At 48.7% G+C, this 57,671-nt stretch carries 44 protein-coding genes and 1 tRNA gene (2 of these 45 cut by a window edge); 29 read left to right on the top strand and 16 right to left on the bottom strand.

The window, feature by feature from the left end; all coding sequences use genetic code 11:
* The 15 genes from L0Y31_RS08135 to L0Y31_RS08065 all read left to right on the top strand — a co-directional run.
* Nucleotides 1-70, top strand: partial view of a cupin domain-containing protein gene (locus L0Y31_RS08135; RefSeq protein WP_234736622.1) — the final stretch only. 272 nt of this gene lie to the left of the window's left edge; the window shows 70 of its 342 coding nt (coding positions 273-342); its start codon lies off the left edge, out of view; it ends in the stop codon at nucleotides 68-70.
* Between the two features lie 35 nt (nucleotides 71-105).
* Complete coding sequence (yihA, locus tag L0Y31_RS08130) at nucleotides 106-714, top strand: ribosome biogenesis GTP-binding protein YihA/YsxC (RefSeq protein ID WP_234736621.1); 609 nt, start codon at nucleotides 106-108, stop codon at nucleotides 712-714.
* Between the two features lie 156 nt (nucleotides 715-870).
* Nucleotides 871-1,377: a DUF5606 family protein gene (locus L0Y31_RS08125; protein WP_234736620.1), complete on the top strand. Its 507-nt coding sequence runs from the start codon at nucleotides 871-873 to the stop codon at nucleotides 1,375-1,377.
* A gap of 216 nt (nucleotides 1,378-1,593) precedes the next feature.
* Nucleotides 1,594-2,112 carry an RNA polymerase sigma factor gene (locus L0Y31_RS08120; protein WP_234736619.1) on the top strand — a complete coding sequence of 173 codons (519 nt, stop codon included), beginning with the start codon at nucleotides 1,594-1,596 and terminating at the stop codon, nucleotides 2,110-2,112.
* The gene (locus L0Y31_RS08115) at nucleotides 2,096-2,884 is read left to right on the top strand and encodes a HEAT repeat domain-containing protein (RefSeq protein WP_234736618.1); all 789 of its coding nucleotides are present in this window, start codon (nucleotides 2,096-2,098) and stop codon (nucleotides 2,882-2,884) included. Before L0Y31_RS08120 ends, L0Y31_RS08115 begins: the two co-directional genes overlap by 17 nt.
* Nucleotides 2,885-2,917: 33 nt before the next feature.
* Nucleotides 2,918-3,712, top strand: a complete 795-nt coding sequence (locus L0Y31_RS08110) for a DUF4097 family beta strand repeat-containing protein (protein WP_234736617.1) — start codon at nucleotides 2,918-2,920, stop codon at nucleotides 3,710-3,712.
* Between the two features lie 21 nt (nucleotides 3,713-3,733).
* The gene (locus L0Y31_RS08105) at nucleotides 3,734-4,432 is read left to right on the top strand and encodes a DUF4097 family beta strand repeat-containing protein (protein WP_234736616.1); all 699 of its coding nucleotides are present in this window, start codon (nucleotides 3,734-3,736) and stop codon (nucleotides 4,430-4,432) included.
* 778 nt (nucleotides 4,433-5,210) lie between these two features.
* Entirely contained in the window at nucleotides 5,211-7,955 is a 2,745-nt protein-coding gene (locus L0Y31_RS08100) for a PQQ-dependent sugar dehydrogenase (protein ID WP_234736615.1), read from the top strand.
* A gap of 93 nt (nucleotides 7,956-8,048) precedes the next feature.
* Complete coding sequence (locus L0Y31_RS08095) at nucleotides 8,049-11,075, top strand: SusC/RagA family TonB-linked outer membrane protein (RefSeq protein WP_234736614.1); 3,027 nt, start codon at nucleotides 8,049-8,051, stop codon at nucleotides 11,073-11,075.
* Nucleotides 11,076-11,095: 20 nt separating this feature from the next.
* Nucleotides 11,096-12,790, top strand: coding sequence for a RagB/SusD family nutrient uptake outer membrane protein (locus L0Y31_RS08090; protein WP_234736613.1), 1,695 nt, complete (start codon nucleotides 11,096-11,098; stop codon nucleotides 12,788-12,790).
* 42 nt (nucleotides 12,791-12,832) lie between these two features.
* Entirely contained in the window at nucleotides 12,833-15,946 is a 3,114-nt protein-coding gene (locus tag L0Y31_RS08085) for a SusC/RagA family TonB-linked outer membrane protein (RefSeq protein WP_234736612.1), read from the top strand.
* A gap of 4 nt (nucleotides 15,947-15,950) precedes the next feature.
* Complete coding sequence (locus L0Y31_RS08080) at nucleotides 15,951-17,669, top strand: RagB/SusD family nutrient uptake outer membrane protein (RefSeq protein WP_234736611.1); 1,719 nt, start codon at nucleotides 15,951-15,953, stop codon at nucleotides 17,667-17,669.
* Between the two features lie 235 nt (nucleotides 17,670-17,904).
* Nucleotides 17,905-18,972, top strand: a complete 1,068-nt coding sequence (locus tag L0Y31_RS08075; protein WP_234736610.1) for a sensor histidine kinase — start codon at nucleotides 17,905-17,907, stop codon at nucleotides 18,970-18,972.
* Nucleotides 18,973-19,029: 57 nt separating this feature from the next.
* The gene (locus L0Y31_RS08070) at nucleotides 19,030-20,103 is read left to right on the top strand and encodes a sensor histidine kinase (protein ID WP_234736609.1); all 1,074 of its coding nucleotides are present in this window, start codon (nucleotides 19,030-19,032) and stop codon (nucleotides 20,101-20,103) included.
* A 130-nt stretch (nucleotides 20,104-20,233) separates the two neighbouring features.
* Nucleotides 20,234-21,031, top strand: a complete 798-nt coding sequence (locus tag L0Y31_RS08065) for a LytR/AlgR family response regulator transcription factor (protein WP_234736608.1) — start codon at nucleotides 20,234-20,236, stop codon at nucleotides 21,029-21,031.
* Between the two features lie 6 nt (nucleotides 21,032-21,037).
* Here L0Y31_RS08065 and L0Y31_RS08060 read toward each other — a convergent pair whose 3' ends face one another.
* From L0Y31_RS08060 to L0Y31_RS08050, 3 genes are all read right to left on the bottom strand, one after another.
* Nucleotides 21,038-21,904 carry a hypothetical protein gene (locus L0Y31_RS08060; RefSeq protein WP_234736607.1) on the bottom strand — a complete coding sequence of 289 codons (867 nt, stop codon included), beginning with the start codon at nucleotides 21,902-21,904 and terminating at the stop codon, nucleotides 21,038-21,040.
* A gap of 175 nt (nucleotides 21,905-22,079) precedes the next feature.
* A complete protein-coding gene (locus tag L0Y31_RS08055; protein ID WP_234736606.1) occupies nucleotides 22,080-23,306 on the bottom strand; it encodes an FISUMP domain-containing protein in 1,227 nt (408 codons plus the stop codon).
* Between the two features lie 203 nt (nucleotides 23,307-23,509).
* A complete protein-coding gene (locus L0Y31_RS08050) occupies nucleotides 23,510-23,740 on the bottom strand; it encodes a hypothetical protein (RefSeq protein ID WP_234736605.1) in 231 nt (76 codons plus the stop codon).
* A 162-nt stretch (nucleotides 23,741-23,902) separates the two neighbouring features.
* Here L0Y31_RS08050 and L0Y31_RS08045 point away from each other — a divergent pair, with 162 nt between their 5' ends.
* The 3 genes from L0Y31_RS08045 to L0Y31_RS08035 all read left to right on the top strand — a co-directional run bounded on the left by L0Y31_RS08045 (nucleotide 23,903) and on the right by L0Y31_RS08035 (nucleotide 29,308).
* On the top strand, nucleotides 23,903-26,077 hold the full coding sequence (locus L0Y31_RS08045) for an ATP-binding protein (protein ID WP_234736604.1): 2,175 nt from the start codon (nucleotides 23,903-23,905) through the stop codon (nucleotides 26,075-26,077).
* Between the two features lie 98 nt (nucleotides 26,078-26,175).
* Nucleotides 26,176-27,744: a glycoside hydrolase family 43 protein gene (locus tag L0Y31_RS08040; RefSeq protein WP_234736603.1), complete on the top strand. Its 1,569-nt coding sequence runs from the start codon at nucleotides 26,176-26,178 to the stop codon at nucleotides 27,742-27,744.
* 49 nt (nucleotides 27,745-27,793) lie between these two features.
* Nucleotides 27,794-29,308 (top strand): glycoside hydrolase family 32 protein, encoded by a 1,515-nt coding sequence (locus tag L0Y31_RS08035; protein WP_234736602.1) that lies wholly within the window; start codon nucleotides 27,794-27,796, stop codon nucleotides 29,306-29,308.
* Here the strand turns inward: L0Y31_RS08035 and L0Y31_RS08030 are convergent.
* Together L0Y31_RS08030 and L0Y31_RS08025 are read right to left on the bottom strand one after the other, a co-directional pair.
* Nucleotides 29,283-30,044 (bottom strand): response regulator, encoded by a 762-nt coding sequence (locus tag L0Y31_RS08030; protein ID WP_234736601.1) that lies wholly within the window; start codon nucleotides 30,042-30,044, stop codon nucleotides 29,283-29,285. The genes L0Y31_RS08035 and L0Y31_RS08030 overlap by 26 nt on opposite strands.
* Before the next feature lie 9 nt (nucleotides 30,045-30,053).
* Nucleotides 30,054-31,826 (bottom strand): histidine kinase dimerization/phosphoacceptor domain -containing protein, encoded by a 1,773-nt coding sequence (locus L0Y31_RS08025; RefSeq protein ID WP_234736600.1) that lies wholly within the window; start codon nucleotides 31,824-31,826, stop codon nucleotides 30,054-30,056.
* A 1,289-nt stretch (nucleotides 31,827-33,115) separates the two neighbouring features.
* Between L0Y31_RS08025 and L0Y31_RS08020 the strand changes: the two genes are divergently transcribed.
* On the top strand, nucleotides 33,116-33,394 hold the full coding sequence (locus L0Y31_RS08020; RefSeq protein WP_234736599.1) for a hypothetical protein: 279 nt from the start codon (nucleotides 33,116-33,118) through the stop codon (nucleotides 33,392-33,394).
* A 214-nt stretch (nucleotides 33,395-33,608) separates the two neighbouring features.
* On the opposite strand, the gene L0Y31_RS08015 is transcribed toward L0Y31_RS08020, so the two are convergent.
* From L0Y31_RS08015 to ubiE, 3 genes are all read right to left on the bottom strand, one after another.
* Nucleotides 33,609-33,683 (bottom strand) — tRNA-Val (locus L0Y31_RS08015).
* Nucleotides 33,684-33,883: 200 nt separating this feature from the next.
* On the bottom strand, nucleotides 33,884-34,630 hold the full coding sequence (porT, locus tag L0Y31_RS08010) for a type IX secretion/gliding motility protein PorT/SprT (protein WP_255772983.1): 747 nt from the start codon (nucleotides 34,628-34,630) through the stop codon (nucleotides 33,884-33,886).
* Nucleotides 34,573-35,301, bottom strand: coding sequence for a bifunctional demethylmenaquinone methyltransferase/2-methoxy-6-polyprenyl-1,4-benzoquinol methylase UbiE (gene ubiE, locus L0Y31_RS08005; protein WP_234736597.1), 729 nt, complete (start codon nucleotides 35,299-35,301; stop codon nucleotides 34,573-34,575). Before ubiE ends, porT begins: the two co-directional genes overlap by 58 nt.
* A 134-nt stretch (nucleotides 35,302-35,435) precedes the next feature.
* Here ubiE and L0Y31_RS08000 point away from each other — a divergent pair, with 134 nt between their 5' ends.
* The 5 genes from L0Y31_RS08000 to L0Y31_RS07980 all read left to right on the top strand — a co-directional run bounded on the left by L0Y31_RS08000 (nucleotide 35,436) and on the right by L0Y31_RS07980 (nucleotide 42,309).
* The gene (locus L0Y31_RS08000; protein ID WP_234736596.1) at nucleotides 35,436-36,611 is read left to right on the top strand and encodes a dipeptidase; all 1,176 of its coding nucleotides are present in this window, start codon (nucleotides 35,436-35,438) and stop codon (nucleotides 36,609-36,611) included.
* Between the two features lie 28 nt (nucleotides 36,612-36,639).
* The gene (locus tag L0Y31_RS07995; protein WP_234736595.1) at nucleotides 36,640-37,938 is read left to right on the top strand and encodes a Gfo/Idh/MocA family protein; all 1,299 of its coding nucleotides are present in this window, start codon (nucleotides 36,640-36,642) and stop codon (nucleotides 37,936-37,938) included.
* A gap of 138 nt (nucleotides 37,939-38,076) precedes the next feature.
* A complete protein-coding gene (locus L0Y31_RS07990) occupies nucleotides 38,077-39,150 on the top strand; it encodes an LBF_2804 family protein (protein ID WP_234736594.1) in 1,074 nt (357 codons plus the stop codon).
* A gap of 44 nt (nucleotides 39,151-39,194) precedes the next feature.
* Nucleotides 39,195-40,205 (top strand): nucleoside hydrolase, encoded by a 1,011-nt coding sequence (locus L0Y31_RS07985; RefSeq protein WP_234736593.1) that lies wholly within the window; start codon nucleotides 39,195-39,197, stop codon nucleotides 40,203-40,205.
* A 46-nt stretch (nucleotides 40,206-40,251) separates the two neighbouring features.
* On the top strand, nucleotides 40,252-42,309 hold the full coding sequence (locus L0Y31_RS07980; protein ID WP_234736592.1) for a T9SS type A sorting domain-containing protein: 2,058 nt from the start codon (nucleotides 40,252-40,254) through the stop codon (nucleotides 42,307-42,309).
* 3 nt (nucleotides 42,310-42,312) lie between these two features.
* Here the strand turns inward: L0Y31_RS07980 and dctA are convergent, their stop codons facing one another.
* The 5 genes from dctA to mutY form a co-directional block, all read right to left on the bottom strand.
* A complete protein-coding gene (gene dctA, locus L0Y31_RS07975; protein ID WP_234736591.1) occupies nucleotides 42,313-43,566 on the bottom strand; it encodes a C4-dicarboxylate transporter DctA in 1,254 nt (417 codons plus the stop codon).
* A gap of 92 nt (nucleotides 43,567-43,658) precedes the next feature.
* Entirely contained in the window at nucleotides 43,659-45,008 is a 1,350-nt protein-coding gene (locus tag L0Y31_RS07970) for a GntP family permease (RefSeq protein WP_234736590.1), read from the bottom strand.
* Nucleotides 45,009-45,065: 57 nt separating this feature from the next.
* A complete protein-coding gene (gene gldE / locus L0Y31_RS07965) occupies nucleotides 45,066-46,418 on the bottom strand; it encodes a gliding motility-associated protein GldE (protein WP_234736589.1) in 1,353 nt (450 codons plus the stop codon).
* Between the two features lie 37 nt (nucleotides 46,419-46,455).
* A complete protein-coding gene (locus L0Y31_RS07960; RefSeq protein ID WP_234736588.1) occupies nucleotides 46,456-46,974 on the bottom strand; it encodes a single-stranded DNA-binding protein in 519 nt (172 codons plus the stop codon).
* A 67-nt stretch (nucleotides 46,975-47,041) separates the two neighbouring features.
* A complete protein-coding gene (gene mutY, locus L0Y31_RS07955; RefSeq protein ID WP_234736587.1) occupies nucleotides 47,042-48,133 on the bottom strand; it encodes an A/G-specific adenine glycosylase in 1,092 nt (363 codons plus the stop codon).
* Between the two features lie 145 nt (nucleotides 48,134-48,278).
* Here mutY and L0Y31_RS07950 point away from each other — a divergent pair, with 145 nt between their 5' ends.
* The 4 genes from L0Y31_RS07950 (at nucleotide 48,279) to L0Y31_RS07935 (ending at nucleotide 52,295) form a co-directional block, all read left to right on the top strand.
* Entirely contained in the window at nucleotides 48,279-48,584 is a 306-nt protein-coding gene (locus L0Y31_RS07950) for an HU family DNA-binding protein (protein WP_234736586.1), read from the top strand.
* Nucleotides 48,585-48,663: 79 nt separating this feature from the next.
* Entirely contained in the window at nucleotides 48,664-49,503 is an 840-nt protein-coding gene (locus tag L0Y31_RS07945; RefSeq protein ID WP_234736585.1) for a tetratricopeptide repeat protein, read from the top strand.
* Nucleotides 49,504-49,900: 397 nt separating this feature from the next.
* On the top strand, nucleotides 49,901-51,460 hold the full coding sequence (locus L0Y31_RS07940; RefSeq protein ID WP_234736584.1) for an Rne/Rng family ribonuclease: 1,560 nt from the start codon (nucleotides 49,901-49,903) through the stop codon (nucleotides 51,458-51,460).
* Nucleotides 51,461-51,569: 109 nt separating this feature from the next.
* On the top strand, nucleotides 51,570-52,295 hold the full coding sequence (locus tag L0Y31_RS07935; RefSeq protein WP_234736583.1) for a TVP38/TMEM64 family protein: 726 nt from the start codon (nucleotides 51,570-51,572) through the stop codon (nucleotides 52,293-52,295).
* Nucleotides 52,296-52,297: 2 nt separating this feature from the next.
* On the opposite strand, the gene L0Y31_RS07930 is transcribed toward L0Y31_RS07935, so the two are convergent.
* Both L0Y31_RS07930 and L0Y31_RS07925 read right to left on the bottom strand, forming a co-directional pair.
* Nucleotides 52,298-53,359, bottom strand: a complete 1,062-nt coding sequence (locus L0Y31_RS07930) for an NAD-dependent epimerase/dehydratase family protein (protein ID WP_234736582.1) — start codon at nucleotides 53,357-53,359, stop codon at nucleotides 52,298-52,300.
* 21 nt (nucleotides 53,360-53,380) lie between these two features.
* Nucleotides 53,381-55,324 (bottom strand): KUP/HAK/KT family potassium transporter, encoded by a 1,944-nt coding sequence (locus L0Y31_RS07925; RefSeq protein ID WP_234736581.1) that lies wholly within the window; start codon nucleotides 55,322-55,324, stop codon nucleotides 53,381-53,383.
* A 235-nt stretch (nucleotides 55,325-55,559) separates the two neighbouring features.
* On the opposite strand from L0Y31_RS07925, the gene L0Y31_RS07920 reads away from it, so the two are divergent.
* Complete coding sequence (locus L0Y31_RS07920) at nucleotides 55,560-57,464, top strand: hypothetical protein (protein ID WP_234736580.1); 1,905 nt, start codon at nucleotides 55,560-55,562, stop codon at nucleotides 57,462-57,464.
* 31 nt (nucleotides 57,465-57,495) lie between these two features.
* On the opposite strand, the gene L0Y31_RS07915 is transcribed toward L0Y31_RS07920, so the two are convergent.
* Nucleotides 57,496-57,671, bottom strand: partial view of an Nramp family divalent metal transporter gene (locus tag L0Y31_RS07915; protein WP_234736579.1) — the 3' portion only. It continues 1,174 nt past the right edge of the window; 176 of the gene's 1,350 nt are visible here — the last part of the coding sequence; its start codon lies beyond the right edge, outside the window; its stop codon occupies nucleotides 57,496-57,498.

Below are 57,671 nucleotides of genomic sequence, written 5' to 3'. Positions count from 1 at the left end.
TGCTGTTGCGCTGGAAGCAGGCGTACTGGTCGATGTATTCACGCCCCGGCGGGAAGATTTTATTCAGTAAATGCACAATTGCTTTTACGCTGTTTTAATTACGCTATGAAAATCAAACAAGCTGACTTCGTTATCAGCAATACCAATCCTACCCTTTGCCCAAAACCCGACAAACCGGAATACGCGTTTATCGGACGGTCAAACGTGGGAAAGTCGTCGCTCATCAACATGCTCACGGGGCGCCACAATCTGGCGAAAACCTCACAGACGCCCGGTAAAACGCAGCTTATCAACCACTTTATCATCAACAACGAGTGGTATCTGGTCGATTTACCCGGCTACGGATTTGCCAAAGTCAGCAAGATGGAGCGCGAAAAATGGGAACAGATGATTAACTCGTACCTCATGGATCGCTCCAACCTGGTCTGTACATTTGTGCTAATCGACGGTCGGATTGAACCGCAGAAAATTGATCTGGCTTTTATGGAGTGGCTGGGCGAGCACGGTATCCCGTTCGTTATTATTTTTACCAAAACGGAGAAAGTCGGTGTTAATGCCATCCAGCAGTCTGTTAGCCGTTACCGCAAAACCATGCTGCAAACCTGGTCTGAAGTACCCCAGATGTTTGTTTCATCTTCGGTAAGTGGCCGGGGAAAAGAGGAAGTGCTGGCCTATATTGATGAGCTAAATCAGGAATTTAAGCAAGCCAACTAAGCGGAAAGGGGTTTGTATAGCCTCGACTGGTTTTTCATTTTAATCCGTCGGGTCCGTTCAATACGCGTTCCTATTTCTTTATATTTGCCCCTCGATTTTGAATAAAATTGGCAATAACCAAACAACATCAACCGTTACCAGTTAAATCAGAGTAGGATGGAGTCCCTGAAAGAGATTGCAAATATCGCCGGAAAAAGTGGTTTATACCGGATATTGAAGCCCAGTCGGGCAGGTGTTGTCGTCGAATCGCTTGACGATAAAAAAGAGAAATTGCTGATCGGTCCGACCGCTCGCGTGTCTATATTAAAAGATATTTCGATCTATACTGAAGACGAAAACGAGTCGGCACCGCTAGGAGTAGTTTTCCAGGCGATTTACGAGAAATATGGCGATGAGTTACCGGTGTCTCCGAAAACATCGTCAAACAACGATTTCGCTGACTTTCTGGAAGAAGTACTTCCTGCTTACGACCGTGATCGCGTTCACGCGTCTGATGTAAAGAAATTAATTAGCTGGTACTCCATTCTGCGCACCAATGCGCCAGAACTTTTTGATACGGCAACTGCTGAAGAAGCGCCTGCTGAACAAAATGAGGAAGTAGCAGTTGAAGATAAAGCCGCTCCTGTAGACGGCAATGCTGACGATACAATCGAAAAAGCATAAATAATTTCCATTTTCAGAAACGAGAAAGCAGAGATTGGCCATTGGCTTCTCTGCTTTTTTTTATGCCTTTTCTTTTTACCCTCTAAATCATATTGCGCTCATAGTCAGACACAAACTAACAAGTAATTTCTCCTCAGGCTGTGTTTCACCCACTTTTTTTTCTTTTTTTCAGTAAAGCTGTAATGTTTTTCTGCCTCGCTCGTCTTTGTCTTTGAAATGGATTTACAAGCCTTCAAGCAAAAGGTACTCCCCGTCCAGAACCGACTCTTTCGGCTGGCAAAAATGTTTCTCCGCAACCGCGAAGAAGCCGAGGATACCTTGCAGGAAGTCTTGTTACGGCTCTGGACCAAACGGCAGCAGTTGGATGACTACCAGAGTGTCGAAGCCCTGGCCGTGCAGATGACCCGGAATTTGTGCCTGGACAAACTAAAGTCCGGCGCCAACCAGACCATGAACGACGACGCAACGATACAAAGTTTTCAGGCCACGGGGGCCTCTCCCTACGAGCAACTGGAAGCCACGGACAGCGCGGAGGTCATGCGGCGGCTTATCGACACGTTGCCAGAAACCCAAAAACTGATTTTGCACCTGCGTGATGTGGAAGAATATTCGTTTGAAGAAATCCAGGAAGTAACGGGTTTGACGATCAACAATATTCGGGTGATTTTGTCGAGAGCGCGCCAGCAGGTGCGGGAAATGTATTTAAAGACAACCAATTATGAAGCAGGATATTGAAAAACTGCTGGAGAAATACTACGAAGGCGAAACGACCGTAGACGAAGAAAAACAGCTCCGTACGTTTTTTCAGCAGGAGGTAATACCCAGTCATTTGCAAAGCCACGCGGCGCAGTTCCAGTATTTTGCCAGCGCCCAGGCAGAGCAACCATCAACGCAGACGGCGGAGTGGCTGGATCAGACTGCCAAGCCGCAAACCCAGATTCGCCGCCTGACCAGCTGGGGGCTTCGTCTGGCAGCCAGTTTAATCTTGATTGCTGGTGGCTTTATGGGCGGCTTGCTGTATAACCGTCAACCCGTCGATCAGCTCGCTTTTTCGTCGGAAAATGACGTCCGGGAAATTACGCCGGAATACGCCATGAAAAAGGCACTTCGTTTTGAGGAAGCGGCAACGACTTCGGCCAGCGAACGGATTCAGGCGGTTAATCAGAGTTACGAACTCAACGAAGCCAATCAGGAAATTACCCAGCTTTTAATTAACACACTGAATTTTGATGACAATCTGAACGTGCGACTTGCCGCCTGCCAGGCCTTACTTCGGTTTGAAAATGAGCCGGGTGTGCGCGAAGCCCTGATTCAGTCGCTTAAAATTCAGACCGATCCTAACGTGCAGATAACCCTCATTGAGGCGCTGGTTGCTATGAAAGAGAAGCGAGCGGTAGATGAGATGCAACGACTCGTTCAGAACCAGCAAGTACTGGAAGTGGTCCGCCTGAAAGCCGAAGAAGGTCTTAATCACCTGTCCGACAGTAAACATAAAAATGCTTCTTAACACACTCGTTTAACCATTATCCCAACATACATTATGAGAAGAATTGCATTTCTGCTTGCCACAACTTTGTGGTGCTGGGGCTCCTATGCCCAAGATTCTAAAAATGCTTTAGAATATAAAGTCAAAATGCCCAACAGCAAAGACCGGAAAATTACCATTGAACTGGGCGATGGCAGCATTAAAATCGAAGGGTATGACGGTGATGAAGTTCAGTTTAGAGCTTCGTCGGGCTACGAGGCGCCGCCAGAACGGGCCAAGGGACTGAAGCCCATCTACAATTCAGCCGTGGATAACTCCGGCATTGGGCTGGCTGTCACGCAGGAAAGCGGAGGACTAAAAATTGAAAAGGCGACCCGGAAATCCATCGACTACACCATTCGAGTTCCGCGCAAAGTGGCCATTCTTTATCAGCAGGTCAACTGGATGGGATCGACAATCAACATCAGCAACATGGATGGTGATCTGGAAGTACGCACCAACAACGCCAACATCAACCTCAACCGCGTTTCTGGCCCCGTTGTTGCCAACACCACCAGCGGCGAAATTCAGGTTGTTTTTGCTAACCTGAATCAGGAGAAACCCAGCGCCCTGACTACCATCGCCAGCGCCATCGATGTTACCTTACCCGCCAATGCTAAAACCAATTTGCACCTGCGCACCATCAACGGAGAGATGTACACCGATTTTGACCTGGGCCTGAAAAGCAGCAAAGATGGACTCTCCAAAGTAGGCGGCGGCCACAATATTGAAGGGACAACCAATGGCGGTGGCGTTGATATTCAGTTGAAAACCATCAGCAGCAACATTTACGTCCGTAAGCAAAAATAAGCAGCTAAACGTCCTAAAGCCATGAAAAAAGTCACCTTCCTTCTTCTGTTTTGCATCCTGACTGCCCCTGTTTTTGCGCAGAAAATCATCGAAAAAAAGCTTCCTTTTTCAGCCAACCAGACGGTTAATCTCAACCTGAAGTTTGCCGATAGCATCCAGATTCGCTATTGGGATAAAGCCGAAGTGTCGGTTCGGATCGCCGTAACCATCAATGGGGGTAAATTGAACGACGCGCTGTTGGTAGATACCCGGACGACCTCCGACGAGATCATTGTCAAAACCGATTTCGACCAGCAGCTAATTAAACAAGGCAAAGCCGAAGACTGTCCCGGTCAACACTCATCCTGGCGAACTGAAAAAGGCGGTGAAAGCCATTATATGTGCAGCGACATCAATTATGTCTTGTACCTGCCCCGACAAGCCAAGCTTAACGTGGAGTCGATCAACGGAAACATCGATATTCAGGGGGCTAGCGGAGCCGTTTATGCTAAATCCATCAGTGGCTTTGTCGATTTAACCTGGGCCAGTAAGAAGGGCGTCAATTTGGCGATGAAAACCATTACGGGCGAAGTCTACTCCGATCTGGCCATTGATTTCAAAGGCAAAATAGCCAAATCGCCTATAGTAGGTTACCAACTCGAAGGAACCGTTAACGGGGGTGGCCCGGAAGTCAGGCTTGAATCCATCAGCAACAACATTTATGTTCGGAAGAAAGATTAATCTCTTCTTCGCGAAACGCTTTCAAAGCTGCCAGAGCCCTGGTGGCTTTGATGCATAGTGGCTCCTGCTCGTTTCCTTTTTGATCGTCTGCCAGGCATCCGGTTGATACTTTGTTTGTACTAGTTGGACCAACCCACACCAAAACTAGTTTATAGCCAGGCTTTCGCTGTACGACAAATCCTCACTAAGTAACGTATTCAAAGCGATATTTATCCGCATTTATTTTAAGCAAAGTCAGTACAGCACGATTCCAAAGCAGGTTATCCAATACACGGACGCATGCCATTTAAATCATACATTTAAAAAATCGCATTAGGCAAAACAAACAACTAATTCAGCGTCTTTTTCTAGATTAAACACAACCTATTTCCTCTGTTTTATACATTATTAGTAAGCGGCCCTCTTCTATAATTAGCTTAAGCTCCCTGCAAATCATATCAAATTAGCTCAATTACAACCTGGAATTATTCATTTATTCCTAAACTGAGCTAATCATTGCCTCCTAAGAATTACAGCTTTTTACGGCTTTCTCTCCTATTCCTTTCTCTGACTGGTAAAAAGGGAGCTTTTACAAAGCAAAATAATGAAAAGCCCCCCTTTATTTGACGAAAAAACCCCCTATATGACGAACCCTTGTTCTTTACATTTGCATTATTCGAATAATAATCTTTACAATCACAATATTTGAATGATTCTTTAATAACCAATTTCGGAGAAACTGCTGGCTTACTAACCAGTAGTTTCTTTCCTAAACGTTGATGCTTATTGCCTAACTTCTATGCTCTTATCGTTTTCTAAGTATGCCTCTTTTCTGGGTGCTCTGCTCGGAATTGGCGTTCTACCAGCCAGTGAGTTTAGCTCACGCCGACCTTTGGCGGTAACCGCTTACAACCGGGCAGATACAACTAACAGACCGGAAGAAAACCGGTTTACCAAGACGGTGCTGGCCAACGACCTCAACGAACCAATGGAGCTAGCCATAGCTCCCGATGGCCGGGTATTTTTCACCGAACGAGCGGGGAAATTCTACATGTACGATCCGGTTCAGAAGAAGACCAAACTGCTGTATGACTTCCCGGCTAAAGCAGTTGATAAATACCTGAACGGTCTGCTCGGCATGACCATCGACCCAAATTTTAGCCAGAATCAGTTCCTCTATTTCTTCTATACCATCCAGGATGGCGAACACACTCGCCAGCGAATCGCCCGCTTCAAAATGAACAGCGACGGTACGCTGGATGCAGCTTCCGAAAAACCCATCATCGAATTCCCCATCGATCTGGAAGTCAGTGCACACACCGGCGGGTCCCTGGCCTGGGACAAACACGGCAATCTATTTATTTCTTCGGGGGATAATACCGTTCCTTTCGAGTCGAAGGGCTTCGCGCCGCTCGACAGTCGCGAGGGCCGAATTACTTTCGATGCACAGCGGTCAGCCGGAAATCCGAACGATCTGCGGGGTAAAATTCTGCGCATACATCCCGAAGCCGATGGCTCGTATACCATTCCGGAGGGCAATCTTTTCCCGAAAGGCACCGCTGGCACTCGCCCGGAAATTTACGTGATGGGATGCCGGAACCCGTACCGCATTTCCGTCGATCCGGTTACATCGTATGTCTATTGGGGCGAAGTAGGACCCGATTCTGGAACCGACGGTCCGCAGGGACCACGCGGATATGATGAGTTCAACCAGGCCCGAAAAGCCGGAAATTTTGGTTGGCCTTATTTTGTCGGCGACAACAAGCCGTATCACCAGTACAATTTCGCCAGCAAAGCCATCGGTGAGCTTTTCGATGCAAAAGCCCCCGTTAATAACTCACCGAACAACACGGGTATCAAAAACCTCCCTCCTGCCGAAAAAGCCATGATCTGGTATCCATACAACCAGTCTGCGGAGTTTCCGCAACTGGGCGTTGGTGGGCGTTGCGCAATGGGTGGCCCGATGTACCATTTTGACCCCAATCTGAAATCGTCGGTGAAACTGCCTGCTTACTACGACAAGGCATTGTTCGTCTATGACTGGATGCGGAACTGGGTCTTTGCGGTGCGGCTGGACGAAAATCAGAATTTCAGCTACATGGAGCGCTTCATGCCTACGCAGGGTGATTTCCGCCGTCCGACCGACATGGAAATTGGTCCTGATGGGGCGATCTACATGCTTGAATACGGTTCTGTGTATGGCATTGACAACGAAGATGCCCGACTGGTGAAGATCGAGTTCAACGATGGTAACCGCGCGCCTATTGCTCAGTTGTCGGCCAAGGATACGATTGGTCTGGCTCCCTTGAAAGTTGCCTTCACCAATACTAGCTATGACTTCGACAAAACGGATAAACTCCGCTACGAGTGGCGTTTTGAAGGTGGAAAGGTTGGCTCGACAGAAGCGAATCCAACGTATACGTTCCGTAAAAATGGCGTTTATAAAGTCTCGCTGAAGGTCATCGATCCGGATGGCAAATCAGCATCAAGCTTTGTAACCGTTCGGGTTGGCAATACGATGCCGCAAGTGGCGATTAAAACGCCCAACAACAGCTCCTTTTTCGCGGCTGAATCCGGGTCGCTGAAATACGCCGTTAGCGTTAAAGACAACGAAGACAAGGTGATTAACCCGAAAGCGGTTAAAGTGGCGCTGAACTACATTCCCAAACTGGCCGATAACGGCCCGCAAATGGGTCACCAGCAGCTTTCCGCTTCGTTCAACTTGGGTAAATCGCTGATTGCCAGTTCGGATTGCAAAGCCTGCCACCAGGTTGCAGCTCCGTCGGTTGGGCCTTCGTTTACCGAGGTGGCCAAGCGTTACCGGGACGATAAAACGGCGCTGGCCAAACTCGCCAACAAAGTAATCATCGGTGGCGGTGGCGTTTGGGGCGAACACTCCATGAGCGCCCACCCGCAGCTTTCGCGTGAGGATGCCACGGAAATGATCAAATATGTGCTCTCGCTGGCCGATCAGCCTACCGAAAATCGCCTGCCCCAGCAGGGAATTGCGGCGCTGAAAGAGCACGTAGGAAAAGAGCAGGTGGGCCGCTACGTACTGACGGCCTCCTACACCGACAAAGGCGGGGCCATTACCCCATTGACCAAAAGTGATGTACTGATTCTGCGTCCAGCCCGCGTGCAGGGCAGCGATGTTGACGGCCTGCATAACATCACCAAGCAAGGTAAACGACTGGGTAACATCCACGCGCAATCTTACTTCGTGCTCAAACAGATTGATCTGAAAAACATCGATCAGCTGACTTACCGCTATTCATCAAAAGACCGCGATGCCGCCCTCGAAGTGCACTTGGATTCGCCACAGGGACCGGTAATTAGCACCCTGCCTTACAAGGCCACCGGCGACTGGAACACGTACCAGGAACAGACGGCCCCTATTCAAGATCCGGGCGGCAAACATGACCTCTATTTTGTATTTGTCAAGCCTGAAAAACCGAACGAGCACCTGTTTTCGCTCGAATGGGTTCAGTTCCATCGCAAAGAGACTGCTGCCAGTGCGACTGGTACTCGTCAGACCGGAAAATAATTTCGACGGCTCCATTCTCGTCTGTTTTTGCCAGACTGGGCATGGAGCCTCTCTTTCCCTTGAATAAATCGTTGACCCTTAACTCAATTTATTATGAACGAATCATTACCAAAGAAAATTTTTCAGGGTTTTCTTCTGGGTATTGTCGGCTTACTCAGTCCGGCCGCTGTGGTGTCTATTTCTGCCCAGTCGACCCAGCAACAGGAAGCCACGGAAACGAGTAAGCCTCAAATCCTGCTGCTTGATGAAAACGAAGAGCCCATAGCAGGCGTTAAGGCCGTTAACCTAACCACCTCCAAAGAGGCCGTTTCGGACGCTTCGGGACTACTTACGCTGGCTACCAGCAAAGGCGATGTTGTTCAGTTGAGTGCCTTCGGCTCGAAGCTTCAGGATTATATCGCCTCCAATCAAGAGCGCCCGGTGGTCGTGTTGAGCAGCAAACACCCCTCTATTGTCCGGCTGAAACCGGTTCGCCTCCTAAACAATACCTCCGTTCGGAGCGATTTGACGGCGGCGTCTACGCAGGCGGTTTATAATAACGACCTCAAAAAAATGCCCGTTGCCTCGTTTGTCAACGCCTTACCCGGTCGATTGGCGGGCTTTTTCACAACGCAGGCCTCCGGACAGCCCGGCGTCGATGGCCCAACTACATTTCTGCGTGGCCAGGCCCCGTTGGTCATTATCGACGGTATTCCCCGGAACCTAACGGTTTTTGATTTGGAAGAAATTGAGTCGGTAACCATCCTGAAAGATGCAGTCTCTACAGCCATGCTGGGTGTACGGTCGTCCAACGGCGTTCTCCTGGTGACAACGCGTAAAGGATCACCCAGTCAGCCTCGCATTTCGTTTACGGCTCAAAGTGCCATCCAGCAACCGCTGAGACAGCCTAAGGCGCTTAATTCATACAACTACGCCAGACTTTACAACGAAGCGCTGGTAAACGACGGCCTTCCTCCAGTTTATTCGGAAACAGATTTGCAAGGGTATCAAAGTGGCTCAGATCCGTATCGCTACCCGGATGTGGATTGGCGCAAGCAGGTTTTGAAACCTTCTTCCCGCTTCGACCGGTATACCTTCAGCGCGAGCGGTGGAAATAACTTTTCCAAGTATTTCGTTGCTGTTGAGCACATTAACCAAACGGGTTTACTGCGCGAAAGCAACATCAATAAATACAATACCAACAACGATTTCAAAAGTTATACCATCCGGTCGAACGTTGACCTTCAGCTTAATTCGAAGCTGTCGGGCGGAATTCACCTGCTGGGCCGTATCCTGAGCGCCAACGACGCCGGAGCGGCTGCGGGAACCGGTTCCATTCTGGCCTCCCTGCTCAATACGCCGAGCAACGCCTACCCGGTTTACAACCCCAACGGCAGCTTTGGGGGCAGTCAGCAGTTTCAGAACAACATCTGGGCGCAAACCATTGGGTCGGGCTACCGCCAGAACTACAAGCGGGACATGCTCGCCGATTTCTACCTGAAACGCACCCTGGATGAACTGACGCCCGGATTGTGGGTTAGAGCCACCGGCTCCTATTACGCAACACTTTCGGAGAACATCAACCGGAACAAAAGCTTCGCCGTTTTTCAGCGTAATCTATCGGCAACTGGCCAGGAAACTTATCAGCAATTTGGCACGAACGGCGATCAGGCCAACGGCAACGGCATTGTCTATCAATCGCGGGCCGACTACATGGAGCTAGCCCTGGGCTACGACCGTACCATCGGGGCGCACGGTTTCAACGCGATTGTTCTCGGCAACCGCGATAATACCGTTGCTGATTCCGATCTCCCCTATACCATCACCGGCGCATCCGGGCGCGCGTCTTACAACTACCAGGAAAAATACGTCGTGGAAGCAGCGGTCGGCATCAATGGGTCCAACCGCTATCCCGAAGGTGGCCGGACTAAATACGGTGTTTTCCCTGCGCTGGGACTGGCCTGGAATATTTCCCGCGAAGATTTTCTGAAGTCCTATTCTTGGCTTTCTTACCTTAAATTGTTCGGATCAGTGGGTAAAACGGGGAACGACAATCCGGGTTATTTCACGTATATCCAGCGCTACTTTGACAGCCCCAGCGTCTTTTTCGGAACGGGTGCAGGCTCCAACACAGCCATTACTGAACAGCCCATCGCTAACCGAAACCTGACGTGGGAAAAAGCGAATAAACTTAATCTGGGCCTTCAGGGTGCCGTTTTGAACAATCGTCTAGGCTTTACGCTGGAATACTACAACATGAAGTATTACGATCTGTTGATGCAACGCGGTCGGAATACGACCATTCTGGGCAACACCTATCCGAGCGAAAACATCGGTCAGAACCGGTACATGGGCTGGGACTTCCAGTTGAGCTGGCAGCAGGATAAACCGGGCTTTAGTTATTTCGTAGCGGCCAATGTTGGAATTCAGGATTCTAAAGTGCTTTACTCCGACGAAGTATTTCGGATGTACCCCTGGATGACGCGCACCGGCCAGATGGTTAACCAGCGTTTTGGCTATGTTGCCGAGGGGCTTTTCCAGTCGGCGGACGAAATTGGGCGGAGCGCTACCATCATTGGTTATACGCCCCAACCCGGCGATATCAAATACCGGGATCTCAACGGCGACGGCATCATTAATCAGTTCGACGAAGCACCAATTGGCAACCAGAAACCGCTGATTCCGTTCGGCCTGAATATGGGTCTGCGCTGGCATTCGTTTGACCTTTCGGTACTGCTGCAAGGCGCTCTTAACCAAAACATCTACCTCCAGGGCAATAGCGAATGGGCTTTCCAGAACAACGGCTTTGGCCCTGCTTTTGAGCAGCACCTAGACCGCTGGACACCGACGAACACCACGGCTTCGTATCCACGACTGAACGTTGGCAACAACGTCAACAACATGGAAATGTCCTCATTCTGGGCGCGCTCGGGCGATTACCTGCGGGTTAAAAACCTGGAATTGGGCTATACAATTCCGGTGCGGGTTATCAACCGGGTACGGCTTCAGTCCGTTCGGCTATTTGCTAGCGGCACCAACCTGCTGACGTTTAACCAAGAAAAGCGAATCGACCCGGAAGCGTATAACGGCGCGTACCCAATCCAACGGCTGTTCAACTTCGGCGTCAATCTGAAACTTTAACCTACCCTACCTCTTAAACTATGTACACAACGATACGTACGGGCCTGATGGCCTTGATTTTATCGCTTGCCTGGTCGGCCTGTACTCGGATAGAAACCGAACCCAGAGACTGGATTAAGGACGATCTGGTATGGGACGAAATGGATAGAAATGCGACTGTAGCGATCTTTTTCCTCAACGATCTGTACAACTTTGTTCCAAACGGATTTAACCGGATCGGCTCCAATCCCGGCGATTTCCTCGACGCGGCTACCGACGACGCCATGCCGTCCCGGAACAACCGGGTTGTCAGCTATTATACCAACGGGTTTATCAACGTCCTGAACAATCCAGACCCGTACTGGGGGAACAGTTACGCCGGTATTCGTCGGGCCAATATTTTCCTGGCTAATATCGAAAAAGTACCTGCCACGCCGCAAAGCATCACGACCTGGAAAATGGAAGCCCGGTTTATCCGCGCCCTGCTTTATTTTGAGCTGGTGAAACGGTACGGCGGCGTTCCGCTGATTGGCGACCGGATTTTTACGATTGACGATGACCTGTCGGTGCCACGGAATACGTTCGAGGAGTGCGTTAACTACATTGTGGCTGAGTGCGACGCCATCAAAGATAACCTGCGGAAAGAGCCAATTTCGGACGGCGAATGGGGCCGGATTCCGCGCGGGGCAGCTATTGCGCTCAAAGGCAGAACTTTACTTTACGCAGCTAGTCCCTTGTTTAACGGCGGTGGCATCAGCACCGATGCGTCGAAGAAAGCGCTCAGCGGTTATCCCACGGCTGACCCTTCCCGCTGGCAAAAAGCCCTGGACGCTGCCGACGAGCTTATCAAGCTGAACTACTACGCGCTACAGCCCACATTCAACAACATCTTCATTACCAAGAAGAATACGGAGGTTATTCTGGCCAAACAGTCGGGTAACAATACGAGCATCGAAAGCAACAACGCACCCGTTGGCTACGGCACCCCAACGGCCAGCCAGGGGCTGACGAGTCCGACCCAGAACCTGGTTGAGGCGTTTCCGATGGATAACGGCCTGCCTATTTCCGATCCAGCTTCCGGGTACAATGCGCAAACGCCTTATGTCGGGCGCGACCCACGGCTGGACGCTACTGTTTTTTACAATGGCAAACGCTGGTTGCAGCGGGCCGTAGAAACGTTTGAAGGCGGACGGGACCGGCCCGGTGGCAATGTGGTGCAGACCAAGACGGGCTACTACCTGCGCAAGTTCATGGCCGATTTTTCCAATAACACAACGTATACTAACCAGAGCCATAACTTCATTTTCTTCCGGTATGCCGAGATTCTGCTCAATTATGCCGAAGCACTGAACGAACTGGGCCGTACGGAAGACGCCGTAAAACCTCTGCTCGACATTCGGAAACGCGCTGGTATCAAGGCCGGTACAAATAACCGGTACGGCATTAAATCGGGTATTACGCAGGCCGAGCTGCGGAATTTTATCCGGAACGAGCGACGGATTGAGCTGGCTTTTGAGGAGCATCGCTTCTGGGATGTTCGTCGCTGGAAAATCGCGGAGACCGCCCTGAACACGCCTCTGTTCGGCGTCAGCATTATCAGAAATGCCAATGGCACCTTCACCTATACCCGGCAGCAGGTGACCACCATCTCGTTTCAGCCAAAACTCTATCAAATGCCTTTACCCTACGAGGAAACAACGAAAAACCTGAATCTGATTCAGAATGAGGGTTGGTAAGCCTTTCAAATCCATTTTTTCGCCCTGTTTCAAGCAGAAATTATGAAGAAACTATTATTCACTCTCACATTCATCCTGACCGCTGCGTGTAGCTTCGTCTACGCCCAAAAAGTCGTTCAGGGCGTGGTTTCCGACGCCAAAGAAACCCTGCCCGGCGTGTCGATCTACGAAAAAGGAACGCCCACCAACGGGACCACAACCGATGGAAACGGACGCTACAGCCTAACCTTAAAGGGAACCAGTGGCGTGCTGGTTTTCCGTTCCATTGGGTACAAACTGGCCGAAGCGCAGATAGGTGGCCGTTCGTCAATCAATATGACGCTGGAATCCGACGAACAAGGTCTGAACGAAGTTGTCGTCGTTGGTTTTGGGCAGCAGAAAAAACTTACCCTGACCGGAGCCGTGAGCATGGTTAGCGGGCAGGATATTCGCGAAAACCCATCGGCCAGTTTGCAGAACACACTCGCCGGACGCTTGCCGGGTTTCTTCTCCCAGCAGCCATCGGGCCGACCCGGTGCCGACGGAGCCAACTTCTTCATTCGGGGGGTTAGCTCATACAACGGCAATAACCGACCGCTGATTATTGTGGACGATATTGAGTTTTCCTACGATCAGTTTGCGCGCCTCGATCCAAACGAGATTGAAAGCCTGTCGATCCTGAAAGATGCCTCCACGACCGCCATTTACGGGGTTCGGGGTGCCAACGGGGTTGTGGTGGTGACAACGCGGCGCGGTAAAGAAGGGCCGCCTCAGATCTCGGTACGGATGGAAACCAGCTTGTCGCAACCGACCAAGATTCCACGCTATCTGAACGCCTACGAATCGGCCAGCCTTTACAACCAGGCCCAGATCAATGACAATAGCGCGAACCCTAACCCGTCGTTCAAACCCCGCTTTTCGGAGCAGGATCTGGAGCTTTACCGCAGCGGTGCCGATCCTTATGGCCACCCCGACGTGAACTGGCGCGAAGTTTTGTTCAAAAGATTCAGCCAGCAAAATCGCGGCAACATCGATTTGTCGGGTGGTACACAACGGGTCAAGTACTTCGTCTCGGCGGGTTTCCTTTACCAGAACGGGATGCTCAAGGACTATGGAAACGGCCAGGGTGTGAACAGTAATTATTACCACCAGCGCTATAACTACCGGTCAAACCTGGACATGAATGTGACCAAAGGGCTGGATTTGCGCCTTGATTTATACGGAAACTTCGCCCAGGTTAATAATCCGCAGGTAGGTAGCCCGTTTGGTTACAATGATCTTTTCTACGACTACAGCAGTTTCCTGACGCTGGCTCCGTTTGCCTACCCGGTTTACAACCCCAATGGTTCGCTGGGTTACAGTACCTGGATTCGGAATGAAAACCCCAATTACAACGTCAATAACGTGGTTGGGCGCTTGCAGTATTACGGCTACAACCGGGATAATGAAAGCAACATGAACGTTATCATGTCGGCCCGCCAGAAGCTGGATTTTATTACGCCAGGTTTGTCGATTCAGGGACGGTTGTCGTATACCAGCAACTATTTCTACACCCGGAGCATGACGCGTGACCAGTTTCCGTCGTTCATTTATAACTCGGACAACGATACTTACGAGCCACGCGATCCCAACGTCTACCGCGTTCGCCGCTTCTTTCTTGGTTATAACGGCCGCAGCACGTCGCGGGTAATGAACGTTCAGGCCATCCTGAATTATGACCGGACTTTTGGTAAACACCACCTGACGGGTTTGGGGCTTCTTAACCGCAATTCGAATGCGGCGGCCAACAGCAACGTCGTCTACAACTTCATTCCGAGCAACTTTAAAGGGTATTCGGCGCGAATTGGGTATGAATATAACCAGAAGTACCTGTTTCAGTTCAACGCGGCCTACAACGGTTCCGACCGGTTCGTGAGCGACAAACGGTATGGTTTTTTCCCGGCGGTTTCGGCGGGTTGGAACATTTCCGAAGAACCATCCTTTAAGCGCAGTGCCCCTTACCTGGATCTGCTGAAAATAAGAGCTTCTTACGGACTGGTTGGGAATGACGCCCTGGGGAATAGCTTCAGCTATTATTACCAGCAAAATTACGCCAACGGCAACGGCCCCGTAGTAGCAGACTTCGGCTACTCAAGCAATGGGTATACGGGCATTGTCGAAGGAACGCTAGCCAACAATAACGTAAGCTGGGAGAAAGAGAAAAAGCTCGATATTGGTCTGGAATTTGGCTTATTCAATAGCGCTGTTACCGGATCGGTTGGCTATTTTAACAACAACCGTTTCGACATTCTGACTACACGGGGAACCGTGTCGGCGGTTTTCGGACAAGGCTTGCCACCGGTTAACCTCGGACGCGTTAACAACCGGGGGATAGAAATCGAATTGGGGTATCAAAACCGAATCGGCAAGGATTTCTCGTATAATATCAAAGGGAACTACTCGGTTGCCAAAAACAAGATTCTTTTCCAGGATGAGCCGCAGTCCCAATATGATTATCAAACCTATACGGGAAAAAGCATTGGACAAATCCGTGTCTATGAATTTATTGGCTACTACAAAGACCAAAACGACATCGATAACAGTCCGAAGCCAAGCGTTATGCCCCAGCCGGGTGATTTAAAATATGCCGACCTGAACAATGACGGTATCATCAATGGCTACGATATGGCTGTGACGGGCTTTCCAAACCTCCCCAACACCAATTTTGGGATTAACCTGGGCGCTCGCTATAAGAATTTAAGCTTCAGCGTTTTATTTCAGGGTGCCCGGAATTTCAACGTACGCGGGGTGGCCGAATCGATTCGGGCTTTCTCGTCGAACCTGACCGAAGTGCACAAGAATGCCTGGACGCCTGAGTTGGGTGACAATGCCCAGTACCCGCGCCTGAGTCTGCTGGGTGGGGTCAGCGATCCTTCCAGCTTCCCCTCGACGTTCTGGTTTATTTCGGGGAATTATCTCCGCCTGAAAACGGCGCAGATCAACTACGATTTACCCATTAGCATCACCAAGCGGCTGGGCATTCCTCAACTGCGCGTCTACGCCAACGGGTCCAATCTATTTACAATCACTAGCCTAAGCAAACTGTACGAATTTGACCCCGAAATTACCTCTGGTACCGACCGGGTCGGCTATCCGCCGCAACGGCTCATCAACTTAGGCATAAGCGCTACTTTCTAACGATATGAAAAAAATATTCATCCTATCATTGCTCATTGGTGCCCTTGCCGCCTGCAAAGAATCCGGCGATTTTCTGGAGCCCAAAACCAATGCCTTAACGGAGGAGACTGTTTTTAGCGATAGTATCCGAACGATGGCGTTTCTTTCCCGCATTTACAGCGATATTGGCTATAGCTTCGTCAAGGGCCGCTGGAGTTCGCACGGCAATACAGAACAAGCCACCGACGACGCCGAATACAAATATTCCGGCGTGACGCAGAACGCCGTTATCTTGTATAGCGGCACAGTTAGCCCGCTTAATTTTCCGTTCACGGATTTCTGGAATACGCCCTATACCAACATCCGGCGCGTTAACCTGTTTCTTTCGCGGCTTCCGTCTACCCCGCTTTCTCCGGCATTGCAGCGACGGGCCGGGGCCGAAGCCCGGTTTCTGCGCGCCTGGTATTATCACCAGTTGCTTGTTTCGTTCGGGGGCGTTCCGCTGATTGGCGACAAGGTTTTTGACATCGCCGATTTCATTGACCTGCCCCGCAATTCGTTCGCCGAGTGTGTGAGTTATCTGGTTGGCGAGCTGGATGCGCTGGCGGCCATTTTGCCCGCCACAACCGATTATTCGGAGGAAAACTATGGTCGGGCCACGCGGGGTGCCTGTCTCGCCCTCAAGTCGCGCATTTTGCTCTATGCAGCCAGCCCGCTCTTCAACGGCTCACCGGAAACCCAAAATGCCGCACTGGCTTCTATCGTTAGCTATCCAACCTACGATGCTAGTCACTGGCAGAAGGCCGCCGATGCCGCCCAGGCGGTTATTACCAGTGGCCAGTATTCGCTGAACACCGATAATGCTACGGCGCCAGGATACGGTTTTTACCAGGTTTTCCTGAAACGAGTGAATAATGAGTACATCTTTTTTCAAAATCGGGGAGCCAACCGGGATATGGAAGTATTTTTCAACATGCCTTCGCGTGGTGGTCAGAATAACTCCATGCCGACGCAAAATCTGGCAGAGGCTTTTCCAATGAAAAACGGCAAAGCCATCACGGACCCTACTTCCGGCTACGACCCGAAAAATCCGTATATCAACCGCGATCCCCGCTTTGGTTATTCCATTATTTATAACGAATCGCCGTATTACCTGGCTTCGTCCAACGCGCTGGTTCCGGTCTATACCTACGAAGGGGCACCGTCCGATGGCTTCACGTACAGTGGCCAGACGACGGGCTATTATACCCGTAAAATGTGCGACGTAAACATTGCGGCCAACACGAGTTTCGCCGTTGATCGGGGCTGGCCGCTGCTGCGTTACGCCGAGGTTTTACTCAACTATGCCGAAGCGATCAACGAAACCGGCCAAACCGCGCTGGCCTATCCCAAGTTGGTCGAACTGCGCGCCAGAGCGGGCATCGATCCGGGCGCGAATCAGTTGTACGGTTTGAAACCCAACATGACCAAAGAAGAAATGCGGGAAGTAATTCAAAACGAACGCCGCATCGAACTGGCTTTCGAAGATCACCGCTGGCACGACATTCGCCGCTGGAAAACCGCGATGGCGGTGAATAACTCCTTCAACAAGCGGATGCGCATCGTTAAAACGGGCAATACGTATACGTATGAGGTGACGCAATCGATCCGGAAACACAACTTCCGCCCTGAAATGTACCTGCTGCCGATACCCGATAGCGAAGTCAGAAAGATGCCTGCCATGCTTCAAAATCCTGGCTGGTAATCGACCGCACACCCTTCAATCATAAAAAAAGGCCGTTCTAGAACGGCCTTTTTTCATTTCGTTCAGCCGAAATACCGTTCTATACCGATATTGCTTGGCCAGTTTATGCAATAAGAACAATTTTGCCTTACTAAATAACAATTTACCGACTTTCATAACCGCCGGATTTTGTTCTTACATCAGCAGCCCATTATTTTTAAAGTAACTTCGTACGAGCCGTGTACGCCAAATCAAGATGAGTTTTGTCAGTCCTGAACCTGCCAACGATAAATGGTTACGAATCATTGGGATACCCGTGGCGGCATTGCCTTTTGTCTGGACTTATCTGGAAGAATTCGGTTATAGCTGGCGACTATTCGCGCTCATTTACGCCTGCGAACTCCTAACGACGGCCGCTGTCTGGCACCTCTTGCGCTGGTGGGTTATGTGGGTTCGGCAACGGTATACGCATAAATCCCAGACCAGTCGGCGCGTCTTGATTACCGCGGGCGGCTATTCGCTTTTTACGATCCCGATTCAAGCTGGTGAAACTTGGTTGATTAATCAAATCGACTGGATGGGGCTGAACGCTCAGCCTGCCTTTCCCGGCCTTTATCTGATTCAGGTTTTTGTTGCGCTGACCTTTCTGGCAATTGTCGGGAGTTACTACGAAACGTCCTATTACCTCCACCTCTACCGGCTGGCCGTGGCCGAATCGGAAGCCATTCAGAAGGCCAGCTTACAAAGCCAATTTGACAGCCTGAAGAACCAGGTTAATCCGCATTTTCTCTTTAATAGCCTTAATTCTCTATCGGCACTGATTTGGGAAGACCGGCAGAAGGCAGGCGAATTTCTGGACGAGCTGGCCAGTGTTTACCGCTACCTGCTCCAGATGAACCAGTACCGCTTGGTTTCGCTCAAAGCCGAACTTGACTTTATCCGGGCTTATATCTACCTGCTTCAGACGCGCTACGGAGCCGCCTTGGATTGCCAGTTTTCCATCGACGAAAGCCTGCTCAACCGGACGCTCCCACCCCTGACGTTGCAAACGCTGGTCGAAAACGCCATCCGGCACAACGTAATTGAAGTCGGCCAGCCATTGCGCATCGGAATTGAAGCCAGCCATAATTTATTGACAATCAGCAATTCAATTCAGCGAAAAAGCCGTTCTCTGAATACGCAGCCCGGCGGACTGAGCCACGTCACTACGCTTTATGCGTCGCTCAACCTGCCGTTACCGCAGGTTACCGACGATGGACAGACGTTCAAGGTTCAGGTAAGCTTAGCGCAAAAAAAAGAAGAAAGTTTGTTAGTTTTACCCTAAACGTCCGAGCCGTCAGACCGCAATGGCGATCGGTTCCAGATCAAACCCTAATCGGTCTTGAAGAGAAAGCAATATACCCGGCGCGACAACTATATTGCCTTGAGCATTCTACCGGTTTATTACCTGGTGCTCAACTATTTGCTCTTCGGACCCATTTACCTGCAACGGCTTGACATCTTTTTGCTGGCCACTTTAAGTGTTATCATCATTTGGACTCCGATTTACTTTCTACATGGTGTTCCGGCCCTTTATTTCCGCCGTCGTTATCCGGCGATCCGGCAAACCTGGATGCGCTTGTCTCTGGCGTTGATTGCCCACATTCTGATGTCGTCCATCACGTTTTATGCTTTTTTTTACGGCTACGACTGGGTCAATTTTCCGGGCTACAGCTTTCAGCCAGAGCGCCTGCAACGGGCATTGATTATTGGCATTGCCGGTAATATTCTGGTCAATATCGTTCACGAAAGCGTCTATACGTTTGAGCTGTGGTCGCAGACATTGAGCGAGACGGAGAAGTTCAAGCGAGCAAATTTGCAAAGCCAACTCGAAGGTCTGAAGCAGCAGATTAACCCGCATTTTCTTTTTAATAGCCTGAATTCGCTTTCTTCCCTGATCGACGAAGACCCCGAACGAGCGGAGCAATTTATCGACGAATTAGCGAGTGTCTATCGTTATTTGCTGCAAACAAATACCAACGAATTAACGACGCTGGCTACCGAACTGGAGTTTATTCAATCGTATTATCACTTGCAACGCACGCGGTACGGAACGGGCTTATGTCTGCAAATTAACGTGGATAATGCCTATTTAAACACCTTGCTGCCTCCGTTAACGCTGCAACTGCTGGTCGAAAATGCCATCAAGCACAACGTTGTTGCCACGGATCAGCCCCTCCACATTTTTATCGAAACCAGTGCATCAGGATACTTGCCCGAGTCGGATCCAAGCTTGAGCGTACGGAATAATTTGCAGCGCCGACCTACGCGGGTGCTATCCAACGGCATCGGCCTGGTCAATATCACCACAAAATACCAACTGCTGGCCCAGGGAGGAGTTAAAATTGAAGACAGCAACGATCAGTTTGTGGTTACGCTGCCCCTGCTGACGGGCCAGCCCGCGTTTGAGGCCTGACGTTCCAGGGACGTTTTTTTCCGTTTGATCAAGCACCTTTTCAAATCAGCGGCAAAAGCCCTTGATTTGCCCGAGTTAAATAACCTAGCTTAGGTGACGGCATATCGGCCTGTATTAATTGCTGCGTACCATGAATGTATTAATTATCGAAGATGAAGAGTTGGCCGTCCGTAAGCTAACCAAGTTGTTGCAGGAGGTTTCATCCAATGTTACCATCGTCGGGACAATGGCCAGCGTCCGGGCTTCGGTGGCTTGGTTGCAAACCAATACCGCGCCCGACCTTATTCTGATGGATATTGAACTGGCTGACGGCCAGAGTTTTGAGATTTTTGAGCAAACTACGGTCAGTTCACCCGTCATTTTTACCACTTCTTATGACGAATACGCGCTAAAAGCGTTTAAGGTTAACAGCATCGACTATTTGCTCAAGCCCATCAAACGGCATGAGTTGGAAGCCAGCATGCTCAAATACAAGCGCTTACTAACTATTTCAAGCCCAGAAGTTGCGGAAGCAAAAGCTTCCGATCTGGGTCTTGTCAACATCGATGCGCTGGTTCAGCAGCTACGTCAGCAAATTCAACCGACCGACTACCGCCGCCGCTTTCTGGTCAAGCACCGCCAGCAATGGGTGCCGATCAGCGCCGATGAGATTGGTCATTTCTATTCCGAGGAAGGCGTTTGTTTGTTCCGAACGTTTACGGGTCAGAAATTCTCCCTGGATTATACGCTGGATGAACTGGAAAAAATGCTTGACCCCACGCTCTTTTTTCGCGCCAACCGGCAGTTCATTGTGCACATTAATTCCGTGTTGCAAATCCATCCTTATTTCAACAATAAACTCAAACTAACGCTGAAACCCGCCCCGGAAGAAGAGGTACTGGTAAGTCGCGAACGCGCGTCGGACTTTAAGCGGTGGATGGGTAAATAAGGCATTTTATTCCAAACGATATTCGGCGAATTTCCAGCGCTTTTTCAAGAGCTTCCGGTAGGTTTTAGGCCAGAAGGAAAGCCGTTCGTAGGCCAGTTTGGGCTGGTGCAGGCGAATGGGATTAATCTGGTCGACCTTTTCGATAAGTGCCTCGTGAGGTACGTTGGCATTAAAGTCAAAAAAGTCCTGCAAGGCTTTTCGGAACTCTTTAAATCCCCAATAATGATACACCTGTTGGTAGGCTTCTTTCACTTGTCCACGAGTAGCAAATGCGTGCGAAAAGGCGAGTTGTTCGACAATGTGGCGGTGGTAAATGGGGTACAACTGATCGGTTAATTTCAGCACTTCCTCAACGACCTCAATATTTTGGCTCAGCAACCCCAGCAAGCCCGCATTGTACATCATCTGGTCGCGGCTGATCGCATAATCTGGGTGTTTTTTCAGAAAAGTGTCCAGTCGACGAAGCGTCAGATTGCTCCGGGAGCTGATTTGCCCTTCGGCTACGTGAACGGCGTAATTTCCCTGTTCAATCCATTCGTAGATGGGCTCGAGCCGATCCGTGAAAAACGTGTCCGTGTCCGCGTAAATGAGGCTACCACGGTGGCTTTTCATAAAGTCAAGCAAGACCATGATCTTGACCCGGTGCACAAACTGAATGCTCCCCGCCCACTCTTTCTGCCGCGCCTTATCCAGTAATTCGTACTTCACCCAAGCAGGAAGTCTAGCCTGAAAATAAGCGGAATCATCAGTATAAATGACAATCTCAAAGGGAGGCCGGCCCTGGTAAAGTTTAATGATTGAGTAAACCGAATAAAGCAGCTCCTGGTAAATAGCCACCATACCGTACGCCTGAAAAAGTAAAAAACGCTTCATAAAGGATCGCTTATCAAGCGCAAGATATACGATTTGGGCTTAGCCCCGTGCACGTTGCGGCCTAGTCTAACAACGGGAAGGGGTAGAGAAACCCTTAACGCCCCGTTGCCAGAAGTTAAGAATTTACTCTACCCTCTCCCTCGCCAACCCTTCGATAAGCCGAAGAAGGCAGCGCTTATTTATCTTTCACGAAGCGAACCGGCAAATGAGGCACTTTATAGCTAGTTGGGTAAAAATTCATTTTGGCGTACGTATCGCTGGGCAATTGAATAATTTCGAAAGCCATGGCGTGCTCGCTACTGTTCTTCTCCGAGGTCCACAACGCACAGTTCGAACCTTCGCCATTGGGGGTGTGATCGACCACCAGGTAGTTGGCGGGAACCGCATTAAACCCGGATTGGTTGGTGGCGTAGCCGTCTTCCTTTTTCCAACCGGTTGCCGACATCAGTTTACCCAGCCGCTTCTTCGATTCTAAATCCTCGCCATCGGTGGTGCCCCATTGATTCAGTTGCAGCCCCTGCGATGCCAGCAGTTTGGTGTAATCCTCAATGGTGGGAATACGCCAGCCCGCCGGAATGTCAATATTGCGCAGATCTGTGTGTTTGTAATACGTACCGTACTGCGGTTTCGCATTCATCGAAATTCCACCCAAACCAGCGTAATTCACCGACATCCATTCCTGCTTTCCAATTGTTACGGTGGGGTAATACAGGTTCTCGATTTTCACGTACGTACCCGCAGCCGGTGGCTTGGCGTATGGGCTATTTGAGTTGGTAGGCGGGTTGCTGCTGCCTTTTACTTTGATGTAGGTTACGGCAAATTGGTTGCCCCCGTCGAACCGCTGGGCTTTCAGGTAGTTGGTCGCCGATGCGTAGGTTGTCGCATCTGGGTTGCGCAAAACGCTGTAGTAGGGTTTCAGGTCTTCACTGGTAATTTGTGCTTCTTTATAGCCCGAGTACCGATTGCTGAAAACGCGCATGGTTCCGCTCTGGGCGTGGAATGTCAGCTGAGCCGGTGTTGCCCGATATTCCAGCGTACCGACCACTTTATACAGGAATTGCTTTACTTCTCCATCGCTTAGATTCAAGACATCGGACGTGTACTCAATGGCATTTTTGCCGTCTTTGGTAAACACCATCGTGCGAAATTCGCGGAAACCCGGTTCGCCCTGAAACGTCTTGTTATCCCAGTTTGCCGTGAGTGGTCCTTCGTTATGATCGGCATACCAGGTGCCCACCAGCGCGTCGGGAATAGAGGTAGACGGCGTTGAAGGCAGCTGTTCTTCCCGATCTTCGCCCGGGTTCGGGGGTAGCGGTTTTTCTTTGTTACAACTAGACAGCGTACCGGACATTAGCCCCGTTAGTAGCGCTACTGAAAAAAGACTTTTTACGATTTTTATCATGGTTATGGACTTGTAACACCCGACCAAGGTAGTCCGGTTGGGTGTTACAAAGTTGGCTGGTGAGTCTGGCTAAGGGAAACGCCTTATACACCAACCGATAAAGGACCATGATGAATTGGTCAAAGAATGGGATGAATTGAGTCGGGAATGAGGCCAAAAATCAGGTCCAAATAAGCCTCGAAAGAGTCCTTTTGTAAGGCTACTTACCGCTGTTCTGTGTTCCGAATAATCAGCCGGTCTACTTCCAGTTCGCTAATCCGAAGCTTACCAATGGCACCCCGTCCAACGCGCAATTGCCCTATTGATAATGCCCCAACTGCCAGTGCGCCTAAGGCCATCGCCCCAACCGCTAATGCGCCGATTGCCAGCCGCCCCGCCGCTGCCTGCCCAATGGACCGACTACCGATCCGAACGGGAAAAGAGATTTTTTTCATCGCTATACATTGTAAAATTCGGTACCTGTTTCTGATTTTCCATTAGTCAACTAAACCCGTTGCAGGCTAACTTGTTTACGCCTCAGTAGTCATAAAGACAGGTAATTGGCACTTGGATGGTAGCCAAAGTTTGAGTAAATAGACCAGGAAATGGCTCACCGCATGAAATACCTGTACCTGCTTTTTTTCTCTGTTTTACTATCTGTTCCGACCTGGAGTCAGGTCAGTCCAAAAGCCGATACCGCGACGGCCATTACCTACGATCGATTGCCCGAAAATGGAATTTTGCTGAATAAGGGCTGGAAATACCACCGGGGCGACCAGCCGAACGGAGCCGCTCCCGACTTGGACGACCGAGCCTGGAAGCCTTTCAATCCTACCCTCGCCATCAACGACTTATTGCCGATTCATCCTCAGGGAATTGGCTGGCTTCGGCTTCACCTGCGCCTCAGCGACAGCGTACGCCTTCAGCCGCTTATGCTCTATATTCAGCAGTTGTGTGCTTCAGAAATTTACCTGAATGGGCGGCTGATCAAACGCTTTGGCACCGTCAGCAATCATCCCGACAGCGTTGAAGCGTACAATCCTTTTTCTGAGCCCGTCGGTCTTTACTTTGCAAATCAGCCAGACCAGTTGCTCGCGATTCGGTTTGCCGCCTGGAACAACAAAGCCAAGCTCAATCAAAGCTTTCTCAACCGCCCCCTGCTGGCCATTCGGCTGCAAGGCTTGCCCCTGCTGTTAGAAACCCATACCGCCCGTCAACGCAGTGACCTCGTTGTCACAACGGCTTTTGGTATCTGTCTGCTCTTGAGTTTCCTGCACATTATCTTTTTTGTCTATAACCGAGCGCAGCGAGCCAATCTTTACTTCGCGGGTTATACCATCTCATTGACGCTTCTTTTTTTTGTTTTCCTGAGTTATGACTACTGGAATAAAGACATCGATCTATCCATGTACGTGGCTAGTTGTATCTGGTTATTGCTGCAAATAATTTTTCTCTGGCCTCTACGGGCACTCTATTGCCTGTTTGATCGGAAGCCCAATGTTCTTTTTTATGGTCTATGGGTCTTTTTACCCGTTAATTTTTTGCTCGTGGCTTTTAGCAAACCGCCTGTCTGGGCCATGATTGTCTTATTGTTTCTCCCAATTCTGGTTGAAATCTCGGAGCAGCTCCGACTGACGATCCAGGCCGTTCGGCAGCGAAAGCGGGGCGCTGGTATCATTGCCGGTGGATTTGCGTTTGCCGCGCTGTTGCTGGTAGGCTACATCCTGCTTCAGACTCTAGGCATTTATTTCTATGATTCAACCCTTTTCTTCCTGCTGGTTTTGTTGTCGCCTGCGTTAAGCATCTCTTTGTTTCTCGCCCGGGAATTTGCCCTGGATAGTCAGCTACTTCAGGTAAAACTGCGGCAGGTTCAGCAATTATCGGCCCAAACCGTCGCGCAGGAACAGGAAAAACAGCACCTGCTGGCGGCCCAGAATGAAACACTGGAACGGCAGGTAAAAGAGCGAACCGCGCAACTTCAGCAATCGCTGGACGAACTCAAAACCACGCAGAATCAACTGATTCAGAAGGAGAAAATGGCCTCCCTGGGGGAACTGACGGCGGGGATTGCCCACGAAATTCAGAATCCGCTGAACTTTGTCAACAACTTTTCCGAAGTAAGCAGCGAACTCATCGACGAGCTGAAAGAAGGGCCTTTCCAGCATTTGCCCGAAACAGAACAAGAATACGCCAGCGAGATTATAGGCGATCTAACCCAAAACCTGCAAAAAATCAACCATCACGGAAAACGGGCGGACAATATTGTCAAGGGCATGCTGGAGCACAGTCGCTCGTCTACGGGACAGAAAGGGCCGACCAACCTCAACGCGCTGGCCGATGAGTATTTAAAACTGGCTTATCACGGTTTGCGGGCCAAAGACAAAAGCTTTAATGCCCAACTGATCACTAATTTCGACAAAAAGCTGGCTTTGGTTCAGGCCAACCCCCAGGATTTAGGACGCGTGCTGTTAAATTTGTTCAATAACGCTTTCTACGCGGTTCAGGAAAAAACCAAACAAGCGGGCCCAGGGTACCAACCAACCGTTACCGTCAGCACGTACCAGCACCAAAATCAAGTTGAAATTCGGGTAGAAGACAATGGGACGGGCATTCCAGAAGCGGCGAAGCAGAAGATTTTTCAGCCTTTTTTCACAACCAAACCGACGGGGCAAGGCACCGGACTGGGCTTATCGCTCTCCTACGACATCATCACCAAAGGCCACGGCGGCACGCTGAGCGTCGAAACGCAAGCCGAAGAAGGAACCCAAATGCAAATTTGTCTGCCCCTTTAACGGTGCTTAAATCCCGAACCAACATGTCAGGATAACGGCTAACTTTACGGCTTAACCAAGTCTGAAAGGTCCAGGCTCCTTACCCTTCCCGAAAACTCATGAAACTGAGAATTTTTCTCGCCTTTTTCGCAACAACCTGGCTGGTATTAACGGCAAAAGCCCAGCCCACTTCTCCACGCAACACCTATCAGAATCCGGTCATTGCGGGCGACTTTGCCGATCCTTCTGTCATTCGCGTTGGTGATACCTACTACGCAGCCGGCACCTCGTCGGAATGGGCACCACCTTACCCGGTTTATACCTCAAAAGATCTGGTCAACTGGGATTATATTGGTCCTATTTTCAAGACGATGCCGGAGTGGACCGTCGGCAGTTACTGGGCTCCTGAGCTTTTTTACCGCAATGGCGTATTTTATGCCTACTACACCGCCCGCCGAAAATCAGATGGCCGTTCGTACATTGGGGTTGCCACCACGCGCAACATTCGGGAAGGATTTACCGACCATGGCCTACTGATCGAATGGACCAGCGAAGCCATTGATGCCTTTGTGCTGGAAGATGAGGGCAAACTCTTCATCACCTGGAAAGCCTACGGACTCGACAAAGGGAAAGCCATTGAAATTCTGGGTGCCGAACTAAGTCCGGATGGCCTAAAAGTAACTGGCAAAGCCTTTACGCTCCTGACTGCCGACCGCAATACGTGGGAAGATGGTGGGGCGGAGGGACAAGCCATTTTTAAACGGGGGCGCTATTTTTACATGACTTATTCGGGGAATACCTGTTGCGGGCCCCGCTGCAACTACCAAGTGGGGTTTGCCCGCGCCGAGAAACTACAAGGTCCGTGGGAGAAGTTCGCCCAGAATCCGGTGCTGGTGAGTGATGAGGCCTGGAAATGTCCCGGCCACGGAACGGTGGTTACAACGCCCGATAATCGTTATTTCTATCTGCATCACGCCTACAAGGGTACTGATTTCACGTTTACGGGTCGTCAGGGCGTTTTGAGTGAACTGGTTTGGGATGAAAAGACTCAATGGCCTGCTTTCCGTCACGGGAAAACAACGCCTACCCAGGCCAAATCGCTGATTGGTACAACTCAAAAAAAAGCGCCAAATCTAACGGTCAATTTTAGCAAGAATACCCCGTCCCTTTCGTGGGTTTGGGATGTCAGCCTGCCCAAGCCGACCTTTTCCGTTCAGCAGGGTGCCCTGCGCCTGACCAATACGGCGGACAATTCAACCGGTAGTTTTCTGGGATTGGTTATCAAAAATGGCACGTACACTTTTTCGGCGGAGGTTGTTCCCCAAAACAGCCTGCAAAGTATCTGTCTTTACGGCGATGCCAAAAACGCGCTGGGTTTGGGCGTTCGTCAGGGAGCGCTGGAGTTGTGGGAAGTAAAAGAGGGCGTTCGAAAAGTGTTGAAAACGCAGCCTATTCCCGAAAATAACACGCCGGTAACGGTTTACTTGCGTAGCCGCTCCGGTCAGTTTTATGAGTTCTCCTGGAGCTCGAAAGGCACCAAGCCCGCCCTGTTGACAGAAAAACCGTTGGACGGTGCTTTCCTGCCCCGCTGGGATCGGGCACCGCGCATTGGCCTTAGTGTATCCGGCGATAAAAACACCAGCGGTTCGGTTCGGGCAATAAAAATGCAATACGACGTTCAGCCTTAACTCCTGATCAATAATTACTTACTCTTTTAATTTAACCCAGTTACCTGTTATGCAAAAATTCCTTATCGTATTGGCAGGACTGGCCCTAGCGGCTGGCCATGCATTTAGCCAGGTTAATAAACCAGAAGCCCATCGTCTCCAGTATCATTTTTCGCCCAAAGCCCACTGGATGAACGACCCTAACGGCATGGTCTATTCCAAAGGAATTTATCACCTGTTTTTTCAGTATTACCCCGACAGCACGGTCTGGGGGCCGATGCATTGGGGCCACGCTACTAGTAAGGATATGGTGCATTGGCAGGAACAGCCGATTGCGCTCTATCCCGACAGCTTGGGGTGGATCTTCTCAGGCAGTGCGGTTGTTGATGCGAATAACACCAGTGGTTTTGGGAAGAATGGCCAGGTTCCGTTGGTGGCGATCTTTACCCACCACAACGATAAATTGGAAAAGGAGAAGACCGGAAAGCATCAGTACCAGAGCCTGGCCTACAGTTTGGACGAAGGTAAAACCTGGACGAAATACGCTGGCAATCCGGTACTTCCGAACCCGGGTATTGAGGATTTTCGCGACCCTAAAGTGCGGTGGTATGAGCCCCAGAAGAAGTGGATTATGACGCTAGCGACCAAAGATCGTATCACGTTCTACTCTTCACCCAACCTGAAAGAATGGAGGAAAGAAAGCGAATTTGGCAAGAATTTGGGCGCTCACGGGGGCGTATGGGAATGTCCCGACCTGTTTCCCCTGCAACACAACGGCAAAACGGTGTGGACGTTGCTGGTTAGCATCAATCCGGGTGGCCCCAACGGCGGCTCTGCTACGCAATATTTTCTGGGTGATTTTGACGGAAAAACCTTTACGCCTTCGTCCACAAAAACGAAATGGATGGACTACGGGCCTGATAACTACGCGGGTGTCACGTTTGCCAACACGGGTAACCGCATAGTACTGATGGGCTGGATGAACAACTGGCAGTATGCTAACGTTGTGCCAACCCAGAGCTGGCGCGGAGCCACCACCGTTCCGCGTGAACTTGGGCTCAAAGAAGCGAATGGCGACTTATTTTTAACGTCCAGCCCGGTTAAGGAGCTCGATGCACTGGTGGGGAAAACCACGTCTCTTAATTCGGTGAATGTGCGCGGTTCTTACGATTTAACGGCCAAAGTGGGTGGCAAAGTCAAGCCGTTCAAGCTGTCGTTGTCGGCACTCGCCAATAATGATTTGTCCCTTGTGCTCACAAATGAAGCGGGGAATGAGCTAATTATCGGTTACGACAAGGCCACTAACACGTATTACGTTGACCGGACCAAGGCAGGCAAAACAAACTTTGAAAAGGGCTTTGGCAAACGAAATTCTGCCCCTCGGCTATCGGTCGATAAGACGATGTCGCTGACGTTGCTGATTGATGTTGCCTCGGTTGAACTGTTCGCTGACCAGGGACTAACCCTTCTGACCAGTGTGTTTTTCCCCGAACAGGACTTTACCAAACTGCTTATTAAATCGACGTCTGGGGTAACAATCAGTAAGCTGGCTTATGCGGTTATCTCCGAAAACGAACCACATTAAGACGTTCGATGAGCTTTTTATAAGCACCTTCGGGTAAATCGATTTCCTCCTCCCCTATGACAATCTGGGTTGTTTCAATTCGCTCTAAATGATTTAGATTGATGGCGACAGACCGCGATATCTTGTAAAAATGGGTTGGTAAATACTCAAGCATTTTGCCCAGACTTACTGAAACGGTTAAGGGCACGTTTTTTGTTTTGATCTTTAACCGTTCATATTCTTCTGAGGTAAGAAATAAATCGACATACGCTCTGTTGGCTCTCAAAAAAGCAATTCCATTTTGGTGGACGCGGTACTTGCTATGGCCATCTGGAATATACACATAATCGGAAATGCTGGCTAGTTCCGTGTTACTATCCAGGTAATAGTTATGCAGCGCTAGATCAACTTGCATGGCTAACTCCCTGAGGCGTATGGGCTTGTGTAGAAAAGCCGCTGGTTTCGTTTTTTTAGCTCTAGCGAAATACTCGGATTCAGGATGTCCTGTAAGGTAAATTATAGGTATGGGTTTGATGCGTAGTAATTCCTGAGCCGTTACAATCCCGTCGGGCTGGCCATCAAGTTGAATATCAATCAATGCCAAGTCCGGAGACTCTTTTTTCATAAGGCGAATAGCTGATTCATAATCCGTTGCCTTGCCGCAGACGATATAGCCTGCCTGAGTCAAATGTTCTTCAAGCGAAATGGCCGTTAGTGGTACGTCTTCCACAATGAGAATGCGTAGAGGTACTTTCATAAGGTTTAACTAGTCGATGTACTGAACAATTGAAACATTCTTCTTAGCAAACGATAATTGATACACATTACCGGGGGACTTAAAATTAGCTTGTCCTTTTAACGCTTGTGCAAACGCATCAATCAACTTGAGACCAAGACTATCCCGTTGTATCTGTGGATCAAAACCAGGCCCGTGATCATCTACCTTCAAAATAATTGTATTCCTGCTTTGTTGACAGGTTATATCCAGGGCAGGATTTAATTGAGTGGGGAATGCATACTTGCACGAATTAGTAATTAATTCATTAATAATTAATCCTAATGACAATGCCTGATCAATGTGAAGGTGAATAACATCTAAATGATAAGTGGGTTTAAGCTGAAAATAATTATAAGTTCTTAATCCTCCCTCCACTAATTCTGGAATAAATTTGGCGAGATCGATATCAAGCTGTTGCTCACTATTGTGAAGCTGTTGATGGAGCAGGGCCATGGCTTCCATGCGTAGCAGAACTTCTGTTATCGCCTTGCGGGTTCCTTCATCTTTTAAATAGCCGGCCTGCATGGTGAGCATACTAGTAATTTCTTGAAAGTGATTTTTTACCCTGTGATTTTGTTCTTTAATTAGGAGCTCATTTTGTTTACTGATAAATTTATATCTCCGAAAAAAGCGATAAAAAATGATACTTGCTATCGTTGTAAGAAGTCCAATACCTATAGCTATTCCAATCAGTTTTTTCTGATAATTCAGATCTTGCGTCTTGAGCATTAACTCTTGTTTCTGCGCTTTTAATTGAGCTTCTTTCTGCTGAGTCTGATATTCAATCTCAATTTTTGCAATTGCTCCCTCCCGCTCTGCAATGAGTGTTTGCGCAATAAGATTATGATATTTTTCGTGAGTTTTTAAGGCTTCTTTCCAACTTCCTAGTCGCTGGTGCACTATTGAATAAATCCGATACATCTCTCCCAATTGCTGGTGATCGCCGAATCTGGCTGTATCGGCAACATAGCTAGCCTGCTCTAACCAAATTTTGGCTTTACGAGGTTGTTGCAGCTTTAAATAACCTCTAGCCAGCGCCAAAGACACATTAATAATTCCGAAAGTTACTTTCTCCTTTAAAAAGATAGTATTCGCTTTTTTTAAATAGGTAATTCCGCGCTGGTAATCAGACTGTAAAAAAAAGGAGCCTTTGAGAAAACATACGTTAGCGATATCATAAGGAGCTTTCAATGATAAAGCAATATTCTCTGCCTGCTGGAGGTAATACAATGTACTATCAATTGAATACTGAGGAGCGCGGCCAGGTTCTTTTTGATCCAATAGGTACCCTTGTTGATATACACCTGCCATAGCTATATACCCTCCCATTACGTTATGCTGGGTTCCTGTTTTCTTGAAGTTATCAACTGCTTTGTGAATAGCAACCGCGCCTTCCTTAAGGTGACCTTGTTTGAGGTGGTAATCACCCAGAAATAAATACAGTTTACCAAGCCCTACGGATGGGCCTAGAGGTTCCCGGATGCGTAATGAACGAATAAACCATTTCTGAGCCGTTTTATAATCGCCAATACCAACATAGCGCTTGCCCATTCGATAACACATTTCAGCTACCTCTAGAGAGTCACCGGTAGCCATTGCTTCTTCGTATTCTTTTTGGGTTTTCAATAGTCTTTCATATAGGAAACCACCAGCCATTTTAGGCTTTTTATCTATGTTCTGAGCGTATATAAGTAAACCATTACTACATATTAAAATAAAAACAAAAAAACTTCTTTTTACCCAGTGATAAGGAACAGACATATCATTAAAATCTTAATAATACCGGATAAACATAGGCAAAATCTACGTAAAAAGTCTATTTATAACTAATGATTAGATTAAACGTATTGCGTCAGTTTCTGGCTGCCTTGTTGTGAAGGTATTTTAACGGATAAAAAGCCGGGTTTGTAAGCATTATTTTCGGGTTTGGGAAAACAGGCAGAATGTGTGTCTAAGTAAAGTATTTATTGGAGGATAATTTAGTTGTAACGAGTTGCCTGGAAGGTATACATGCACTGTTGCCTGATTATTTAATTTACTTAGTAAACCTCCGTAAATAGTATGAAAACCATTTCTACTCTTTTAAATGTTCTGACTCTTTCCCGAAGTTTTACTACAGAAAAGGCGTGCCCTCATTGCGGACGATTTCACTCTTCAGACCGCGTTCGGCGAAGTTCACTTGTTAAGAACGTCTTGTTTTTCGTGTCTACTCAAGCTTATCGTTGTTGCGCCTGTTGGCGAACTTATATTAAGATTGTCGAAGACTAATTCGAGCCAATCGTAATATGAAGAAGGCCTAGGTCTGGCTGACATTAAGAAGATTTACAGTTACCAGGCCAAAGCGGGCAGTATCGAGAAAAAGCGCGGAATTGATTCTGGCGGCTCAGCTACCTGTGCAACGGCATGAACATGGAATAAGCCCGCAACAACACCTATATATGGATGGAGAGTACTTTCCAAAGCCTATGTAGCGCTTGCTTGCTTCTCAATCCATTTATATTGACTCAGCAAAAAGAAAAGCTATCGTTGCATTAACAAAGGTTTTTCGCCTTTATAAAGGTGGGTAACGCACTCACAACATCAAAATATATGAAACAATAGTTACTCGTGACACTTAGTACTATTTTCTCAAGATGGCTCAATAGAATACAGGGTACTTATTGTCCCTGCTGCAGCCAAAAAGTTCATCAAAATAACCAGTCTGATCTTATTTTATGTATCACAGGCGTGCCGAAGCCAGGCATCTATAGAATCAAGCAGTTTCCTTACTTTTTTCAGGACAATAGTGATCAGTGGTATACGGGCCAGCCCTCGCCGACTTTTTACAATGAGAATGCCCTTAAACTAATTAGGCTTATAAAGCCAACTACTTTTAACAGGTTTTTTTGGATACCTCCAACTGAAGGGGCCAGACTCTGTCAGCCATGTGCAAAGGTGTGGGCTGAGTCCCCAGAAACCTAATGTCGCAGATTTCCAAGGCCTTAATTCCTTAAAACTGGGATACGAAGCTCGATTTCTCTGGAAAAATTATTACTCTATAAGTTACCTTTATGAAGAACAACCTCATTGTTATTCTTTTTCTGACCGCCTGGTCTTTTATAACCTATTATTTGCTTCGCTTGGATTGGTGGCCTACCTGGACACCCCAGTGGATATGCGTGATTATCTGCGTAATGGCAGGATTAAGCCTTGGAGCGACTATTGCCATTTTTGCCCTAAGTCTGACGGATCGGATCCTTAATCGATTGCCAACCCTGTTCAATGTACCACGAGCCACGTCGATGACTTCAATTAAAAACCAATTTTTAAGCTATTTCCTGCATCTCTAATACAGCTTACAGCACTGGCAATTGGGTTTTTCCTAGCGGGAGGTACTTAAACGGCGACTCAAACGCTTGTACGGCCTAACGCGAGCTATGATCAGTTCCCGGCTTGGCTATATGGTGCAATTTCAGTACTGAAGAAGCTAGAATTAGAATATTAAGACTTTTAGACTAAAAAAGGAAAGGGCTACAGTAATACTGTAGCCCTTTCCTTTTTTAGTGGGAGTTGACGGGTTCGAACCGCCGACCCTCTGCTTGTAAGGCAGATGCTCTGAACCAGCTGAGCTAAACTCCCTTTTTCTCTTTCCCTTCCGTCTTTTTGTCGTCGTTTGGGAATGCAAATATAGCAGGAGAAAAGGCCTTTTCGCAAGTGTTTGGCAAAAAAAAGTTGAAAAAATTCTAATCAAAACCCATCTACCAGCAGCAACTTATTTACTATCAATAGCTTACTTTGTAAAAGTTCAATCCAATTTTTTGAATCTAGCTTACACAACCCTACTCAAAGTTTAAGTAAAGCGAAACCGTATGGGTATTTAGCCGACGGATTCCAGAATTTTGCCCACTTACTTGCTGCGATTCGAGCACATTTACCAAGCCGTGCGAAAAGCGAAGTTCCGGCGCAAACTTGAAGTACTCGAAAAACTGCTCCAATCCTACTCCATACTCCACGGACAAATCAGTATTTTTGGTCAATAATCGGCTTGCTCCCGTCGTTTCGCCTCGCCGCACGTTTGCCTCGATGCCTAACGAAATACCCCCAATCACATACATTCGCGTGTTGTGGCGGCGCTGCGATTTATATTTGACCAATAGCGGCAAATCAACCCAGGTCGATTCCCGAAGTTCGGTACGGGCTACCTTTGTATTCGGATAACGATACTCCACCGAGCGCCCGTAAAGCGAAACCGAAGGCGTCATTCGGAAATCGAAATGCTCCGTCAGATTGACATTCGCAACAAAGCCTACCCGAAAACCAGTTTTTCTGGGCGAAAAGAGCTGATAGGACGAATCCTGGCTTACGTAGGCATCGCTATAGCGAATATTGAATTTGGTCATGGGCGCGGCAAACAAAAAGCCATAATGCATAACCTTATCGTCATAGCCCTCAAGATGGACACGCCGATAACGCATGGTTGACTGAGCCTGGCCGAGTTGACTTACTAAAATCAGCAAAAGTCCGATAATCAGGAGCCTTTTTTGCCGATGTAAATAGAACAAATTCCAAATGTTAGAGATATCCATCTTGTCTTTGTAAATCCTGCCTGCTCAAATATGCGTATAAAATCAGGGCCGTCGGGAAATGCCTGCACCGATTCTGGCAGGTACGTATAAGCCGATTGATCCTTTGAAATCAAACGGCCAATCATCGGCATTACCGTATTTGAGTAAAAAGCGTACAACTGCTTGAACGGAGAACGTCGGGGTTTGGAGAACTCCAAAACCACACAAGTCCCGCCCGGCCGCGTCACGCGGTACATATCCGTTAGTCCGCGAAGCAGATTCTCGAAGTTACGCACCCCAAACGAAACGATCACCGCATCGAATTCATTGTCTGGAAATAACAACTTTTCCGAATCGCCGGTCCGCAGTTCAATTACCGCATCGTGGCCCAGCTTTTTCATTTTTTCGCGACCAATGGCCAGCATTCCTTCCGAAATATCCACGCCAATCACTTTGTCGGGCTTAAGCGCCAGTGCTTCAATCGCAAAATCGCCAGTACCCGTCGCGATATCCAGTATTTTTTTCGGCTGCTCCGGCTTTAGCAACCGAATAGCCTTTTTACGCCAGTAAATATCGATCCCGGCGCTCAGCACGTGATTAAGCAGGTCATATTTGGGCGAAATGTTATCAAACATCTCCGCTACCTGCTCACGCTTACTCGTATCTTTTTCTTTATAAGGAACAACGGCCATAATCTTAAACGAATAAGTTACAATGAATAATGGGCAACTCGGTCATTTTAATGACAAACAGGTTTTATTATTCACTATTCAATCAACAAAAGTACGGCGGTGATTTCATAACTTGGTTGAGAATTAGAAAGTTTATGAACGCACTACTCCGTTTTTCCTTATTCTTATTTCCACTGGCATTTTCACAGGATTCGGCTCATCTGCTTCACCAACGTATTCTTACCCTTGACACCCACGCCGACGCTCCGATCAGCATGCAGAAGGATGATTTTGACATTGGCGTACGGCATGACAGGCTTAAGGATGAATCTCAGATTGACTTTCCGCGGATGAAAGAAGGCGGTATGGACGCGATGTTTTTTGCGGTTTATCTGGCGCAGGGCCCCCGAACGGCCGCAGGACACGCGAAAGCCAAAGCCGACGCCCTGGATATTTTTGACCGCATTCACAAAGCCCTGAAAAAGCACCCCGACCAAGCCGAACTGGCTACCACACCCGCCGACGCCTACCGACTGCAAAAAGCGGGTAAACGAGCCATTTTTATTGGTATGGAAAATGGCTATCCCGTTGGCGAAGATTTGTCGCTTTTGAAAAAGTATTACGATCTGGGCTGTCGGTATATTACCCTGTCTCACTTTGCCAACAACGTTATTTGCGACTCAGCAACCGACCCCGATGGCCCTCTGCATAATGGATTGAGTGCTTTTGGTAAAGACGTTGTTCGGGAAATGAACCGGCTCGGGATGCTGATCGATGTGTCGCACGTTTCTGATAAATCATTTTACGACATTCTGGCCCTGTCGAAAGCACCCGTGATCGCTTCGCACTCAAACGCCCGGGCGCTTTGCGATTTTCCCCGGAATATGACCGACGACATGATTAAAGCACTGGCCGCCAAGGGAGGTGTCATTCAGGTTAATTTTGTAAGCGATTATTTGCGAAAACCCTCCGACCAACACCGCCAGGCTTTGACTACCATCCGCATGGCAACGGTTGGCAAGGCCGTTACTCCCGCGCTGGAAGCCCGCCAAAAAGCCCAAACCGACTCGGTGGCGCAACGTTACGCCCACGAGCGAGCCACCCTCGCCGACATTGTCAACCACATCGACCACATCGTCAAATTAGTTGGAATCGACCACGTTGGCATCGGAAGTGATTTTGATGGTGGCGGCGGCGTCAATGGGCTGGAAGATGTCACCCAAATTGAAAACCTAACCCGCGAGCTTTTAAAGCGAGGCTACAACGAAAAAGACATTGCTAAAATATGGGGCGGCAACCTGCTACGGGTACTAAGCCAAGCCAAAAAGTAAGTTGTTCATTAATACCCTTTACCTTTCCATGAATCGTTCAGAATTTATTAAAACATCGGCCCTGGCAGGAGCAGCGATCGCCACACGACCCTTGATTACGTATGCCAAGCAATCGACCTACCGCACGGCTTTAATCGGGTCGGGCTGGTGGGGTACCAACATTTTGCGCTGCGCCATCCAGGCGGGCCAGTCGAAGGTAATTGCTCTGTGCGACGTTGATCAGCGGCAGCTTACTAAAGCCAGCGAAGAAATCAGCAAATTAACCAGCGACCGCCCCAAACTATACCGCGATTACCGCGAGTTGCTGGCGAAGGAGAAACCCGAGGTTGTCATCGTAGCCACTCCCGACCACTGGCACCCCCTGATTGCCATTGCGGCGATGGAACAAGGCGCGCATGTCTACGTCGAGAAGCCCATCGGCCACACGGTCAACGAAGGACGCGCGATGGTGCGGACGGCGCGGCAAACGGGAAAAGTTTGTCAGGTTGGCACCCACCGACGCGTCTCGCCGCATAATATTTCGGGAATGGATTTTCTGAAATCTGGCAAAGCGGGCAAAATCGGGATGGTGCGGGCGTTTGTATACTACGGCGGCGGCCCCGGCCAGATGGTTGCCGATGAAGAAGCGCCGAAAGAACTCGACTGGAATTTTTACTGCGGCCCCGCCCCACTGGTTCCCTACAACAAAACCATTCATCCACGCGGCTTCCGAAACTACCTGAACTTCGCTAACGGTACCCTGGGCGATTGGGGAATCCACTGGATGGACCAGATTTTATGGTGGAGTGAAGAAAAATATCCAAAAAAAATCTACTCCACCGGCGGGCGAGCCATCAAACGGGATAATGGCGATGCGCCCGACCACCAGGTAGCTACGTTTGAATTCGAGGATTTTACGGCGGTATGGGAACACCGGAATTTTGCCGGCAACACCGCCGAAAAAACCCACCCCGATCAGGCAGTTGGCGTCTATTTTTATGGGACCGAAGGCACGTTTCACATGGGTTGGCTGGATGGCTGGACCTTTTATCCGGCTAGTAAAAATAAACCCGTCATCCACCAGGACGCCAAGCTGGATAAACCAGATGATCAAAACATTGCAGCGCTCTGGACGGACTTTCTGGACGCCATCAACACCAAGCGTACGCCCATTTGCGACATTGAGATTGGCCACCGCTCAACCAACGTGAGCCTTCTCGGAATGCTTTCGTATAAGTTAGGCCGTAGCGTAGCCTGGGACGGAGAAAAAGAACAGATACTAAACGATCCAGAAGCTAATAAACTGCTCCGTCGTGACTACCGGGGCGAATGGAAATACCCGGTTTAACAGGCCTCAAAAGCCCTTTGGAAAGTCTTTATTTAGCCGATGAAAGCTGTTTATAGCTTAATGATCTAATTTGATTATCATCGATTAGCAAACAGCTTGCCCCCTTACCGAGTTGTAAGAAGGCAAGCTGTTTTGTTCATGTCTGACTCTCCTGATTCTACTGGCCGCCTCGACCGTGCGTCGTTACGATACCTCGCTCGCGTGTTTGAGACTGACCATCCATCCGACGAGCCATTTGTACTTAACCGAACAGAGCAGCGCCTGATTCGGTGGGGACGGCTCACTACTTTTCTCGTAGCGATTGGCCTAGGGGTGCTGTTGTCAACGGCTTTCTTTTTGCCCCAGCGATTCTGGCCACAATACTTTTCCTGGACTCACTTCGGCAATTGGGATTGGCCTTTTATCAGCATTCTGTACGCTCTTTTACTGATCTACATCGAAGTGTATCTGCTGCATGTTTTGCATACGCTCGCCATTAAATTCATTTCGCTGATCTGTCAGTTTCCGCGTTATCACGACGCAGAATACAACAAAAACATGGCGGCGGTGACCGAGCAGGTCGTTCAGAAAGGAACATTACGACAGGTATTTAGCGCGGCACCCATTGTTCCGCATACGGTTCCGGTTTTCTTGTGGATTTCCACAGTCAAAGCCCTGCTGACAGCTCTTGTATTTATCGTTCTATTCCGATTCGCTTTAGCGAGTACTTTGCCCGATGGCCTGCTTTGGCTGATTGGTTTGAGCTTCGCTGGCTGGAATGGCTGGGCCTCCTACCGCATCATGCATGACGCCCAAATACGTATTCTAGCCCCGTTGACTATTCGCCAGTTCGTCAACGAACTTATGGAAGAATACGGGCGCGAGAACAACTTTCGGGATTGGATACCGACCACCTTACAAGCCGCTTCCGTGGCCCAGAATCAAACGAATTACCCCAATTTAGTGCTGGTCAAAGCCCTGGGTAATCGCTTTAATATCAGACCGGAAACCATGACTCGGCCTTCTGATCGGGATTTGTGGAGTTGCCCGTCTTCATTTCGCGACGGAATTGCCCGTTTACTTCTTTTTAGCACCTTGATTGATGGTAACCTTCAGCCAACTGAAGTACCCCTGTTGCAGACGTTAAGTACCAAAAAATGGCTCAATGTTTCCTTACAGGACATTAAAACACTCCACCGCGATTATATAAAAGGGCGAGGATTGTGGGTATAATAATGGTTGGCAGGGCTTTTTAGAGAAATAGATCGTCGGTCTGCATGAAACGTTTTCTTATCCTTACTTGCCTTTTGCTCAGTGCTGGCTTTGAAAGCAAGATTCACGCCCAAAAGGCCTCTAAAAAACCCATTCCGCTTATTCTTGATACCGACATTGGGCCTGACTATGACGATGTGGGCGCTATGGCCTTGCTTCACGCCCTAGCCGACCAGGGGGAAGTTCACCCGTTGGCCGTTATTTCCTGCAACAAAAATGATCTGGTTGTCCCTACCATTGATGTTCTGAATACCTACTTTGGCCGCCCTGACCTACCCGCAGGAGCCCCCAAAGGCAAGGCCGTTACTGACGGCGCCTGGCAAAAATGGCCGGAAATGCTCGTGGCAAAATACCCGCATCGGCTTAAATCTACAGCCAACGCTCCCGACGCCGTCTATACCTATCGCCAGGTTTTGGCCCGCCAACCCGATCAAAGCGTTACCCTTGTTACCATTGGTTTTCTAACCAATCTGGCCGATTTGCTTAACTCAAAACCAGACCAGCTTTCAAAACTGTCAGGTCAGGAATTGGTAAAGCAGAAAGTAAAGCATTTGGTTGCAATGGCTGGCGAATTTCCTAAAGGCCGCGAATTTAATGTCTATAAAGACTCTTTAGCGTCCGAACAGGTTTTTAGTCGCTGGCCAACGCCCATTATTTTCAGCGGTTTTGAAATTGGGAAAGAAATTAAAACTGGCTTGCGACTGGTCGCTGACTCCTCGCTCAACGGCCCTGTGAAAGATGTTTATGCGTTGTGTCTGCCTAAAGCGCAAAGCGATTATGCGGGTCGCATGAGTTGGGATCAAACGGCGGTATTGGTCGCCGTTCGCGGCGTCGCGCCTTACTATGGACTTCGGCGTGGTCGAATCCAGCTTCAGGGCGGTAACAACACCTGGCAGGATGATCCCAAAGGCCCTCATACTTACTTAACCGAAGCCATGCCGGTAGCGCAGGTTACCGAATTAATTGAAACGCTGATGCGGCACCAGCCCGTAAATAGAAAAAACGTTAGTCGCTGATAACTACCGCTTTCGTTTGTAAATTTGTCTTTCATCCAGTAATCTAATGAACGACAATTACTGCGCTTTACGACGATTTCCCTTCCTGTTCCTGGTTTTTTGGCTATCTGGTCATCTTGCTCAGGCTCAGATAATCATCGCTTATCCATTTCTTCGGACGGTTATCCAGCGCAACCAGCAGAACGAAGCCACCGTACCCATTGCCGGGTATTTTTCTCTGCCTGTTGACCGGATAGAAGCCCGTTTTCTGCCTGTTCAGAACGGAATGGGCACGGCTACAGACTGGCAGGTAGTCCCTCATTTTCCAGAACAAGGCACTTTTCGCGGCGGATTGGTTATCAAAGGCGGTTGGTACAAGATGGAAGTACGGGGGGTGCGAGAAGGCCAGTTGGCGGCTCTTTCCACTGTGGAGCGCGTCGGTGTCGGCGAGGTTTTTCTGGTTGCCGGCCAATCCAATGCAATGGGGGTGCCTGAGCTCGGGTCCGTCGGTGCTTCCGACCGGGTGAATGCTTTCCCAGCCCTGAACAAATACCTGAATGACGAAAATGTGTTGGTTTCCTCCAGCAAACCTTTTCCAAAGCCAACTTTTGCCCAAATGAGTGCCACGGGTCTGGCTTTTCCAATGGGTGAGACGTCCTGGTATTTTGGCCAGTTAGGCGATCACCTGGCCGACCGCTTTGGCGTTCCGGTTACGTTTTTTAACGCGAGCTTTCCCGCAACCGTCGCGCAGAATTGGAGCCAGACTTCCGATAATATTCCTACAACCAATATTTTCATCAGCAAGCAATGGCCAAATTTACAGCCTTATTCTAATTTTAGAAATTCACTGCTTTACTACCACTCCCTGTTTGGGATTCGGTCTGTTCTATGGCACCAGGGCGAGTCGGATGCGGTGCCACTTCAAACTCCACAAGAGGCGTACAAGCATCATCTTCAGAATCTTATTAAAAATTCACGGCAGCATTTTGGACGTGATCTCACCTGGATGGTAGCCCGAAATTCGGTGAGTTATACCCTCTCTAATCCTAGTGCTGCTATTGTTGGAGCCCAAAATGAGATTATTAATACACCGGGAAATAACGTTTTCCCAGGACCTAATTTGGACTTCATTCAGGTTCCACGGCCAATTCATAGTCATTTCGAGAATATTCCGGGGGGCGTGCAGGGTCTGACGCAGGTAGCCCAGGCCTGGAACGAGAGCATGGACGATAATTTTTTCCGGCAATCACGCCCTTATCAGCCACAGCAAACCTTAGTTACAGGTCTGATGCCGAAGCAGATAGCTCGTGGAACTGACATTACGATTCCGCACGATTGGGTTGGTGAAAGTGGCTACCAATCTTATGTGGTTCAGTTGCTAAATAGCAAGGGGTATTATGTGGCTGAACTAGCCAATACCGACGCCCGGCACATTCGTTTTCATCTTCCCGACACGCTTGCCACCGGAACATATTCGATCCGCCTGTTTGCTTCGCTCCAACCGATTTCGACCGGCACTGTCTCGCTGCCGTTTACGGTCACCCAACGCGGAACGCCGGAGCTTTCCATTATTGACGTGCAGGCTTTGTCATCGGGAGAGCAGATTGAACTGTCGTGGCTTACGTCGGTCGAAAATGGACGCGGACAGTTTGTTGTTCAGAAAGCCTTAGCGGATGGCTCTTTTATCGATATTTCTTTGGTTACTTCCGAAAATGACGGCGCTGACTCCCACCTTTACCGCCATACCATTATTGAGCCGGATTCCGGGAGGCACAGTTACCGAATTAAACAGATCAACCCGGGGGGAGGCGAAGCGTTTAGTGGGCTGGCCGAAGCACTTTCGCTGGGCGAACGAAGCGCCATACAAGCAAATCCCAAGCCTATTCTGTACCCAAATCCCGGCAATGGTCAGGAGATTAATCTACTTTTACGGGGCATCACGGGCACCATCACTCTTCGAATTAGCGATTTTTCAGGTCGTCATATCCTAACGCAAACGCACGAAGTGCCGCAAGATAACCGGCTGAAAGTGACACCATCGGCTCCCCTGCCGCCAGGCGGTTACCTGGTTGAAATCCATACGGGCGCTGGCCGCTTCGTCGTTCGAATGGTTGTTAGTTCCTGAAAGTTATTTGCTCAGATAATCGATGTTGTCTTTTTGGATGTTTTCGGTTTCGTCTACATTCCCAAACGCCTTTTCCATTTTCTGACGGTCAAATTCACGTTCGTTATTGGCCAACCAGATGGTGGCGACCCCATTGCCAATAAAGTTGGTGATAGAACGCGCCTCCGACATGAAGCGATCTACACCCAGCAACAAAGCCAACCCTTCTATCGGAATGACCTGCACGGCCTGTAACGTACTCGCTAACACGATAAAACCGCTCCCGGTTACACCCGCGGCTCCTTTTGAGGTGACCATGAGCACTCCGATAATGGTTAGCATCTGGCTCCAATCCAGGTGCACATTAAAAACCTGCGCCAGAAAGATAGTGGCCATAGACAAATAGATGGTTGTCCCGTCCAGATTGAACGAATACCCCGCCGGAACGACCAACCCAACAACCGGTTTCGAGCAGCCCATACGCTCAAGTTTTTCCATGAGAGAAGGCAAACCAGCTTCTGAGGAAGATGTACCCAGCACAATTAGAAGTTCTTCCCGGATGTATTTTAGGTAGCCTAACAAGCTTACTTTATACGAACGCAGGATCAGATAAAGCACTACAAAAATGAACAGAGCCATTGTTGTGTAAACGGTCCCCATGAGCTTCGCCAGAGGCCAAAGGGTTTTTAAACCGTATTTCCCAATGGTATAGGCCATGCCACCAAACGCCCCAATGGGTGCAAAAAGCATGACCAAATGCAAGGCTTTGAATACCCATTTCGACGCAATTGACAACCAATTGATTACTTTATCTTTACCCGAATACCGCCCCAGTAACATCCCAAAAACGATGGCAAACAAGAGAACCTGAATGGTTAAGTTGCTGGCGAAGAAGTCCCACCAGCTAAACTCGGTTGCCCCTTTTGTATATTTCGATACGTCTCCGCCACTTGCTACGTTGGTGACTACGCCATCGCCAGGCCGGATGATATTCGCCACGGCAACGCCAATTAGTAAAGCTATTGTTGTCACTACTTCAAAATAAAGCAGTGCTTTCCCACCAACCCGACCTACTTTCTTGAGGTCATTCATCCCAACAATTCCCAGCGTAATGGTCAAGAAAATGATGGGCTCAATAAATCGCTTTACTACCCAGATGAACCCTTTCCCAAGTACTTCCATTTTTACGGCCGTTTCGGGAGCAAAATGGCCCAGCAAGGCACCAGCAGTAATCGCAGTTAATACCCAAAAAGTAAGGTTGGAAAAGATTTTTTTCATGCTAAAAAGCGAAGCAAGCGGGTTGAATAAAAGCGAAATTGATTCAGAACAATTTTGTAGAAACGCTGAATTTAATGAATACGGTGGAATTTCTATGTAAAAACATGCAGCAGGCAAATGAAAAAGAAGGTTGTTAAGCCCATTAGTAACGTTAAAACCGTATACGAGCGAAACATGACCGGCGCTTCGATGCGACCAAACCGAGAAACAACCCAAAAATAAGCGTCATTGGCATGAGAAACCGTCATCGACCCCGCTCCCATTGCAGCTAGAGCTAACAACTGTTCCCACTCCGTGGCAAAGCCTAATTTGGGCAACAGGGGCTGTAAGATGGAAGCTGCCGACATGACCGCCACTGTCGAGGAGCCTTGCGCCGTCTTGAATAGGGCCGCCAGCAGAAAAGGAACAAGAAGTCCCAACGAAGCATTTTGAGCCACTGTTTCTAACTCGCGTTCTAAACCTAATTGCCGGATGATTTCGCCAAAGGCTCCCCCTGCGCCAACAATGACCAGCACCGGCCCCGCTTTAACGATGGCTTCTTCAGTCAGTTCGTTGACCAACGGCTTACTCAACTTTTGAAATAAACCCAATGCAATGCAAATTCCAACACAAAGCGCAACCAGCGGATCGCCTATAAAACCTAAAACTGCCAGGACGGCCTCAGGATAAAAAGCCGGTGATAGTGAGACGATTGACTTTAGTGCAATGAGTCCTATGGGAACCAAAATAGCAGCTAAGGCGCCCTTGGCGGATGGTAGTGAGTGGTCTGCCTCTAAAACAGGTTGTTCGGCTAAAGCGTCCAAATGCACCGAAGGACCGAAGCGCTGTCCAGCATATTTTGCCCAGATATAGGCAATCACGGTGCCGGGAACAGACAGTGCCGTTCCGAGCAGAATCATGCGGCCCGTATCAACGTTCAAAATACCCACTGCCGCTGTAATTCCCGGATGTGGCGGCACCAGGCAATGCACTGAATACAAGCCTCCAGCCAGACAAAGAACCAGCCGTAAATGTATATTCCCTGAAGAAGAACCTTGGTGGATCAGTTGATACGCCAGCGTCAGCACTAGGCCACTTAGCACTATAAAACCTGAATCGCAAAAGATGGGTAGGCCGACCAAAAAGGCCATCAGGATAACAGCCAGTGGTGCCCGCTTTCTGCCAGTTCGGTGGAGAATGGCATTGGCCAGGCTCAACGTAGCTTTGCTACGATCTAGCAAGCTACCTAATAGGGTTCCTAAAACAACCAGCAGGCCAATTTTTTCCAGCGTGTGCCCGAAGCCTTCGCGTATAGACTTCAAAAGGACGTCGCCGGACAGCCCAGCCGACAAACCAACCAGCAGCGACAGCACAAACAGCACAATAAATGTATGCAGCTTATAGCGGGAGCTAAGCAGAATAATGGCAATAATGCTGACGGCCAGCAGAAAGGCAGGGCTCATGGAGCGATGGGGTTTAGGGCTAATCCGAATGGCCAAACCGCATCAATAAAGCCGATCTCATGCCTCGGAATTTACTTCGACTTCTTCAGATACATCCTGCCGCGTTATCTGAACATGGTTAATCCGCTTGTCGTCTGCGGATAAAATTTTAAAAACAAATGGCTGGTAACTAATCTCTTCGTCATTCTCCGGCACCCGGGTAAATAGTTCGAGAAGCAGTCCGGCCAGGGATTCACTTTCGCCTTTAGCAGCGTCAAAAAAGGAAGCATCTACTTGCAGAACACGGCAGAGATCTACCAGCAACGTTTTTCCTTCTATGACAATGGTTTTTTCATCAATGCGCTGGAATGGAACCGCCTCATCATCGTCAAATTCGTCGTTGATATCGCCAAAGATTTCTTCAATGATATCTTCCATAGTAACCAGACCACGCGTTCCGCCGTATTCATCCACAACAATGGCTAAATGCACCCGCCGCTTCTGAAAATCCTGCAAAAGATCATCAATCTTTTTGGTCTCCGGAATAAAAAACACGGGCCGGAGCAGAACTTGCCAATGGAACGAATCATCCTTGTCGATGTGCGGCAAAAGATCTTTTATGTAAAGAATTCCATCAATTTGATCTACTGATTCTTTGTAAACCGGTATCCGAGAATACCCCGACTGATTGATTTGTTCCAGCAATTCGTCGAAGGTAAGGTCATCGCAAACGGCTGAAATGTCTCCCCTTGAACGCATCACCTGCCGAGCCGTCAGGTTTCCAAAATTAACAATCCCTTTGATTAGCTCCCGCTCTTCGTGCGTCGATTCGCTGCTAGTCAGTTCAACTGCCTGGCTGAGTTCTTCGAGCGATACTTTGTAGCCCCGGCGTTGAATGCGCTTATCAACAACGTTACTCAAACTCACGAGCATTGCCGAAAAGGGTCGGAACAAAACCAAGGCAACGGCAACAAGTGGGGCGGTCCATTTGGCTACGGCGAGGTTATTCTGGCTGGCGTATACTTTGGGGATAATCTCGCCAAACAAGACAATAATGAGGGTAACGGCAGTAGTAACACCGGCCAGCATTAGTCCCGAAATAGTTTTAAATTGATAGAGCTCCCAAACGAGATAAGTGACGATAACAACAATTGCCAGATTGAGCAAATTATTGAAAATCAACAGGGAGGCTAACAAACGACGGGGTCGATCAAGAAGTTGAATGATCCGGCTTTCCGGCTTGCCTTCGCTAACCCGGCACAGGGCCCGGTCGTCGGGTGAAAGGGTGAAGAATGCGGCTTCGGCAGCAGAAATAACGGCCGCCAGAATTAATAAAACGAGCAGCACTGCGGCATAAGGGCCGTAAAAACCAAAATAGGTGCTCCAGACATCAGCCAGGAGCACCTTATGTAAAAGCGGGTCACTATCCATGTAATTGCGTGTTGGTAAACACTACACCGGGGAGGGTTTAGAACGGTAGATCGTCGTCCCCACCGGCATTGTCAAACGACGGAACCGGGTCTGGTTCGCGGCGTACTGGCTGTTGAGCCGGACGTTGAGCTTCTGGCTGCGGAGCTGGTTGCGCGGCCGCAGCCGGGCGAGCCACTGCTTGTGCCTGTGGCGCTTCCGAAGCCTCACCACCGCCTTCACCCGGACGACCTCCCAGCAACGTCATACCCGTTGCGCGAATCCGAACTCCTGTCCGCTGAACGCCTTCTTTATCCTGCCAGGTTTCTGAACGAAGACGACCTTCCACATACACCTGACTGCCTTTTTTCAAATATTGTTCGGCAATCTTTGCCAGATTCTCCCATAACTCAATACGATGCCATTCGGTTTGTTCAACCAGTTCACCACTGCGATTACGGTACGATTCATTCGTTGCAATATTGAACCGGGCTACTACAGAGCCGCCGTCTAGATACCGTACTTCTGGGTCTCCGCCTAAGTTGCCGACGAGGATCACTTTGTTCACACTTCCTGCCATTGCTGACTACTGTTAAATGGTGAATTGTTAAGGTACTTAAGTAAGTAAAATTAAGCAAAAAACGCGACTATTTCAAATAGTCAGCAATTAATATTGGCTTCGGTAACTGCTCAATTTCAGCGAGTTCGTAGAATTTTAACCCTCCTATTAACGACATCTTACTATCCGGTCGAAGTGTCACCCGCCAGAACTTTGCCCGGATGCGCTGATGCGATAAAAGTTGGGTACGCTCTTCTGCAACGCCACTGAAGAAGCCGTGTCTCAGCACTTCCTTTGACGTCTCGTCATCCGCTAAGTAACGGAAAGCATCGACAGGCTCATCCGTTTCAATCAGCGCAAAATCATACAGATTTTGCCAGACATCTTTTTCAAGGCGTTGCTTCATCGCGATCCGCAACTTGCCCGCCGCATCAATCTGCTGAATAACGATGTAATTGAAATAGCGTTCCCGAACGGGCTGTTTCTTGCTTTTTACGGGCAACAAATGCTGGCGGCCAGTCAAAAAGGCCCGACAATTTTGCTGAAATGGACAGAACAAACAATTCGGCGCGACAGGCGTGCACTGGATGGCACCAAACTCCATCATGGCCTGGTTATGCGTTGCCGGATCTGCCGCCTGTTGAATCAGACGATTGGCCAGTGCCGAGAAGGTTTTTTTAGCATTGGTCGTCGTAATGTCTTCTTCAATACCAAAAATTCGGGCTAATACCCGGTAAACATTGCCATCAACAACGGCCACTCGCTCCCCAAAAGCAAAGGAAGCAATCGCCGCAGCGGTATACGTCCCGATTCCACGTAACGCCAACAAATCGTGGTAGTTATCGGGAAACGCTCCTCCTCGCGTAGCCACAATCTGCCGGGCCGTCTGGTGCAGATTCCGGGCGCGGGAATAGTAGCCGAGGCCTTGCCAGAGCCGCAGCAGTTCCTGCTCTTCGGCGGCGGCCATATCCTGCACGGTCGGGTAGGCTTTAACGAACCGTTCGTAGTAAGGCAAGCCCTGTGCTACGCGGGTTTGTTGCAGAATAATTTCGGATAACCAGATGGAATAAGGATCGCGCGTATGGCGCCAGGGAAGGTCTCGTTTATGGTGTTCATACCAGCCCGCTAAAAGGTCGGCGAAAGTCGTTGCAGCTGCGTCAAGGTCTGATTGCCAGTCCAAAATAATTCGTAATGTGGTGTAGTTGAGAAGAAAAAACCAAAATTAGTGTTTCATCTCTAGGGATAATGCTCTACCTTTGTACTCCCAATTTTTAGAGGAATTTAAAATTCCAACAACTAATTGAACCTTAAAGTTTAGTAAGAACGTGACGAAAGCAGACGTAATCGCAGAAATTGCCGAGAAGACAGGGATCGACAAGGCAGATGTTCAGCACACTATCGAAACGTTCTTCACCGTGATTAAAAATAATCTGGCGAAGGACGAGAACATCTACGTGAGAGGTTTCGGTAGTTTCATTAACAAAAAACGCGCACGGAAAGTGGCACGTAACATCTCCAAAAACACGGCGATGGTCATCAACGAGCATTACATTCCAAGCTTCAAGCCCGCCAAAGTATTTGTTGAGCAGGTAAAAACAGCGGTAAAACGCGACGAGCAAGTCTCGGCTTAAAATGAGTTTTGACTTTGGCTCTTGGTATTAATTGGTTAACAGCCGGTGCCAAAAGTCAGAGTCAAAAATCAAAAGGAGTATGAACAAATCCATTCTTTTGGTTATTGGTGTTGCCTCGCTGCTAACGGTTGGACTGTATAGTCTACCTAAGGTAGTGGTGAGCAGCCAGGATCGGAAGTTGGTAAGCGACCGGACAACCACGCAAGCGGCTATGCCAGACTCTGCGGCCAGCTTGCCCGATAGTGCGTCCATGCACCAGCAACCGCTGAATGCGGCCCAACAGAAAGAGTTGGAACGCTTCAAAAAGAATTTTGCAACTGCCACCGTTAATCAGAAAGCACCAGCAGGTGCCGAATTAATTGAAGCCTACCGGAAGATTAGCCGCTTCGATAGTGCCGCCCGAATTGCCGAAGAACTGGCAACCCTGGCTCCCACCGAAGCGAACTTATTGAAAGCAGGTGACCATTATTACGAAGCCTACGGGTTTGCTGCCGATGCAAAAAAAGCATCGGCGCTAGGCCAGAAAACCCGGGAAGTTTATCAGAAAGCACTTGATAAAAATCCCGCTCTGCTGACCGCTAAGGCTAACATGGCAATGACCTATGTGACGACTGAAACGCCCATGCAGGGCATTATGCTGTTGCGGGAAGTTTTGGAACAGGATCCAACCAACGAATTGGCTCTGTTTAACATGGGGCTTCTGTCGATGAGATCGAGTCAATGGAGTAAGGCGGCGGAACGCTTCCGGGCCATTCTGACTACGCATCCTGACAATTCAAAAGCACAGTTTTATCTGGCTATCAGCCTGAGCGAGCTGGGTAAAAAAGACGAGGCGCGGCAACTGCTGGCACAGGTGAAACAAACAGAAAAAGATCCTGCCATCCAGCAAGCCATCCGCGAACTCGAAAAAGAACTGTAACGCGGACGTTTACGCCCGCTTTTGCCGTACTGGGTTACACGAATGTTCGCATTCGTGCTCTATCAATTATTAATTAAAAACACATTTACAACTATGCCTTGCGGAAAGAAAAGAAAACGCCACAAGATTGCTACACACAAGCGGAAAAAACGCCTGAGAAAAAATCGCCACAAGAAGAAATAATTGTCGGATCGTCCTTGTGGGACGGAAATAACCGATAGAAGCCGACCAATCGGGTGAAAGAGTAACATTTGATAGCCAAATGTTACTTTGCCAGCTAGCTCAGAGTAGGAGTGCTGTTTTTCACCGCCGCGATAGGTCGGCTTTTTTATTCTATGGTTATTCTGGCACTATTTCGATAAGTAATTTACCGGCATTTTAACCGCATATTCATCTTGTGAGTAACGAATTAGTGATTAGTTCGACTCAGAAAGGTGATCGGATAGCACTTTTGCAGGACAAAAGACTGCTGGAGTATCACGTTGAAGAGTCTGACAGCAGCTTCACCGTTGGCGATATTTACTTAGGAACTGTAAAGAAATTAGTGACGGGACTCAATGCTGCTTTTGTAGACATTGGGTATGAAAAGGATGCTTTTCTGCATTACCTCGACCTCGGCCCGAATATTAATTCGCTGAACAAATTCACCAAAGATGTTATCGCTAAACGGGCTAATACCGGCCGGCTTAATAGTTTCAAGCTGGAACCCGAAATTGAAAAACACGGGAAAATTGACAAGGTATTAGCTAAAAATGCACCGATTTTGGTGCAAGTAGTAAAAGAACCCATCTCGACCAAAGGACCACGACTGTCGTGCGACATTTCGATTGCGGGTCGGTATCTGGTACTAGTGCCCTTTGCCAGTTCGGTCAATATCTCCAAAAAAATTACAGATAAAACCGAACGGACTCGCCTTTTGCGTTTAATGTCGTCCATTAAACCGCAAAATTTTGGCGTTATTGTCCGTACTGTGGCCCAGGGCAAAAGTGTTGAAGAGCTTGACCGCGATTTGACCAACTCCCTCGAAAAGTGGGAAAAAGGAATTGCAACACTACGCGACGCAAAACCCCGCGACCGTGTGATTGGTGAGATGAACCGGGCTTCGTCCATCCTGCGTGACATGCTGAACGAGTCGTTCGACAGCATTGTCGTTGATACCCGCGAGATGTTCGATGAAATTAGAACGTACATCCAGGAAATTGCTCCGGATAAAGAAAAGATCGTTAAGCTGCATAATGGCAAAACGAAAGTATTCGAGCATTTGGGATTGGAAAAACAGATCAAGTCGCTGTTTGGCCGTTCGGTCAGTCTGCCAGGCGGAGGCTATCTGATTATTGAACACACCGAGGCGTTGCACGTCATTGACGTCAATAGCGGAAACAAGTCGAACTCCGAAGAAGACCAGGAGGCTACGGCCGTCAGTGTTAACAAGGAGGCGGCCAAAGAAATTGCCCGCCAGCTTCGGCTGCGCGATATGGGCGGTATCATTGTCATTGACTTCATTGACATGAAAAAGCCCGAAAATAAAAAGATGATTTTTGACGTGATGCGGGAAGAAATGACCACAGATCGCTCGAAATTCACGATTTTACCACTGACCAAGTTTGGCCTCATGCAGATTACGCGGCAACGCGTACGTCCTGAAATGAATGTTGTAACCCGCGAAGTCTGCCCATCCTGTGGCGGCACCGGCACCATTCAGGCCAGCATTCTGATTACCGATGTTATTGAAAATAACTTAGAGTATATTTTGACCAAGCAGAATGAACGGGGCGTGATCATTACTATGCATCCATTTCTGCACGCATATTATACGAAGGGCTTTCCTTCACGCCGCATGAACTGGTATTTCAAATACAAAACATGGGTAACAGTGGTAAAAGATAGCTCGTTTGGCATCAATGAATTTAAGTTCTACCATAAAAATGGTGAGGAAATTGAAATAACAGCGAGTTAACTACAAATACACTCCTTTTGGAAGGCTGCCCCTCGAGGGGCAGCCTTCCTCATTTAAACTAACTTCTGCCTACCGGACTGGTTATTATATAAATACTAGTTTGCGTAAGATGACAAGTTCCAGCGATTCAACCAATTCTGATTTTCTCAAGCACCTACCTTTGTTTGTAACCGGCGCCTTAGCGTTAGGTATTGGTATTAGCTATGCCGCGATTCCCGACTTTCGACAGTTTTTAAGCGAGGCTTTCACCGTTCTTACCAGCGATGACGAACAGCGAATTACGAAATGGGTTTCGCAGTTTGGCTGGCTGGGGCCACTCCTGCTTGTGTTTGCCATGATTGCGCAAATTTTCATGATCGTCATTCCTTCCTGGGCGCTGATGGTCGTAGCAGTACTGGCCTATGGCCCTGTTTGGGGGACCCTGCTTTCGCTGTTATCGGTTGTTATCGCAGCGGCGGTTGCCTATTCAGTTGGGAAATACGTTGGCAATGTGGCTGTCAAGAAATTAGTCGGTGACAAAACCGAGGAGAAAATAGAAAACTGGGTGAAAGAACATGGTTTCTGGGCCGTAGTCTTAGCCCGGGTTTCTCCTATTGTTTCCGGCGACGCCATCAGCCTGGTCAGCGGACTAACGGAGATGAAATTCTTTCAATTCATTACTGCCACGCTGGTAGGTGTTACGCCCCTAGCGGTTGCCATTGGCTTTTTTGGGGAAAATACAAGCCGACTAAAAGAAGGTTTTATCTGGCTTTCTGTCGCCAGCGGATTAATTTTTGTAGGCTATTTGCTTTATCAACGGAAAAGAAAAAAGGGACGAACCGAAGCTCGTCCCTGATCTTACTTAAGAATCGGCTCTAAGGCGGCCCGATTTTCGTCTAGCCACTTCGTAATATCAGACACGATTTCTTTGATACCTAATTCCGGCTTCCAGCCCGTTAGGTTGGTTACTTTGGTGTTATCGGTAACGTACAGCCGAATGTCAGCCGCCCGGTTTTCCGAAACCTGGTTGATTGGAATGGTTTTGCCTGTTACTTCCTGACAGATTTTGGTCAATTCCTGCAAAGAAGCGCTGCTTTCGACACCGCCCCCCGCGTTGAGAATCTGGCCGTTTACTTTATCCATGTTGTGCAGCTCCCAATCGATTAAGCGGTAAAGATCAGCGATATGGAGCATGTCGCGGGTTTGCTTGCCTGTTCCGCCGTAACCAATATAAGCCAGCTGCTGCTGGAAATAATGCTTCGCGATCCAAAGGACCATAACGCCCTGATCGACCTTACCCATCTGCCACGGTCCTGTAATAACACCGCAACGATTGATAACCGTTTTCAGGCCGTAGAACTCATTGTATTCCTGAATCATCAGTTCCGACGCCAGCTTTGTCGCGCCGTAAAGCGACCGGGCTCCGTCCAGCGGAAAGTTTTCAGCAATTCCTTTTGATGATACGCCCGGTACAGGTTGGTCGTCGGTCAATACAAAGCGGGTGTCGGCTTCCTCGTAGTTCAGCGTCTCGATGGCTTTGATCGGATAAACCCGGCTCGTCGAGAGAAAAACGACGTTTGCTTTCGATTTCTTCGCGTAGTTTAAGCAGTTGATAGTCCCAACCAGGTTGGTATTGATCAGGTAGTCAGGCGTTCCGTCAAGCCCAGCCAACACAGAAGGTTCGGCAGAGGCTTCAATGAGTGCATCAACCAGCGGCAGGGAGTCAAAGTCTTCTTTGTTCCGAATGTCACCATGCACAAAGTTGACTCCTGCGCTGCTCAGACGGGCAACATTTAGTTCAGAACCCTTCCGCTTCAGGTTGTCGAGTACGTAAATTTCGTAGTGTGGATAGTCCCTTTTCAGGGAAAGTGCCAGCGAAGAGCCGACAAATCCGGCTCCGCCGGTAATTAATAGCTTCATAAAAATGGGTGATTTTCAAACTCAACTATAAATCCGCTTCAGTTTGACATTTTCGACCGGGCGAATAACAAGCGGTACTTTTTCGATTTTCACCGAGCTACTGTCAAGGCCAAACCAACGGTCTTCGGGCGTTGTAAATCCTTTGACGTAGAAATAGATATCCATAATGATCCGCTCGCTAAACGGCAAATCATTTTCGTAAGAAAGGAATTTTTCGAGCACGACAAACCGAAAATCACCAATCACATTCTGACGGCTCAGGGATTCGTAACGGCTCGTAATATCCACCTCCTTGTTTTTCACCAGGTCCTCGATCACTTTGCGGAAGTAAAGATTAATCCGCTGTTCCATCCGGAAACCAAGCCGGAAGGTTACTTTGTAAACGTCATCGGGTGCGATGGTGTTTACTTTGTATTCCATGGTATACGGATCATCGGTAATATCGACATGGACAAACCAGTAGATATCAGCGCGCTTGGGCCGCTTCTGGAAAATAGAATAAATAATTTTTGATTCAATTTCCGAGGCGCGGGCCGCATTACTCATAAAGACCAGGTGCGTGGCGTATTTTGGAATACTAATGTCGCGGCTCAATTCCTTAAAAGGCTGAATATACTGGTCAATTTTCACGTATTCCGTCAGGCGTAACTTGATCTGGAAAGACCTCAGCCAGATATACATCAACGTAGCAATCGCAATGGCAATCAGCAAAGTAACATAGCCTCCGTGCGTGAACTTAATCAGATTGGCAACCAGAAAAGAGCTTTCGAAGCCCAGATAAACCAACAGAAACAAAACTACACCCCAAGCCTGGTACTTTTTGATATAGAGGTAATAGGCCATCAACATGGTCGTCATCAGCATGGTCAGCGTGATGGCCAGACCATACGCAGCTTCCATCCGCGCCGATTCCTGGAAGTACAGCACTACGCCAACGCAGCCCAACCAGAGTAGCAGGTTAACGCTAGGCACGTACAATTGACCTTTCTGTAGCGATGGATAAACCAACCGCACTTTAGGCCAGAAATTAAGCCGGATGCCTTCGCTGACAAGTGTAAATGAACCACTAATCAGGGCCTGGCTCGCAATGATTGCTGCAGCGGTAGCAATGGTAATTCCTATGATCAGAAACCAGTTAGGCATCAGTTCATAAAAAGGAATGCGTTCGCCTAACGTTTGTCCCTGAATGCCCAGATACCAGGCGCCCTGGCCCAGATAATTTAGCAGTAAACAGGTTTTTACAAACACCCAGCTCACCCGAATGTTACCCCGTCCGCAGTGGCCCAAGTCTGAATACAGTGCTTCAGCCCCACTCGTACAAAGGAAAACAGACCCCAATAGCCAAAATCCACCCGGATGCTGCGCCAGCAGCCACCAGGCATAATAAGGATTAACTGATTTGAGAATCGAGGGATCATCAAAAATATGAATCAGCCCCAGTGTGCCCAGCATGGAGAACCAGATCACCATGATAGGCCCAAAAGCCCGCCCAACCGTGCTTGTCCCCAGCGCCTGTACCAGAAAAATAAAGGTCAGGATGCCAATAACAATGGGAACAGTCGGAATATTAGGGTAGATAATGCGCAACCCTTCGACGGCCGAAGCAACCGAAATCGGCGGTGTAATAATTCCATCGGCCAACAGCGCCGAGCCACCAATGATAGCCGGAACAGTCAGCCAACGCGCATGCCTCCGAACCAGCGCATACAACGCAAAAATCCCACCTTCACCCCGGTTGTCAGCCCGAAGAATTAGTATGACATACTTAACGGTTGTTTGTAGAGTGAGGGTCCAGATAATGCAGGAGAGTGCGCCGTAAATGACGTTGGCATCAATTGGAGTATTTGTACCAGTGACCCCTTTGAGAACGTACAGAGGTGATGTCCCAATGTCGCCGAAGATGATACCGAATGCCACGAGTATACCAGCTGCCGTGGCCTTGTCCATCTGCCTTTTATCTTCCATACTGAATGTGCTTAGTAGCAAGCACGGCTTCATAAAGTTCGGCAAAGATAACAGCTAAAATCGTTCTGTAAGGTGGGGGTTAATTAAATTTGCGCCCGGGCAAAAAGTAGGCATTTAGGGCCTTTTAAATCTTTCACATAACAATGAAGGCTTATAATTATTTTTATATTTTAGAGAATGAAGCTATCTTAAACCTATCTTTCTCAGAATGTAGCTATCCATAAAAATATAGAAAATGATTCCTGCTAACGGTCGCTTTTCTCAGCGGCAAGTTTATCCATTTCCATTCATTCGTTTGGCAGGCACTTTTCTCTTAATTGCTTTACTTTTTGATCGTTGGTCTGTTTATAACCAACCGCAGAACGGACTGGATGGCTCCTGGACAATCGGCCTACACCTGGCCCGGCAGCTTGGCTTGATCCACGGCACTGAATTTGTATTTACCTACGGCCCAATGAGTTGGCTGATTACTCGCCTACCCATTGCCGCTCCCAGTTGGGGAATTGTCGCGCTGGATTTCGTTCGATTTGCAGGAATGGGACTGGTAGTTTGGTGGGCGCTAGGCTCCCGTCCGCAGCTGATTCGCTATCTGGTTCTTTTCGTTTTGGCGGTTATTCACCGGCAAACATCTGGCGAGGAGCATCCTTTCGTACTGTATTTTTTGATTTTAGCCGCACTGGCCTGCCACCGTAGAACGGGCCAGCGATGGCTCTTGCCGGTTGCCATAAGCCTGTCTATCTTAACATTTTATTTAAAGGTAAATGTTGGTCTGGTAACCGTCCTGAGCGTCTTGTTCTATGTAGTTGCCGAAACCCTTTCAGGGCGCATCAAGCTCGTCACCTGTGCCGCTGCCTTGCTGGGTACATTCGGCCTTTTGGGAGTAAGTGCCTGGTTCTTACCTGTGAAGTTAGGTCCTTATCTCTTAGCTAGTTGGCAGATTATCGATTCCTATAACGATGTTATGTATCTGATAACGGACCGACGAATTTTACTGGTCGGGCTTGGCATCACCGCTTTGTCAGTGGGGGTGCTTTTTTACGTAATCTGGCGAATCTGGAAATCAGGTACCCTAAAACAAGCGCGGCAACAGGATGGAACCCTTTTACTCCTGGTTTTATTGCAGTGCTTTGTACTCTTCAAAGAGTCTTTCGTACGGGCCGACTTGTCGCATATTGGCTTGTTCTTTAAATATGCCTTACTGCCTTATGGGCTATTAGCGCTCTTCGCCGCCACTCCTTTGCTTCGGCAGTTGGCCTTCTTGCCCATCGCTCTCATAACTGGCCTAGCGCCAATCTGTGTTCCTTATCACTGGGAAAGCAACTTTTGGTATCGCTGGGTACCCCAGTGGTCCGCTTATATTCAGGATGTGGTTAATCCTCAGAAGCCAAGCCTAACGCCTAGCCATAGCCACTGGCCTGAGCGCTGGCTTACTCAGTTGCGGGGTAAACGGGTCGATTGCATTCCGTATGACATTGCGGCTATTTACGCCCATCGGCTTACTTATGCGCCCCGCCCCGTTATTCAAACCTATCAGGTAACCAACGCTTATCTGGACTCGCTGAACGCCAATCATTTCTTATCTGAACGGGCACCTGATGCACTGCTCATTAATTGGTCCTCTACAGATGACCGCTCTCCCTTTTCGGATGAGACAGTAACAAAGCTGGCGCTCTTGCAAACCTACGCCGTAGCTGATACCAGTAATGGGTGGCTCTTTCTCCAGAAGCGCCCAAATCCTTTGAAGCTTGAGCCTGTCAAGACAGAAACCCAGTCCTGTTTACTAAACCAGACATTGCCTGTTCAGGATAGCGCTAATACTCTACAGCTTTGGCAACTACAGGGTCACTATAACCTGGCAGGTCACACTTCGCGTCTGCTTTGGCAACCGCCACACCTGAAACTAGAGCTTACCTATAAAGAAGGGAATCGGGATACGGTTAGAACGGCGTTGCCTTTGCTAAAAGCTGGCTTGCTATTTCCAGCGCACCCCCGCAGTCTGGCGGAATTTGCGCAGTATTTCAGTAAAAAAGGGAGAACCAATAATTACGTCACGAAGGTGCGCCTACTAACCGAGGGCGTTTCCCGTTTCGGATACAAGGAAAAAATGAGCCTGACCAAACGGTATTATCGCCTTGACTAAGCCCGTACGAGCGCTGCTGGTTTTGATTGATTTAGAAACCGATTATCTGAGCCAGAAGAACGCCATTCAAACCGATTATAAGCACGGCTACCACCCAGCTAATTACCTTTATCCACTTCGGATTTACAAAAGGACCCATTTTCAAACGGTCGCTGGTGAACTGAACCAAAGGCACCACCGCGAAACTTAGCTGAATAGACAAAATCA

The organism is Tellurirhabdus bombi, from assembly GCF_021484805.1.
GTDB lineage: Bacteria > Bacteroidota > Bacteroidia > Cytophagales > Spirosomataceae > Tellurirhabdus > Tellurirhabdus bombi.
The sequence above is the reverse complement of the archived record's forward strand: the minus strand, read 5'-3'. Positions and strand labels throughout refer to the sequence as shown.

What these genes read in the sequence shown, in the direction of transcription:
- L0Y31_RS07920 (WP_234736580.1), top strand. Translation starts at nt 55,560, where the DNA reads ATGATTCCTGCTAACGGTCGCTTTTCTCAGCGGCAAGTTTATCCATTT.
- L0Y31_RS08000 (WP_234736596.1), top strand. Translation starts at nt 35,436, where the DNA reads ATGAACGCACTACTCCGTTTTTCCTTATTCTTATTTCCACTGGCATTT.
- L0Y31_RS07925 (WP_234736581.1), bottom strand. Translation starts at nt 55,324, where the DNA reads ATGGAAGATAAAAGGCAGATGGACAAGGCCACGGCAGCTGGTATACTC.
- L0Y31_RS08050 (WP_234736605.1), bottom strand. Translation starts at nt 23,740, where the DNA reads ATGAAAAAAATCTCTTTTCCCGTTCGGATCGGTAGTCGGTCCATTGGG.
- L0Y31_RS08065 (WP_234736608.1), top strand. Translation starts at nt 20,234, where the DNA reads ATGAATGTATTAATTATCGAAGATGAAGAGTTGGCCGTCCGTAAGCTA.
- L0Y31_RS08055 (WP_234736606.1), bottom strand. Translation starts at nt 23,306, where the DNA reads ATGATAAAAATCGTAAAAAGTCTTTTTTCAGTAGCGCTACTAACGGGG.
- L0Y31_RS08115 (WP_234736618.1), top strand. Translation starts at nt 2,096, where the DNA reads ATGAAGCAGGATATTGAAAAACTGCTGGAGAAATACTACGAAGGCGAA.
- L0Y31_RS07980 (WP_234736592.1), top strand. Translation starts at nt 40,252, where the DNA reads ATGAACGACAATTACTGCGCTTTACGACGATTTCCCTTCCTGTTCCTG.
- L0Y31_RS08110 (WP_234736617.1), top strand. Translation starts at nt 2,918, where the DNA reads ATGAGAAGAATTGCATTTCTGCTTGCCACAACTTTGTGGTGCTGGGGC.
- L0Y31_RS08040 (WP_234736603.1), top strand. Translation starts at nt 26,176, where the DNA reads ATGAAACTGAGAATTTTTCTCGCCTTTTTCGCAACAACCTGGCTGGTA.
- L0Y31_RS07930 (WP_234736582.1), bottom strand. Translation starts at nt 53,359, where the DNA reads ATGAAGCTATTAATTACCGGCGGAGCCGGATTTGTCGGCTCTTCGCTG.
- L0Y31_RS08085 (WP_234736612.1), top strand. Translation starts at nt 12,833, where the DNA reads ATGAAGAAACTATTATTCACTCTCACATTCATCCTGACCGCTGCGTGT.
- porT (WP_255772983.1), bottom strand. Translation starts at nt 34,630, where the DNA reads ATGGATATCTCTAACATTTGGAATTTGTTCTATTTACATCGGCAAAAA.
- L0Y31_RS07960 (WP_234736588.1), bottom strand. Translation starts at nt 46,974, where the DNA reads ATGGCAGGAAGTGTGAACAAAGTGATCCTCGTCGGCAACTTAGGCGGA.
- L0Y31_RS08020 (WP_234736599.1), top strand. Translation starts at nt 33,116, where the DNA reads ATGAAGAACAACCTCATTGTTATTCTTTTTCTGACCGCCTGGTCTTTT.
- L0Y31_RS08095 (WP_234736614.1), top strand. Translation starts at nt 8,049, where the DNA reads ATGAACGAATCATTACCAAAGAAAATTTTTCAGGGTTTTCTTCTGGGT.
- dctA (WP_234736591.1), bottom strand. Translation starts at nt 43,566, where the DNA reads ATGAAAAAAATCTTTTCCAACCTTACTTTTTGGGTATTAACTGCGATT.
- ubiE (WP_234736597.1), bottom strand. Translation starts at nt 35,301, where the DNA reads ATGGCCGTTGTTCCTTATAAAGAAAAAGATACGAGTAAGCGTGAGCAG.
- L0Y31_RS07935 (WP_234736583.1), top strand. Translation starts at nt 51,570, where the DNA reads ATGACAAGTTCCAGCGATTCAACCAATTCTGATTTTCTCAAGCACCTA.
- L0Y31_RS08125 (WP_234736620.1), top strand. Translation starts at nt 871, where the DNA reads ATGGAGTCCCTGAAAGAGATTGCAAATATCGCCGGAAAAAGTGGTTTA.
- L0Y31_RS07985 (WP_234736593.1), top strand. Translation starts at nt 39,195, where the DNA reads ATGAAACGTTTTCTTATCCTTACTTGCCTTTTGCTCAGTGCTGGCTTT.
- L0Y31_RS08090 (WP_234736613.1), top strand. Translation starts at nt 11,096, where the DNA reads ATGTACACAACGATACGTACGGGCCTGATGGCCTTGATTTTATCGCTT.
- L0Y31_RS08030 (WP_234736601.1), bottom strand. Translation starts at nt 30,044, where the DNA reads ATGAAAGTACCTCTACGCATTCTCATTGTGGAAGACGTACCACTAACG.
- L0Y31_RS07945 (WP_234736585.1), top strand. Translation starts at nt 48,664, where the DNA reads ATGAACAAATCCATTCTTTTGGTTATTGGTGTTGCCTCGCTGCTAACG.
- yihA (WP_234736621.1), top strand. Translation starts at nt 106, where the DNA reads ATGAAAATCAAACAAGCTGACTTCGTTATCAGCAATACCAATCCTACC.
- L0Y31_RS07970 (WP_234736590.1), bottom strand. Translation starts at nt 45,008, where the DNA reads ATGAGCCCTGCCTTTCTGCTGGCCGTCAGCATTATTGCCATTATTCTG.
- L0Y31_RS08120 (WP_234736619.1), top strand. Translation starts at nt 1,594, where the DNA reads ATGGATTTACAAGCCTTCAAGCAAAAGGTACTCCCCGTCCAGAACCGA.
- L0Y31_RS07995 (WP_234736595.1), top strand. Translation starts at nt 36,640, where the DNA reads ATGAATCGTTCAGAATTTATTAAAACATCGGCCCTGGCAGGAGCAGCG.
- L0Y31_RS08105 (WP_234736616.1), top strand. Translation starts at nt 3,734, where the DNA reads ATGAAAAAAGTCACCTTCCTTCTTCTGTTTTGCATCCTGACTGCCCCT.
- L0Y31_RS08080 (WP_234736611.1), top strand. Translation starts at nt 15,951, where the DNA reads ATGAAAAAAATATTCATCCTATCATTGCTCATTGGTGCCCTTGCCGCC.
- L0Y31_RS08075 (WP_234736610.1), top strand. Translation starts at nt 17,905, where the DNA reads ATGAGTTTTGTCAGTCCTGAACCTGCCAACGATAAATGGTTACGAATC.
- L0Y31_RS08045 (WP_234736604.1), top strand. Translation starts at nt 23,903, where the DNA reads ATGAAATACCTGTACCTGCTTTTTTTCTCTGTTTTACTATCTGTTCCG.
- L0Y31_RS07990 (WP_234736594.1), top strand. Translation starts at nt 38,077, where the DNA reads ATGTCTGACTCTCCTGATTCTACTGGCCGCCTCGACCGTGCGTCGTTA.
- L0Y31_RS08060 (WP_234736607.1), bottom strand. Translation starts at nt 21,904, where the DNA reads ATGAAGCGTTTTTTACTTTTTCAGGCGTACGGTATGGTGGCTATTTAC.
- L0Y31_RS08100 (WP_234736615.1), top strand. Translation starts at nt 5,211, where the DNA reads ATGCTCTTATCGTTTTCTAAGTATGCCTCTTTTCTGGGTGCTCTGCTC.
- gldE (WP_234736589.1), bottom strand. Translation starts at nt 46,418, where the DNA reads ATGGATAGTGACCCGCTTTTACATAAGGTGCTCCTGGCTGATGTCTGG.
- L0Y31_RS08035 (WP_234736602.1), top strand. Translation starts at nt 27,794, where the DNA reads ATGCAAAAATTCCTTATCGTATTGGCAGGACTGGCCCTAGCGGCTGGC.
- L0Y31_RS08025 (WP_234736600.1), bottom strand. Translation starts at nt 31,826, where the DNA reads ATGTCTGTTCCTTATCACTGGGTAAAAAGAAGTTTTTTTGTTTTTATT.